The 57,671-nt window shown below is 60.0% G+C and carries 46 protein-coding genes, 2 pseudogenes and 1 riboswitch (1 of these 49 running past the window's edge); of the genes and pseudogenes, 42 read left to right on the top strand and 6 right to left on the bottom strand.

Annotated elements, in window-relative coordinates; genetic code table 11:
* The 5 genes from AK2_RS11440 to AK2_RS11420 all read left to right on the top strand — a co-directional run.
* Positions 1-1,256 carry the 3' portion of a four-carbon acid sugar kinase family protein gene (locus AK2_RS11440; RefSeq protein ID WP_067934480.1) on the top strand. It extends 37 nt beyond the left edge of the window, so the window shows 1,256 of its 1,293 coding nt (coding positions 38-1,293); its start codon lies beyond the left edge, outside the window; the stop codon is at positions 1,254-1,256.
* The gene (gene pdxA, locus AK2_RS11435) at positions 1,253-2,269 is read left to right on the top strand and encodes a 4-hydroxythreonine-4-phosphate dehydrogenase PdxA (protein ID WP_067934478.1); all 1,017 of its coding nucleotides are present in this window, start codon (positions 1,253-1,255) and stop codon (positions 2,267-2,269) included. Before AK2_RS11440 ends, pdxA begins: the two co-directional genes overlap by 4 nt.
* Positions 2,270-2,291: 22 nt before the next feature.
* A complete protein-coding gene (locus AK2_RS11430) occupies positions 2,292-3,281 on the top strand; it encodes a 2-keto-3-deoxygluconate permease (protein ID WP_067934476.1) in 990 nt (329 codons plus the stop codon).
* Between the two features lie 65 nt (positions 3,282-3,346).
* On the top strand, positions 3,347-3,751 hold the full coding sequence (locus AK2_RS11425; protein WP_067934474.1) for a disulfide bond formation protein B: 405 nt from the start codon (positions 3,347-3,349) through the stop codon (positions 3,749-3,751).
* Positions 3,752-3,984: 233 nt separating this feature from the next.
* On the top strand, positions 3,985-4,389 hold the full coding sequence (locus AK2_RS11420; protein WP_067934472.1) for a gamma-glutamylcyclotransferase family protein: 405 nt from the start codon (positions 3,985-3,987) through the stop codon (positions 4,387-4,389).
* Between the two features lie 12 nt (positions 4,390-4,401).
* Here AK2_RS11420 and AK2_RS11415 read toward each other — a convergent pair whose 3' ends face one another.
* Positions 4,402-5,112, bottom strand: coding sequence for an SOS response-associated peptidase (locus AK2_RS11415; RefSeq protein WP_067934470.1), 711 nt, complete (start codon positions 5,110-5,112; stop codon positions 4,402-4,404).
* 673 nt (positions 5,113-5,785) lie between these two features.
* Here AK2_RS11415 and AK2_RS11410 point away from each other — a divergent pair.
* Complete coding sequence (locus AK2_RS11410; protein WP_067934468.1) at positions 5,786-8,554, top strand: Ig-like domain-containing protein; 2,769 nt, start codon at positions 5,786-5,788, stop codon at positions 8,552-8,554.
* A gap of 319 nt (positions 8,555-8,873) precedes the next feature.
* The gene (locus AK2_RS11405) at positions 8,874-9,890 is read left to right on the top strand and encodes a transglutaminase domain-containing protein (RefSeq protein ID WP_067934466.1); all 1,017 of its coding nucleotides are present in this window, start codon (positions 8,874-8,876) and stop codon (positions 9,888-9,890) included.
* A 72-nt stretch (positions 9,891-9,962) separates the two neighbouring features.
* Here AK2_RS11405 and AK2_RS11400 read toward each other — a convergent pair whose 3' ends face one another.
* Both AK2_RS11400 and AK2_RS11395 read right to left on the bottom strand, forming a co-directional pair.
* Complete coding sequence (locus AK2_RS11400) at positions 9,963-11,141, bottom strand: thermonuclease family protein (RefSeq protein WP_067934464.1); 1,179 nt, start codon at positions 11,139-11,141, stop codon at positions 9,963-9,965.
* A gap of 67 nt (positions 11,142-11,208) precedes the next feature.
* On the bottom strand, positions 11,209-11,931 hold the full coding sequence (locus AK2_RS11395) for a DsbA family oxidoreductase (protein WP_067934461.1): 723 nt from the start codon (positions 11,929-11,931) through the stop codon (positions 11,209-11,211).
* 206 nt (positions 11,932-12,137) lie between these two features.
* On the opposite strand from AK2_RS11395, the gene pxpB reads away from it, so the two are divergent.
* From pxpB to AK2_RS11245, 30 genes and pseudogenes are all read left to right on the top strand, one after another.
* Positions 12,138-14,111 carry a 5-oxoprolinase subunit PxpB gene (pxpB, locus tag AK2_RS17815; RefSeq protein ID WP_369406145.1) on the top strand — a complete coding sequence of 658 codons (1,974 nt, stop codon included), beginning with the start codon at positions 12,138-12,140 and terminating at the stop codon, positions 14,109-14,111.
* Positions 14,112-14,130: 19 nt separating this feature from the next.
* Entirely contained in the window at positions 14,131-15,102 is a 972-nt protein-coding gene (locus tag AK2_RS11385) for an aldo/keto reductase (RefSeq protein WP_067929109.1), read from the top strand.
* Between the two features lie 79 nt (positions 15,103-15,181).
* A complete protein-coding gene (locus AK2_RS11380; protein WP_067934458.1) occupies positions 15,182-15,955 on the top strand; it encodes a LamB/YcsF family protein in 774 nt (257 codons plus the stop codon).
* 274 nt (positions 15,956-16,229) lie between these two features.
* A complete protein-coding gene (gene tagD, locus AK2_RS11375; RefSeq protein WP_067929107.1) occupies positions 16,230-16,628 on the top strand; it encodes a glycerol-3-phosphate cytidylyltransferase in 399 nt (132 codons plus the stop codon).
* A gap of 10 nt (positions 16,629-16,638) precedes the next feature.
* Complete coding sequence (locus AK2_RS11370; RefSeq protein ID WP_245632883.1) at positions 16,639-17,841, top strand: CDP-glycerol glycerophosphotransferase family protein; 1,203 nt, start codon at positions 16,639-16,641, stop codon at positions 17,839-17,841.
* 24 nt (positions 17,842-17,865) lie between these two features.
* The gene (locus tag AK2_RS11365) at positions 17,866-19,080 is read left to right on the top strand and encodes a CDP-glycerol glycerophosphotransferase family protein (RefSeq protein ID WP_067934453.1); all 1,215 of its coding nucleotides are present in this window, start codon (positions 17,866-17,868) and stop codon (positions 19,078-19,080) included.
* Positions 19,065-19,871 (top strand): ABC transporter permease, encoded by an 807-nt coding sequence (locus AK2_RS11360; RefSeq protein WP_067934452.1) that lies wholly within the window; start codon positions 19,065-19,067, stop codon positions 19,869-19,871. The genes AK2_RS11365 and AK2_RS11360 overlap by 16 nt, the downstream gene beginning before the upstream one ends.
* Before the next feature lie 111 nt (positions 19,872-19,982).
* Positions 19,983-20,777, top strand: a pseudogene (gene tagH / locus AK2_RS11355) (teichoic acids export ABC transporter ATP-binding subunit TagH); the annotation flags it as partial.
* Positions 20,778-20,922: 145 nt separating this feature from the next.
* Entirely contained in the window at positions 20,923-21,480 is a 558-nt protein-coding gene (locus AK2_RS11350) for a beta-class carbonic anhydrase (RefSeq protein WP_067934448.1), read from the top strand.
* 43 nt (positions 21,481-21,523) lie between these two features.
* Positions 21,524-21,586: riboswitch (Fluoride riboswitch) on the top strand.
* 187 nt (positions 21,587-21,773) lie between these two features.
* Positions 21,774-23,129, top strand: a complete 1,356-nt coding sequence (locus AK2_RS11345; RefSeq protein WP_067934446.1) for a cation:proton antiporter — start codon at positions 21,774-21,776, stop codon at positions 23,127-23,129.
* 317 nt (positions 23,130-23,446) lie between these two features.
* Entirely contained in the window at positions 23,447-25,111 is a 1,665-nt protein-coding gene (locus AK2_RS11340) for a ribulokinase (RefSeq protein WP_067934444.1), read from the top strand.
* A 29-nt stretch (positions 25,112-25,140) separates the two neighbouring features.
* Positions 25,141-26,628, top strand: a complete 1,488-nt coding sequence (araA, locus tag AK2_RS11335) for an L-arabinose isomerase (RefSeq protein WP_067934442.1) — start codon at positions 25,141-25,143, stop codon at positions 26,626-26,628.
* Between the two features lie 96 nt (positions 26,629-26,724).
* A complete protein-coding gene (gene araD, locus AK2_RS11330; RefSeq protein WP_067934440.1) occupies positions 26,725-27,414 on the top strand; it encodes an L-ribulose-5-phosphate 4-epimerase in 690 nt (229 codons plus the stop codon).
* A gap of 111 nt (positions 27,415-27,525) precedes the next feature.
* Positions 27,526-28,203 carry an HAD family hydrolase gene (locus tag AK2_RS11325; protein WP_067934523.1) on the top strand — a complete coding sequence of 226 codons (678 nt, stop codon included), beginning with the start codon at positions 27,526-27,528 and terminating at the stop codon, positions 28,201-28,203.
* A gap of 13 nt (positions 28,204-28,216) precedes the next feature.
* Complete coding sequence (locus AK2_RS11320) at positions 28,217-29,533, top strand: sn-glycerol-1-phosphate dehydrogenase (RefSeq protein WP_067934437.1); 1,317 nt, start codon at positions 28,217-28,219, stop codon at positions 29,531-29,533.
* 93 nt (positions 29,534-29,626) lie between these two features.
* Complete coding sequence (locus tag AK2_RS11315) at positions 29,627-30,775, top strand: GntR family transcriptional regulator (protein ID WP_067934435.1); 1,149 nt, start codon at positions 29,627-29,629, stop codon at positions 30,773-30,775.
* 419 nt (positions 30,776-31,194) lie between these two features.
* On the top strand, positions 31,195-32,568 hold the full coding sequence (locus tag AK2_RS11310) for an ABC transporter substrate-binding protein (RefSeq protein ID WP_067934434.1): 1,374 nt from the start codon (positions 31,195-31,197) through the stop codon (positions 32,566-32,568).
* Positions 32,569-32,644: 76 nt separating this feature from the next.
* Positions 32,645-33,541 (top strand): carbohydrate ABC transporter permease, encoded by an 897-nt coding sequence (locus tag AK2_RS11305; protein ID WP_245632882.1) that lies wholly within the window; start codon positions 32,645-32,647, stop codon positions 33,539-33,541.
* A 28-nt stretch (positions 33,542-33,569) separates the two neighbouring features.
* Positions 33,570-34,511 (top strand): carbohydrate ABC transporter permease, encoded by a 942-nt coding sequence (locus AK2_RS11300; RefSeq protein ID WP_245632881.1) that lies wholly within the window; start codon positions 33,570-33,572, stop codon positions 34,509-34,511.
* Between the two features lie 88 nt (positions 34,512-34,599).
* Positions 34,600-36,108, top strand: coding sequence for an arabinosylfuranosidase ArfA (arfA, locus tag AK2_RS11295; RefSeq protein WP_067934431.1), 1,509 nt, complete (start codon positions 34,600-34,602; stop codon positions 36,106-36,108).
* 145 nt (positions 36,109-36,253) lie between these two features.
* Positions 36,254-38,191, top strand: coding sequence for a glycoside hydrolase family 127 protein (locus AK2_RS11290; RefSeq protein ID WP_067934429.1), 1,938 nt, complete (start codon positions 36,254-36,256; stop codon positions 38,189-38,191).
* Positions 38,192-38,684: 493 nt separating this feature from the next.
* Positions 38,685-39,620: a ubiquinol oxidase subunit II gene (locus AK2_RS11285; protein WP_083521123.1), complete on the top strand. Its 936-nt coding sequence runs from the start codon at positions 38,685-38,687 to the stop codon at positions 39,618-39,620.
* A 90-nt stretch (positions 39,621-39,710) separates the two neighbouring features.
* Positions 39,711-41,681 carry a cbb3-type cytochrome c oxidase subunit I gene (locus AK2_RS11280; protein ID WP_067934427.1) on the top strand — a complete coding sequence of 657 codons (1,971 nt, stop codon included), beginning with the start codon at positions 39,711-39,713 and terminating at the stop codon, positions 41,679-41,681.
* Between the two features lie 3 nt (positions 41,682-41,684).
* A complete protein-coding gene (locus AK2_RS11275) occupies positions 41,685-42,317 on the top strand; it encodes a cytochrome (ubi)quinol oxidase subunit III (protein WP_067934424.1) in 633 nt (210 codons plus the stop codon).
* A gap of 1 nt (position 42,318) precedes the next feature.
* Positions 42,319-42,654 (top strand): cytochrome C oxidase subunit IV family protein, encoded by a 336-nt coding sequence (locus AK2_RS11270; RefSeq protein ID WP_067934422.1) that lies wholly within the window; start codon positions 42,319-42,321, stop codon positions 42,652-42,654.
* 22 nt (positions 42,655-42,676) lie between these two features.
* On the top strand, positions 42,677-43,594 hold the full coding sequence (locus AK2_RS11265) for a heme o synthase (protein WP_083521138.1): 918 nt from the start codon (positions 42,677-42,679) through the stop codon (positions 43,592-43,594).
* A gap of 13 nt (positions 43,595-43,607) precedes the next feature.
* Complete coding sequence (locus AK2_RS11260) at positions 43,608-44,609, top strand: COX15/CtaA family protein (RefSeq protein WP_067934420.1); 1,002 nt, start codon at positions 43,608-43,610, stop codon at positions 44,607-44,609.
* Positions 44,610-44,987: 378 nt separating this feature from the next.
* Positions 44,988-46,241: an FAD-dependent monooxygenase gene (locus AK2_RS11255; RefSeq protein ID WP_083521122.1), complete on the top strand. Its 1,254-nt coding sequence runs from the start codon at positions 44,988-44,990 to the stop codon at positions 46,239-46,241.
* A 22-nt stretch (positions 46,242-46,263) separates the two neighbouring features.
* Positions 46,264-47,511 carry an MFS transporter gene (locus AK2_RS11250; RefSeq protein ID WP_067934415.1) on the top strand — a complete coding sequence of 416 codons (1,248 nt, stop codon included), beginning with the start codon at positions 46,264-46,266 and terminating at the stop codon, positions 47,509-47,511.
* Positions 47,512-47,640: 129 nt separating this feature from the next.
* Positions 47,641-48,483: an IclR family transcriptional regulator gene (locus AK2_RS11245; RefSeq protein ID WP_157076317.1), complete on the top strand. Its 843-nt coding sequence runs from the start codon at positions 47,641-47,643 to the stop codon at positions 48,481-48,483.
* 301 nt (positions 48,484-48,784) lie between these two features.
* Here AK2_RS11245 and AK2_RS11240 read toward each other — a convergent pair whose 3' ends face one another.
* Positions 48,785-49,684: a LysR family transcriptional regulator gene (locus AK2_RS11240; protein WP_067934411.1), complete on the bottom strand. Its 900-nt coding sequence runs from the start codon at positions 49,682-49,684 to the stop codon at positions 48,785-48,787.
* 174 nt (positions 49,685-49,858) lie between these two features.
* Between AK2_RS11240 and AK2_RS11235 the strand changes: the two genes are divergently transcribed.
* The 3 genes from AK2_RS11235 (at position 49,859) to AK2_RS11225 (ending at position 53,041) form a co-directional block, all read left to right on the top strand.
* Positions 49,859-51,145, top strand: coding sequence for an MFS transporter (locus AK2_RS11235; RefSeq protein ID WP_067934409.1), 1,287 nt, complete (start codon positions 49,859-49,861; stop codon positions 51,143-51,145).
* Between the two features lie 168 nt (positions 51,146-51,313).
* Entirely contained in the window at positions 51,314-52,309 is a 996-nt protein-coding gene (locus AK2_RS11230) for a substrate-binding domain-containing protein (protein ID WP_067934406.1), read from the top strand.
* Positions 52,310-52,321: 12 nt separating this feature from the next.
* Complete coding sequence (locus tag AK2_RS11225; RefSeq protein WP_067934404.1) at positions 52,322-53,041, top strand: class II aldolase/adducin family protein; 720 nt, start codon at positions 52,322-52,324, stop codon at positions 53,039-53,041.
* Positions 53,042-53,253: 212 nt separating this feature from the next.
* Here the strand turns inward: AK2_RS11225 and AK2_RS17485 are convergent.
* Positions 53,254-53,601: pseudogene (locus tag AK2_RS17485) on the bottom strand (transposase); the annotation flags it as partial.
* 340 nt (positions 53,602-53,941) lie between these two features.
* Positions 53,942-54,883, bottom strand: a complete 942-nt coding sequence (locus tag AK2_RS11220) for a LysR family transcriptional regulator (RefSeq protein WP_067934402.1) — start codon at positions 54,881-54,883, stop codon at positions 53,942-53,944.
* Positions 54,884-55,128: 245 nt separating this feature from the next.
* Between AK2_RS11220 and AK2_RS11215 the strand changes: the two genes are divergently transcribed.
* Both AK2_RS11215 and AK2_RS11210 read left to right on the top strand, forming a co-directional pair.
* The gene (locus tag AK2_RS11215; protein ID WP_083521119.1) at positions 55,129-56,370 is read left to right on the top strand and encodes a Gfo/Idh/MocA family protein; all 1,242 of its coding nucleotides are present in this window, start codon (positions 55,129-55,131) and stop codon (positions 56,368-56,370) included.
* Positions 56,348-57,598: an aromatic ring-hydroxylating dioxygenase subunit alpha gene (locus tag AK2_RS11210; protein WP_067934400.1), complete on the top strand. Its 1,251-nt coding sequence runs from the start codon at positions 56,348-56,350 to the stop codon at positions 57,596-57,598. Before AK2_RS11215 ends, AK2_RS11210 begins: the two co-directional genes overlap by 23 nt.
* Positions 57,599-57,671: the final 73 nt, after the last annotated feature.

Here is a 57,671-nt window from a genome sequence, read left to right as displayed (position 1 = left end):
TCCTGGCGGATGACCTGACCGGGGCTGCGGATGCGGCCAACTACTTTCAGGTCGGCGGGTACAGGGTGCGCGTCGGATTGGATGTGGACCAGCCCTGGGAGCCTCAACTGGGTGCCGATGTGGTGCAGGTAGCCGACACCGAGACCCGCGGCCTCCCACCAGCGGAGGCCCGGCGCCGCGTCTATCAGGCTGCGGCAGGAGTTTCCGGCGGACGCGTGTACAAAAAGGTCGACTCCACCCTGCGGGGCCACCTCGGCCTGGAGATTGAGACCGCGCTGTTGGGGCTGGGGCGCCGTGTGGCCGTCCTCGCCCCGGCTTTTCCGGCGAACGGCAGGCAGGTCGAGGGCGGACGCCTGACCGTCGCCGGGGTTCCCGTGCACCGGACCGCCTTTGGCCGGGATCCGCGCAACCCTGTCCGGTCTGACCGAATCCGCGAGGTCCTCGCGGAGACGACCTCCTTGCCGGTGGCAGAGTTGCCGCTGGCGATTGTCCGCAGCGGCCTGGATGCGATTTTGGCCTGGATGAGCCGCCTGGAATCCGGGGAACGGATTGTGGTGGCGGATGCCACCGAAGATCAAGACCTGCGCGCCGTGGCGGAGGCGTTTGCGGATTGGCCGGACATCCTCCTGTGCGGGTCCGCCGGGCTGGCAAAACAGCTGCCGCGCCTTTGGCTGACTCCCATGGATGGCGAAGCGCGCGACCGGGGGCTGCCCGCGGTCGGTTGCGACAGGGTACTGGTGGTGGTGGGCAGTGCCAACCCGGCGGCGCACGAACAACTGGAAGTCATGGCCGGGGAGACGGGCGCCCCGGTGATTGAACTCAATCCCGCCCTGTTGGCCGACGACCTGGCCCGGCAGCGGGAGATGGAGCGCGCCCAGCGCGCCCTCGCCCAAACCTGTCATCCGGTGGTGGCCCTCCGTCTCGGCCTCAAGAGGTTGGATAGGGGGGACCGGCGATTGGAAGCGGATCTGGCAGCGGCGGCGAGGGTGTGGTCCGAGCGATGGGCCGGTGGGACGGTGGGGTTTGTCGCCACCGGAGGGGATACCGCGCTGGCGCTGTGCAAAGCGCTCGGGGCCCGGGCGTTGTGGCCCGGGGGAGAGGTGACGACGGGGATCCCCTGGAACACGGTGGAGACCGAGAACGGACGCACGTGGATGGTGACGAAGGCAGGAGGGTTTGGCGATCCGGACGCGCTGCTGCGGGCGGTGCGGTTCTTGCGCAACATGAACAACCAAAGTGGAGATGACGTGTCATGACGAAACCGTTGGTTGCCGTGACGATGGGAGACCCGGCGGGTATTGGGCCGGAAATCAGCCTGCTGGCGCTATACGCACCAGAGTGCCGGGAACGTGTACGGCCGCTTATCATCGGTGACCTGGGGCGCCTGCGCGAGGCCGGCCAGATTCTTGAGGAAGCGGGGCGTTTCCCCAATGGAGCGCCGGAGCTGCGGGAAATCCAGGGGGTGGAGGAGGCCGCGTTCGCGGCGGGTACCATCGACGTCCTCAATCTCGCCAACGTCCCGGCTGGACTGCCGTGGGGCAAGGTTACGCGCGAGGCGGGGCAGGCAGCGTTTGATTATGTGCGCAAATCGGTGGAGTTGGCCGTGCAAAAGCAGGTGGACGCCGTCTGCACCGCGCCCATCAACAAGGAGGCCTGGAAGCTGGCGGGGGTGAAGTATCCCGGGCACACCGAGGCGCTGGCGGCGTTGTCCGGATCGGCCAGTTCCGCCATGATGCTGGTGAACGCAGGACTGCGTGTGGTGCACGTGACCACCCACGTGAGTTTGCGCCAGGCCATCGAGATGGCGACCACGGAGCGGATTTTGGAGCGCATCCGGCTGACGGCGGCCTCGTTGAAACAGTTTGGCTTGCCCAATCCGAAGATTGCCGTCGCTGGGCTCAATCCCCACGCTGGCGAAGGGGGGCTGTTTGGCGACGAGGACGAGCGCCAGATTCAACCCGCGGTCGACCAGGCGCGGGCGGAGGGCCTGCAGGTGACGGGGCCGCTGCCGCCGGACTCTGTGTACGCGCGCGCGGCAAGCGGCGAGTTCGACGCCGTGATTGCCATGTACCATGACCAAGGGCACATCGCCATCAAAATGCTGGGGTTTGACACCGGCATCAATGTCACCCTCGGCCTGCCGATTCTGCGGACATCGGTTGATCATGGGACCGCCTTCGACATCGCCGGACGCGGCGTCGCGCGCGAACGGAGCATGATTGCGGCCATCCAGGTGGCGGCCGATTTTCTCACCGGAAGTGCGGGATAAGACGGAGTGGAGGGGAATTTCCTTGCGAATCAAACGTGCCATTGACAAAGTGCCGGGCGGGATGATGTTGATTCCGCTGCTTATCGGAGCCATTTTGCGCACCCTGTTCCCGAACCTCGGGGATAACACGGTGTTCACAAGTTCCTTCACCGGCGGCCTGTTCACCGGTACGCTCGCGCTGTTGGCCGCTTTTTACGTCTGCCTCGGGGCTACCATCCAGTTTCGTTCGGCTGGGTACATCCTCAAGAAGGGCGTCGCCCTGTGGGTTGGCAAGATCTTGACAGCGGCTGTCATTGGGCTGTTGATTAAATACGTGGCGTCAGATCAGAACCACCTGGTGCTCGGCCTGTCCGCCCTGGCCATTGTGGCTGCGTTCAGCGACACCAACGGGGGCCTGTACATGGCGCTCATGGGCCAGATCGGCAAGCGGGTCGAAGATGTCGCTGCGTATTCCATCATGTCCTTGGAGTCGGGGCCCTTTTTCACTATGCTCATCCTGGGTGTGGCCGGTCTGGCCTCGTTCCCTCTGCTGGCGTTCGTCTATGCCATTCTGCCGCTTATCATTGGCATGGTGCTCGGCAACCTGGATGAGGAAATGCGACAATTTTTAAGCAAAGGGCAGGACGTGCTCATCCCGCTGTTCTCCCTGGCGCTTGGTTTTGGCATCAATCTGGCGAACGTGGTTCAGGCGGGCGCGTCCGGCATCATCCTGGGTCTCGCTGTGGTGGTCATAACGGGCGTTGTGTTGATCCTGCTCGACCGCGTTACGGGCGGTTCTGGCGTGGGAGGCATGGCGGCGGCGTCCACAGCGGGCAACGCGGCTGCGGTGCCGGTCGCCGTCGCGGCGGTGTACCCAGCGTACAAGGGGATAGCGGCGACAGCCACGGTGCAGGTGGCCGCGGCGGTGATTGTGACGGCGATTTTGGTGCCGATTTTGACGGCTTGGTACGCGCGCTGGGCGGATAGACGGGAGGAATCGAGGCGGGGACGGGAGAATCCAAGTGCCCTTTGAGCCTGTACGACCAGCGTGTCACTGCGTGAGTGGGATCCGTTGAGCATGGCATCGGGGGGATGGCGATGGACAGGTGGGCGCTTCTCCGCTTGGCCCTTTCGGTGGTGGCCTGCGGAATCAGCTTGTACTGGAGCTTGGGCCTCGGCTGGCTACCGTGTGATTTGTGCTGGTACGAGCGGATTTGCATGTATCCTATCGCGCTGATTTCCCTGGTGTCGTGGGCGAGGCGGATCCCGTCCCGCCCGTACACCATGCCGCTTGCGGCCGTGGGCGGGTGTGTTTCCTTGTACCACTACCTGATACAAATGGTGCCTGCGTGGAGCACCAGCACTTCTTGCACCTCTCCCGTATCCTGCGCAACCCCGGACTTTGTGGTGTTTGGGTTCATCACGCCCCCGCTCTTGGCGCTCGTCGCGTTCCTGGCCATCCTTGCGCTGGATGTGTTGGGGCAGCGGGGCAGACGGGCGTAAGACGCCTGTGGCTGTGGCGGTCGCAAAAATATGATATTTTAGCATAAAGGAGTTGGTGGCATGAACCGAGAGTTGTATGCCTGGGTGCAAGAGTCGCGCCACATCCTGTTCACATAACCAATCGTCACTCTCCAGGCACAAATGGTGAATGTAAGTCGCTTGACAGAACATTACCGCGCATCGGTTGTCCCACAGGCATGTGGATGTGCGCCACACAGCAGGGGAGGGCCGCCATGCTGGTGTTCGTATACGGAACCTTACGAGAACATGGGCAGAACCACCACCTGCTGGCCGGATCGAAACTCGTGGCGAGGCAGGCGCGGGTGCGGGGGCGGCTGTACGACACTGGCGAAGGATATCCGGCCCTATTGGAAGACCCGGAGGCCTGGACGCACGGGGAAGTCTACGACGTCACCGCGGACGTCCTGGTGCGCCTGGACGAACTTGAGGAGTATCGCGGGCCGGGGGAAGACAACCTGTACAACCGTGTGCTGATGCCGGTGCAGACGGAGGCGGGCGAGATAGAGGCGCAGGTGTACGTGTACGCGGATGCAGCGGCCTCCGCCGGGTTTGCGGAGGTGGCGGGCGGCGACTGGCGCGCCGCGCGGGTGCGGCAGGGCGGAGTGCCCAAGCTTTAGGCAATCCGCCGGTCAGGGCAGGCCCAACGTGGTCTGGCTTCCTTCCGGGCCCTGCCCATGGTGGTCATAGGGCTGCAGCAGCGCGGCGTCGTCGTGGCGCACGTTGCCGACGCGCGGGTGCACCGGGTACGCTGCCATCTCCTCCTGCGAAGGCCGCAGCAGCGACGCGGCCACATCGGCGTCGGTCAGCCCCGCGTCCAGCCACGCTGCCAATGCCGAATCGTCCAGAATGACGGGCATGCGGTTGTGGATGGCAGCCATGAATTCATTGGGCGCGCAGGTCACGATGGCGAAGGAGGAGACCTTGCGGCCGTCCGGACCGGTGAACGTGTCGTAGATGCCCGCAAGGGCGAACACCGGCCGCTGGCGGAGCCGGATGCGCAAGGGCTGTTTGGTGTCCTTTCGCCACTCGTAAAACGAATCGACGGGGACGGCGCAACGTCTGCGCGCGAGAAGCGGACGGAACCAGCGGCTGTCAAGCAGGGTCTCCGCGCGGGCGTTGATGGGGCGGACGGGCGGTCGTTTGGGCGTGGCAAACCGCGGCACGAGCCCCCAGGACAAGGGGCCGACGCGGCGCCGGTTTCCGTCCGCGACGATGACGGGGACGTCCTGCGTCGGGGCGACATTGTAGCGCACCGGCCAGGAGAACCCGTCCGCCATCACCTGAAAATACGCCAGCACTTCCGACCAATCCTCAAACGCCTGCGTGAACCGTCCGCACATTTCCATCCCCCCGCACCCATTATAGGGTGGGGGCTGAATCATCTGCAAAACACTCGGGCGGCGGCCGCCGCTTATGTGGCAGAGCAGGAGTCTGGCAATTCAGTTGTGCGAGATGGCGGCCAGGGCTTCCATGCCGCCGCGGTCTCGCGTTTATCTGCTTTATCTCCTATAATCTTGATTTTCCGCTTTACCAAATTGACTATCATCAGTATAATAAAACGGCAGCAAGCTTTTCCTCCGGATCCGTAGATTTAGATACACTTCCAAGTATGTGTGAAAAAAAGGGCGAAAAGCGTCGTGATTTTTTTGCCCGCGACAAGGAGATTTGAGAGTCTTGTCGTATATGCATATTATGTGATATGGGTATCTATATCTGCGTTACCATGTTTACTCGGCAGAGTGAAAATAGAAGAGGGGGGGTAAGTATTGGCGCGCGCAGCACGTTTTGCATTGAAAGGAGGGATGCCTTCCTGTGAGATTGCTTGGAGGGCACTCTGAGACGCGCGGCGCAAGCGCGCCGGGGCGGAGACATGGCGCGCTGGTGTGCCATGGAGACGAAGCCCCAAGCTGGCTTGCAGGAGACAGAAACGGGTGCGTTTGGTGACTTGTCACCATCCCGTAATCAATCTTCAAGAGTTGCATCTTTTGAAGTAGTCAAGGAGGAGGAACGCACTTGAAGCGTGCATTGAAGGGCATCGCGGCAGCATCCGTAGTACTCGGTACCATGGCCGCACCTATGTCTGCATACGCGGCAACCACGCACTACAACACGACCAAAGTCGCGCATGAATCGGCGACAACTCTGAAAAGCATTATGGTGACAAAGACCGAGAAGTTCACGGTCACCATCAAGGATTCGCACAACAAGCCCATCAAGGGGGCACTGGTGACCTTTCGGAGCTCTAACCGGAGTGTCGCCACGGCTTCTCCTGGCGACGTTGTGACCAACGCGAAGGGGCAGGCCACGGTGACCATCACCGGCCACAAGGCTGGAACCGCCTATTTCACCGTAACGGCGAACGGCGTGTCGCACAAGTACAAGGTGACTGTGACCCAGCCGGCGGCGCCGACCGTGAGCATCACCGGTTTGAGCAATAACCAGACCGTCCTGACGGCTTCGCAAACCGTGACGGTGAAGAGCAACGAGAAGTCGGTCAAGTTGTACCTGAACGGTAAGCTGCAGAGCGGCAATGGCCCGACCTTCAAGCTGACGCTGCGCGATGGCAAAAACACCATCACCGCTGTCGTCACGAATGGTGTGGAGACGAAGAAGCAGAGCATCTATGTCACGCTCGGAGAGCCCAGTGTGAGCATCACCGGCCTGAGCGACGGGCAAGTTGTCACAACGGCCTCTCAGAAGGTCACCGTGAACAGCAATGAGAAGTCCGTCAAATTGTACCTCAACGGTAAGCTTCAGAGCGGCAGTGGCCCGGACTTCAACCTGACGCTGCGTGAAGGCAAGAACACCATTACTGCTGTGGCCACCAACGGCGTTGATACCAAGAAGCAGAGCATCTATGTGACCTACAATGCTCAGCTTGCGGTTTCGTCGGTGAATGCTATTAACGCCAACGAAATTGTTGTGAAGTTTAACAAGCCTGTAGACCAAGCGAGTGCTGAGGATCCGAGCAACTATACTGTCAGGGTGAATGGTTCCGCCCTGTCTGTTCCCTCCGGGAAGTCGTTGACGGCAACATTGCAGCCCGATAAGGAAACGGTAATCTTGTCCGTTGACGACAATTCGACCGGTGTCGAAAGCCCGATTTTGAGCAACGGGAATTCCTATGAAGTTGATGTTCAGGGTGTACTTGATACCAACTTCAATTTCGTCACTCCTTACACCGGTGCGACCCAGGTCTTTAATGACACTACGGCTCCGTCCTTGGTTAGCGCTTCAGTCGTTGGTGACAAGGTTAAATTGACCTTTAATAAGCCTGTAACTGAAACGATGACCGTCAAGATTGATGGCATCGTAGTGGCTGATGGCTCCACGACTAATGTGACGGTGGACGGAACACCTGGCGATTACAGCGTTCTGACCCCTGAACTGACGGGTGCGAATGCGGCGTTGTTAGCAGCCGGTACCCATACCGTGACAATCTACAACGCTACCGATACCGCTGGGAACGTGGCTACATTACTAACTGGTAGCTATACGGCAACAACAAATAGTAGTGCACCGAGCGTCGTAAGTGTCACACCTGTTTCTAAGTACACGTTTAACGTAAAATTTAGCGAGCCTATTACGGCTAACCCGACCGTAACGGTCAAAGAAGGATCCCATACCTTCACGAATGTAAATATTACTGAGACTGATTCTACTGACTATCAGGTAACGGTTGGCGACGACCCGGGCAATCCGGTGTATGCTTCTGGTGCAACTTCCGCGGTTTTGAGTGTCGATATCACAGGTTATGAGGATAATAACGGTTTTGTCGGAGCGGAGTACAATGGCACCGTAACTCTATCAGCCAACGGTCCTCAAGTCGTTGGGGGAGCCTACTTTAACGGTAGTGGCCAACTGGTCATTCCGTTTAATGAAACTCTCGACGGCACCTACGGTGCACAGACCAGCGACATTACTGTGACGCAAGATGATGTGGTACAGCCTATCTCGTCGGCGACCGTTTCCGGTAAGGACCTTGTTATTACTCTAACCGAAGCTCCAACCGCGGGAACGTATAACGTATCGATCGCTAAGGGTGCGGTAGAAGACGCGACTGACCATATTTCCAACGTAGCGGCTACTGTGTCGGCTGTATACAGTGCACCTACAAATTACATTCAACCTACGGTTGATAGTTCTACACACGATGTGATCAAGTTGAATTTTGGTCACGATATGACGAATAGTGCTATTACTGCTTCGAACTACACGTTGGACGGACAGCCTTTGCCAACTGGTACGACACTTACTTTCTACGGAAATAAGCAGGTGGTTTACATTACACTTCCAGCCAACTCCGTTGCTAGCGATACCCAAGAGCTGCTGGACATCAGCAAGAACGTTGTGGCAACAGATGGAAGTGTAGTGGCTGATTCGACCAACCATGCAAATGACTTTACGGACATGGTTTCTCTATTTGACAATACGGCACCGGTTCTGAAATCCGCGCAGTTTGCTGTGGCAACACCGGGTAGTACGTCGGCTTGGGGCATTCGTGTTCACTTCAGTGAACCTGTGTCTGTTGACACGACCGGATCTGACTTTGCGGTATATGTGAATGGCACTCAGGTAAGTGTAACAAGTGTGGCTGCCGAAGCTGACACATCGTACGCTGATATTGCACTTGCAAGTCCAATTAACACCAACCAATCTGTCACGGTTAAGGTTGTACCGGCAGGATCCCAAGCGTTGACGAAGGACGCGGATAACAACGCTCTGACTGCTGGAACTTCCGTTTCCGTGAGCGGTTCGTATGTCGAGGCGCCTCCGGCATGAGGTCACGTTGACCCGATAAGTTAGGATCATTGTTTCACAGCCAATAACCGCAGTGACAGATGCAGTGCAGTGGTCCAAAGCACTTAAGAGTTTTTAGGTGCTTTGGACCATATCTTTCGTTCGCGGTGATCACACAGTCGCCTTTCTGTTGGTCTCAGCAATCATTTTCAGCGTCTTCGTGTATGGGCCACCGGTCGAGCCAACTATCGATAAACAATTCTCCTCCACATTCTCGCCGACCATCCCCAAGGGATGATAGAATAAAATCGCAAATAGTCGAACTCGTATTAGGGTCTGAGAGCAAGGGGGACATTCTCTCGTGCGCCGATTGGGGTCTTTATGCGGTGTGGCTATGTTGGTGCTGTTTGGCTGGCTGGCGTTCGCGGGGCAGAAGCCGCTCGCCAATTGGCTGGCTCATGAGGAGTGGACCGGCTCTGCCGGGTCACTCCCTCTGCCTGCCCACAAGCTGGAGATGCCAGCGGACGGCCAGTCCGACGAGGAAGTACTGGATGGAGCACCGATGAAGGTGCAGACCGCGACCCATGTGGCTCAGGTGCACGGGAGCGCCCCGCCTGCCAATTACAAGAAAGAGATCTATCGACACCTGGAGCAAAGGGCTAGTTCCTTCACGCTCACGTGGCCTCATCTGCGCTCCGTTGGCGAGGCGGAGCAGGCGTTCCGCACGGCCGCCGCGGCCGATCCGTACGTCGACTGGAACATCAGCCGCTGGACGGTGGAGTGCACGTGGCTGGCCTCCAAAGATACGGTGCGGTTCTATGTGAAGTACCGCGAGTCGAAGGCGGAGAGTGCGTTCGTGAACACCCGCGTACACAAAATCCTGCGGCAGATCATCAAGCCGGGTATGCTCGATTTTCAGAAGGAAAAGGCCATCCACGATTGGATTGTCCAGCATGTGCAGTATGACGTGGGTGGCACGCGCTACACAGCCTACGACGCTCTGGCCAGCGGCAAGGCGGTGTGCCAGGGATACGCTCTGCTGGCGTACCGCATGCTGACCGACGCTGGCATCCCCACGCGCATCATCACGGGAACCGCGGACGGATCGCACATGTGGAACGAGGTGAAGCTGCACGGGCGTTGGTACCAGCTCGACGTAACCTGGGACGACCCGCTCGGGGACAGACCCAAGGACGTCTCCTACGCCTACTTCAATTTAACAGATGCGCAATTGGCCAAGGACCACCATTGGGACCACCAGCAGGGCCCCGCCGCGGTCACCGATTTTGTCCATGAACTGCGCACCTTGGAAAGCTCGGACAAGGCCCATAAGTCGGTCTACGCGAGCCTCTTGAACGTTCTGAAGGGTCGGCACTAGCCCTCCATGGCCTTATCGGGAATCTCACGCACCACCGGAGGGCTGAGTTAGAGGCTTTGCCGGTTTTGTCCGTCACGACACGTGTACGTAGGTCCTGAGCGTTTTCCCGTTCGCCCGGATGATGACGGGCCAGGATCCGCGCGTGGTATTGGTGCCGACAGTCCACGTCCAGCTGATGAGCCCGCTGGCGTTGGCGTATTTCGGTCCGAGGCCCTTGGCCTTGCTGGGGCCGCTCTTGTAGTCGACCTCGATGGTGCCCAGGGCTTTCGGCTTCGTGCGGACGGTGATGCTGGCTTTTTGGCCCCGATGCACGCTCAGATGCGACGAGACGATGCTGAGGCCGCTGGTTTTGCTGGTTGATGCGCTCTTCGTCCCGTTCTTGATGTTGCTTACGCTGCTGTAAGCGCTGGAACTCGCCGTCGCCGAAGACGCTTGGCCGCTGCACCCGCGCGTCGATTCATGATGCGCCTCCGCCCAACTGCAGGCGATGGAGAGGTTGTAGCCGCTCTCGGTCACATACCCTTTGATGCTCCAAATGCCCAGGTGATGAGCTTTGGCGTACGCCTGGTCCGATTCGAGCGCCGACAGGTGGTCGGTGTTTGGCGGGTAGATGTACGCGACCCGCGCGTAGCCTTTGCGCACCACATCCTCGTTGTACATGTCGTGCGGCGTGATGTACACGTAGGCGAGCAGCCGTCCGTACTTGTCCCGCGTGTAGCCCTTGTGGCCCTCCTGCAGGTATATGTGCTTGCCGACAGGCAGGCGGCTCTTCGCGTAGTCGGCCGCCGTTTGGCCGTACGGCTCCACAGGTTTGACCGGATCGACATCCTCGGGCGTGTCAATCAGCAGCATGCGGACCGTCTCGTCCTTGCCGTTCAGCCGCACATGAATGGTGTCCCCGTCCACATCCCGGGAGACCACTGCGGGCACCAGCTCTTTCGGCACGCTCGTGGCGGTTTGGTGGCTGGACGTGTTAGAAGACGCCTTGGCCGGGTTTTGGTGGGTTGCGCTGGCCTCGTGGGGGTGCGCAGATTGGCTCCCCTGGGAAGCGTGCGGATCGGACGATTGCCGGGCCGTTTGTGTGGTGGCCATGGACGAGGACGTCGCGGCGTTCCCCGCGCTCGAAGCAGGTGACGCCGCGCAGCCGCTGGCCACAGCGGCCGAGAGGCAAACGGCGGCGCAGCGCATCAACCAGCGCCGCGTCGCGCGAGCATGGTTCTGTTTATGGAAGAGTCGAGATGCAATTCCCACTTCTATCCCCCTCCTCTTCTTGTTTATATCATGTTTTCTTATAGGAGAGGAGAGGGCGCGAGGCGGGTCACACAGAGCACGATCCGTCCGTGCAAGCGGGGCTGTCCGCGTCTTGGCTGTCATCCCCCACAAGCACCAGACGGGGCTTGTTCTTCTGTTCCTCTTCCCACGCCTTTTGCAGGGTGTCGACAAACAACGCGATGGGCTGGGCGCCGGAAATCGCGTAGCGGCGGTTCACGACGAAAAACGGCACGCCGTGGATGCCAAGCTGCTGCGCCTCGGCTTCGTCGGTCCGCACGCGCTCGCTGCAGCCGCCTTCCTCCAGCATGGACCGGGTTTCCTCTGCATCCAGGCCGGCTTCCGAGGCAATCTGGACCAACACCTGGCGGTCGCCGATGTGCAGGGAGTCGGTGAAATACGCCTTGAACAACCGTTCCACCACAGTCTCGCCGGCTCCCTTCTGGGCGGCGAACTGGGCCAGGCGGTGGGCGTCAAACGTGTTGGTGGGAATCATGGTGTCAAAGTGGTAGGTGAGTCCCACCGCGGCCGCGCGTTCGGCCATCTTGGCGTTTGCGGCCCGGGCTTCCTCCAGGCTCATGCCGTACTTGGCGGCCAACCGCTCGTGCACAGATGTGCCCGGGTTCACCGGGGAGGCCGGATCGAGTTCGAAGCTTTTGAATACGACCTCCGCCTTGTCCGCCAGGCCGGTGCTGCACAGCGCTTGCTCCAGGTGGCGCTTGCCGATGTAGCAAAACGGACAGACAAAATCCGACCATACTTCAATCTTCATGAGTCAACCCTCCTCTCCCCGAGTATACGCCGAACTTCCCTTGCGGGTATAATTGGACAATGGTGGTAAGAGACATCGGGGGAGGCGCGCCTGTCTGGCTGAAGCGTAGGAGTATACGCAAAAAGACGAGGAAACTTCCCTCTGCGTTCTCGCCGCCCATCCGCTGGGGATGGTAGAATAGAACCACAAATTTCTGAACAGACGCGATGAGCGACAGCGAGGGGCGGTTCGATTTTGCGCAGGCATTGCACACGTTGGAGGAGGCGGACAGGCAGCGGGTTGAGGACGAGGTGAGCCGGGTGGAGATGCTTCCTTTGGGTGACATCGGGGTGCTCGTCCGCTTTGGCGACGCGATTGACGAGGCGGTGCACGGCGAGGTGCTGAGGCTGGTCCGATCTTTGGAGGCGGAACCCGCGGCCGGTTTTCGCGAGTGCGTACCCGCCTTTGCAGCGGTGGCCGTCTACTATGACCCGAGTCGGACCGACTTCGAGCGGGTGAGCCGGTGGATATTCGAGCGGATTCGCGCCAGTTCGACGGACGCCGGCCCACAACCGCGCGAGGTCGAAATCCCGGTCTGCTACGGGGGCGCGCTGGGGCCGGACCTGGCGGACGTGGCGGCGCACACGGGCCTCTCCGAGGATGAGGTGGTGCGCCTCCATAGCGGGGGCGGCTACCGGGTCTACATGATTGGCTTCGCGCCCGGGTTTCCGTATCTGGGCGGGTTGCCGGCGCGTCTGGCGACGCCGCGGCTGGCCGAGCCCAGGACCCAGATTCCGGCTGGCAGTGTCGGTATCGCCGGCCAGCAGACCGGCGTCTATCCGCTGGCGACGCCGGGGGGCTGGCGGATTATTGGGAGCACGCCGGTGCCCCTCTTCCGGCCCGAGGAAGACCCGCCGAGCCTGTTGGCACCGGGCGACACGGTGCGCTTTCGCGCCATCAGCCGCGAGGAGTACGACCGGTTGGCCGCGGAGAGTGCCCACCGGCCCGGGGAGGAAGGCCCGCAGGCAGAGGCGGGTGGCACGGAGGCGCAAGAAGCCCCGCGGGACGCCGCGGCTGCCCCGGCTGCCTCGCAGGAAGGAGGCCAGGGCGATGATGCGGCTTTGCGCCCGGGCATCCGTGTGGGAGCCGAGCCGGGCGGGCGGCTTGAGGTGCTGCAGCCGGGCCTGCTGACGACGGTGCAGGACCTGGGGAGGCACGGGTACCAAAAATATGGGGTTTCCGTCTCGGGGGCGATGGACACCTTCGCCCTGCGTGTAGCCAACCTGCTGGTCGGGAACCCGGAGGGGGCGCCGGCGTTGGAAATGACGGTGCGCGGGCCAAAGCTGCGGTTTACCGAGGACACGCTGGTGGCGCTCGCCGGATTTGGCATGACCCCGTACGTGGCGGGGCGGGAAGTGCCGACGTGGCGGCCGGTGCTGGTGCGGGGCGGCCAGGTCCTGGAGTTTGAGCCCAACCCGCGCGGCTGCCGGATGTACCTGGCGGCGCTCGGGGGCATCGCCGTGCCAGAGGTGTTGGGCAGCGCCAGCACGCACCTGCGCGCCGGCATGGGCGGCTGGCGGGGGCGAGCCCTGAAGGCGGGGGACGTGTTGCCGCTGGGCAGCCCATCAGCCTTGGGGCGGATGCGCCAGCAGGCGCTGGCGGCGGCCGGCCAGGACGCGGAGGATGGGCCAAGTGGCGGGGCGAGTCCGTTCGTGCTGGCCGCCTGGACGGTGGACCCGGGGCTCTTGCCCGATTACCGGCCCAATCCGCGCGTGCGCGTGCTGCCCGGCGCGCAGGTGGACGCGTTCAGCGAAGCGGCCCGGAGCACGCTGGCGCGGGCGCCGTTCACCATCACCCCACAATCGGATCGGATGGGGTACCGGCTCAGGGGGCCGAGGCTGGCCCCGCGGCGGAAGCTGGAGATGGTGTCGGAGCCGACGGCGGCCGGCGCGGTGCAGGTGCCAGGCTTGGGGCATCCGGTGGTGCTGCTGGCGGATTGCCAGACGACCGGTGGGTATCCGGTCATCGCCCAGGTCATGGAGGCGGACCTGCCGGTCATCGCCCAAGCGCGGCCGGGCGAATCGCTGCGCTTTGTGTGGGTGACGCTGGAGCAGGCGCGGGCGGTGCAGCAAAAACGGGAACAAGGTCTCGCCGAACTGCGCGTGGGGTTGTCGAAGGCGGCTGGTTTGTTTCCAATTTGAAACAAGGGGCGTGGAATGGATGAAGTATCGCAGGTTGGGCGCCAGTGGACTTGAGGTTTCCGTGTTGGGGCTGGGCACGAACGCGTTCGGATCGCGGGCGGACGAGGACGCTTCCATCCGCGTCCTGCACAAGGCACTCGACGCCGGCATCAACTTCATCGACACGGCCAACATTTACAGCGGCACCGAATCGGAGCGCATCATCGGCAAGGGACTCAAGGGGCGCCGGCACGAGGCGGTGATTGCCACGAAGGCGGGGATGAAGCGCGGGGACGGGCCCAACCAGGGCGGGTCTTCCCGGGCGCACCTGATGGGCGAGTTGGAGGACAGCCTGCGTCGGCTGCAAACGGATTACGTGGACCTCTACCAGATTCACCGGTTTGATCCATCCACACCCTTGGAGGAGACGCTGCGGACGCTGGACGATATGGTCCGCTCCGGCAAGGTGCGCTACATCGGCGCGTCCAACTACGCGGCCTGGGAGCTGATGAAGGCGCTGTCCATCAGCGAGCGGTACGGCTGGGAGCGCTATGTGTCCATCCAGCCTTCGTATTCCCTGGCCGACAGGACGCCGGAGGCGGAGTTGATTCCGCTGTGCTTGGACCAGGGGGTTGGCTTGATTCCATATTTTCCGCTGGCGGGGGGCATCCTAACCGGCAAGTACCGGCGCGGGAGCGCGGCGCCGAGCGGATCGAGAGCGGAGAAGGACCCGAATTTCGCCCGCCGGCTGGACGACGACCGGCTGCAGCTGGGCGAGCGTGTGGCGGATTTGGCGTCCTCGTTGGGTTGCTCTCCCGGGGCGCTGTCGCTGGCGTGGCTGATGACCCGCCCGGCGGTGGCGACCATCATTGTCGGCGCGACGCGCGAGGAGCAGGTGGAGGAAAACCTGAAGAGCGTCGATTTGGTGCTGGACGAGGATACGCTGCAGAAGCTGGACGACCTCAGCGCGCCGTTCCGCTACATTCCGTTTGCGTCGTACCGGGCCAACTGAGCGGCAACGGGAAGCTGGGACGGGGGGCGCGGCCGCCCTGTCCCGGTCAATTAGCGATTTGCGAATGGGAGGGTAGGCTGTGCCCGTTTTGGACCTGAACTGCGACCTCGGCGAGAGCTTTGGCGTCTATCGCCTGGGCCAGGATGACGAGATGCTGGACGTGGTCACATCGTGCAACATCGCCTGCGGGTTCCATGCGGGCGACGCGGGCACCATGCGCCGGACGGTGGAACGGGCGCTGAGCAAGGGTGTGGCGATAGGCGCGCATCCGGGGTTGCAGGACCTGGTTGGGTTTGGCCGGCGCAACATGGACATCTCGCCGCGAGAGGCGTACGACATCGTCGTCTACCAGATAGGCGCGCTGGACGCGTTTGTACGGGCGGCGGGGGGCCGAATGCAGCATGTCAAACCGCACGGGGCGCTGTATAACATGGCGGCGGTGCGGGCGCCTTTGGCGGCGGCGGTGGCCGAGGCGGTCTACAAGGTCAATCCGGAACTCATCCTGTTTGGGCTCTCGGGCAGTGAGTTGGTGCAGGCCGGGGAGCGGATAGGGCTGCGTACGGCGAGCGAGGTGTTCGCCGACAGGACCTACCAGTCGGACGGCTCCCTGACGCCGCGGCGGCAGCCGGACGCGCTGATTTCAGACACCGACCGGGCCGTTCAGCAAGTCATCCGCATGGTCAAAGAGGGAAAGGTGTTGTCGCGGCAGGGCGTGGACGTGGCGATTGCGGCGGACACGGTCTGCATCCACGGCGACGGCCCGCAGGCGCTTGAGTTGGCCCGGCGCATGCGTGCGGCCTTGGCGCAGGAGGGTGTCCGGGTGGCGGCGGTGGGGCGGAAGTGGATGGATTGAAGCCATGTTTCACCATTGATCTGCCGCAGCGGCGGGCATATAATGTCGAGTATGGTATTGAGCTGAAAAATATGCCCATCCTCATGTTGGAAAGTCGGACAACCTCTTGCGTGCGTCCGACTTTCCCATTCCCGCGCAGGCGCTTGAAACGGATGGGTGTTTGTTGCCCATGGTGCACGGTGTCGAACCGCTCTGAGTGGTCTCCGGCGAGCGGTCAACCGAGCGTGGCGCGAGGCCGCCGATGCGGACGCAACCGCCCAAAGGGGGATGCGCAGTGAAAAAGGTTTTGACCTATGGGACGTTTGACCTGTTGCACTGGGGGCACATCAATTTGCTCAAGCGCGCGAGGGAGCTGGGGGATTACCTGGTCGTGGGCCTGTCCACAGATGAATTTAACGCGGAGAAGAATAAGAAAGCGTATTATAGCTATGAAAATAGAAAGCTTATCCTGGAAGCCATCCGCTATGTCGACGAGGTCATCCCGGAGGTCTCCTGGGAGCAGAAGGTCCGCGATGTTATCGAGCACCACATCGACATCTTCGTGATGGGAGATGACTGGAGGGGGAAGTTTGATTTTCTCAAGGAGTACTGCGAAGTGGTCTACCTGCCGCGGACCATTGGCATCTCCTCGACGCAGATCAAGCAGGACCTCCTCTCCGCAAACAATGGTTAGGGAGTGGGCCGTGGAGCTGTACCTTTTTGCGTTCCGCGTCCTGTTTACTCTATGCAGCGTGTTTCCGCTGCGGGACAAGTTCACTTTTGTCGATACGTTCGCCGACAACTGCCGGTTTGTGCATGAGGAGCTGCGGCGCCGCGACGCGGACAAGCGCGTCGTTTTCCTGCATGCGTCGAGCCGCAGCGCCAGCGCCAGGGCGGCGGGAGCGGTCAACATCCGCTTCTCGGCCAGGCGGCCCTGGGACCTGGTGCGGGCGGTGTACCATGTGGCCACATCGCGCTATATCATCGTCGATAACTATTATGCCTTTCTCGCCGCGGCGCGATTCCGGCCCGGCGTCGAGTGCGTGCAGCTGTGGCATGCGGCCGGGGCGCTGAAGACGTTCGGCCTGTGCGACGAAAGCGTGAAGGAACGGACGAATCGGGCAAAGCGGCGGTTTCGCCGCGTCTATCAGCAGTTTCACAAGGTGGTCGTCGGGTCGGACGCGATGGCGCGCCAGTTTGAGCAGGCGTTCGGTTTGCCGGCGGATAGGATGGTACGCACGGGGGTGCCGCGCACGGACGCGTTTTTCGATTCGCAGCACCGCGAGCGCGTGGTTGCCCGGCTGCGGGCGGAGAACCCGGCCCTGGCCGGGCGGCGCGTCATCCTGTATGCCCCGACCTTTCGCGACGGGGAGCTGGGCTCGTTCCGGCTGCACCTGGACATCGCCGGGCTGCAGCGCGGCTTGGGGGACGGCTATGCGCTGATCTTGCGCTTGCACCCGGCGGTCAAAAACCGCATCGCAGACCTGTCCGCCTACCGAGGCTTTGCCTTCGATTACTCGGATTACGCGGATGCGGGCGACCTGCTGCTCTTGGCCGATTATCTCGTCACGGATTATTCGTCCATGCCGTACGAATACGCGCTGTTGGGCCGGCCGATGGTCTTCTATCCATACGATTTGTCCACATATGCCCGCAAGCGCGGGCTGTGGGCGGAGTACGAGTCGATGGTGCCGGGGCCGGTTGTGTTTTCGACGGCCGAGATTGTCCGCGTGATTCGGGAAAACGCGTTTGATCTGGAACGCGTGCAACAATTCGCGGCGGTGTGGAACCAATATTCTCAGGGCCAGTCGAGCCAACGGCTGCTGGATCTCCTGCTGGCTGAGACGCCCTCTTATGCGCTCCCGACCGACATGGCGGCTGGCGCGGGCATCCGCCAGCCGATGTAGGATGGGAGGACATCCTGCTTGCGAATGAGGTCATGGGTCTCCAAAATGGGACGCAGGCGGTGGCTGCAGGCGGGGCTTCGCGCAGGTTTTGCGCTGCTGTCCTGGCTGCCGGTCAAGCGCCGCCTGATTGTCTTTGAGAGTTTCATGGGGCGCCAGTACAGTTGCAACCCGCGCGCCATCTACGAATACATGCGTGCGCACCGCCCAGAGTACCAGCTGCTCTGGAGCGCGCACCCGGAGGCGGAGGCGCGGTTTGCGGAGCACGGCGTCTCCTATGTGCGACGGTTTTCGCCTGCGTGGTGGCTGGCGATGGCGAGGGCCCGTTATTGGGTGACCAACAGCCGGCTGCCGCAGTGGATGTCCAAGCCTCGCCACACCGTATACGTACAGACGTGGCACGGAACCCCGCTCAAGCGCCTGGCCGGCGACATGAGCGAGGTGCATATTCCGGGACAGACAAATGATGGGTACAAGCGGGGGTTCTATCGCGAGGCGGCCAAGTGGGACTATTTGGTTTCGCCCAACGCGTATTCGACCGCCATCTTTCGGCGCGCCTTTCGCTACACAGGCGAGGTTCTGGAAACCGGGTATCCGCGCAATGACTACCTGTATACGCACCACGGGGATGGGTCTGTGGCGCGCATCCGGCAGCGTCTGGGCATTCCTGACGGGCGGCGCGTGCTGTTATACGCGCCGACCTGGCGCGATGACGAATACTTCGACGTGGGCCGGTACCGTTTTGGCCTGCACATGGACTTGGAGCGGATGCGGGAGCGGCTGGGGGATTCCTTTGTGCTGCTCCTGCGCCTGCATTACCTGGTCGCCGAACGGATGGACCTGGGTGCGTACAAGGGTTTTGCCATCGATGTGTCGAATCATGAGGATATCCGGGAGCTGTACCTGATTTCGGACCTGCTCATCACGGATTATTCGTCGGTGATGTTTGACTACGCCAACCTCCGTCGACCGATGGTGTTTTACGTCTACGACTTGGAGACGTACCGGGATCGGCTGCGTGGCTTTTATTTCGACTTTGAGCGCGAAGCGCCAGGACCGCTGGTGCGCAACACGGAGGAAATCATCGCGGCGGTCGAGGCTGCACAGGCATCTGGGTTTCAACCGACGCCCGCCTTGGAGGCGTTCGCCCATCGTTTTTGCCGCCTTGAGTGCGGTGAATCCGCCAGGCGGGTGGTCGAGCACGTCTTTGGAGAGAGGAAGAAAGCATGCGTTCAGCCGTGACGGTATTGATTGAGCACATTCGCAACCTGTACTTGATTCGCCGTTTGTCGCTGTTTGAGCTGAAGAGCGACAACAGCGGCCACTACCTCGGCATTCTCTGGGAAATTATTAACCCGATGATTCAGATAGGCATTTATTGGTTCGTGTTTGGCTACGGGATTCGCCGCAGCCATCCGGTCGAGCAGGTGCCGTTCATCCTCTGGATGCTGGCCGGGATGACCGTCTGGTTTTTTGTGAATCAGGCCACCTTGCAGGCTTCCAAGTCGGTCTACACGCGCATCCGCATGGTGGCGCAGATGAATTTCCCCATCAGCGTGATTCCAACCTACGTCATCACCGCCAAGTTCTATCAGCACCTGATACTCTTGGCCATCGTTTTTATCATCTTTCAGTTCACGCCCTTTCACGTGTCCGTGTACCTGATTCAGCTTCCCTATTATATGTTTGGCCTGCTGGCGTTGTTGGTCTCGTTTTCGCTCATCACGTCGACCCTGGCCACCGTGGTGCGCGACGTGCAGATGGTGGTGCAATCGTTCATGCGCATCCTGCTCTATTTGACGCCGCTCCTGTGGGATCCCAGCCATCTCCCGCACCTGGTGCAGGTCATCATGCGGATCAATCCGTTGTTCTACATCGTCGAGGGCTACCGTGCCGCTTTGCTCGGAACATCCTGGTACCTGGTTGACCACGCCGCTTATACCGTATACTTTTGGATTGTCGTCATCCTGTTTTTTGTGTTTGGCTCTGCTGTGCACCTGAAGTTTCGGGCGCATTTTGTCGATTATATGTGACATGCAGCGCGTCGGCGTCACGCCGGGCCGCACTAGGCACACCGCGAACCCACGGGGCGGCGCCCAGGCGGCGGGCGCGTCTCGGCAAACCGGAGGATGGATGTGAGGACCATGGAGCATGCGGTCGTCGTCGAGAACGTTACGAAAAAGTACAAGTTGTTCAAACGCACATCCGAGCGCCTGCTGGACATGATCTTGCCCGGCGGCTATGGAGAGGACTTCTACGCGCTGCGCAACGTCAGCTTCACAGCCGACAAAGGGGACGTCATCGGCATCATCGGCGTGAACGGATCGGGCAAATCGACGCTCTCCAACATCATCGCCGGTATCCTGCCGCCGACCAGCGGCAGCGTGAAGATTGACGGTCAGGCTTCGCTCATCGCCATTTCCTCCGGCTTGAACACCCAACTGACGGGCCGCGAGAACATTGAGCTCAAGTGCCTGATGCTCGGCTTCAACAAGCAGCAAATCCGCGCCATGGAACCGGAGATCATCGAGTTTGCCGACATCGGCAAGTTTATCGACCAGCCGGTCAAAACCTACTCCAGCGGGATGAGATCGCGCCTGGGCTTCGCCATCTCGGTCCATATCGATCCGGACGTGCTCATCATCGACGAGGCGCTATCGGTGGGCGACCAGACGTTTGCCGACAAGTGCCTGGACAAGATGAACGAGTTCAAACAGCGGGGCAAGACGATTTTCTTCATCAGCCACTCGATTGGGCAGGTGAAAAGCTTCTGCCAGAAGGCGCTGTGGTTGGAATACGGCGAGGTGCGCGGGTACGGGAAGATTGCCGACATCGTGCCGCAATACGAGAAGTTCCTCAAGGATTACCGGGCGATGTCGGAGAAGGAAAAGCGCCAGTACAAGGACGGCGTCATGCGCAAACAGCGTGGCCAGGCGCTGGAGGCGGCGAAGTAAAGGACCGCCGGACTGGGCCGCGTGCGCGGCAAGGGGCCGGGTCTGCGCGCGTGCGCGGCGGGGGATGCGGGCCTGCGGCCGCCCTCCTTCGTCTCTGCCAGAATCGGACGCACGACAGGAGGTGTGCCGGATGTCTCGGTTAACCGAGATCCTGGAACACAATCGACGCTTTGTTGCAGACAAAGGCTATGCACCCTACCAGACTTCCAACCTGCCGGACAAGAAGCTGGTGGTCATCTCCTGCATGGACACTCGCCTGGTGGAGCTTTTGCCCAAGGCGATGAACCTGAAGAATGGCGACGCCAACGTCATCAAGGTGGCGGGCGCCATGGTCGGCCATCCGTTTGGCCACGTGATGCAGAGTGTGCTGGTCGCGGTTTACAACCTGGGGGCCGAGGAAGTGTGCGTGGTCGGACACCACCGCTGCGGGATGGCGGCCACGCATGCCAAGACCCTGCTTGAGACGATGAAAAGCCGCGGTATACCCGCCGAGACCCTGGATACCCTTGCCCACAGCGGCATCCGGTTGGAGGAATGGTTGGCGGGATTTAGCGACGTCCGCGCCGAGGTGCGCAAGAGTGTCGCCACCATTCGCAGCCACCCGCTCCTGCCGCCGGGCGTCAAGGTGCACGGACTCGTCGCAGATCCGGACACGGGAGAGCTGGAACTGGTGGAATCGGGCGATTGACGGTGTCCCCGCATGCCTCCCCGCTCTATGATGAGGCATAACCAATTCCATCGGTGATGGAGCTCACCACAACCTCCTCGCAAAGGATGATGGCTCCTGCGGCAGCGCGACGCGCCCCCGCGGGAGCCTGTTTTGTCGACATACCGGGCCCTCAGGCAAGCGCGGAAACTGGTGTCCGAGGCCTGCGGGTGTTTGTCCGAGGTGGACGCTTGCCTTGTAGTGGCTCCCTCCCTCCGCATACGCTATCTCACGTTTGCCTGGCCAGGCGCGAATCCGAATGTGGAGGGAGACGGATGTTCAGTTTAGCATCGGCCGACTTGGTGCGCTTTTTGTTCGCCTTAGTCGCGCTGCTGGCAGCCGCCAATGTGCTCGGCTATGTGGTGGAGCGGTTGGCCATTCCGCGTGTCATCGGGGAAGTCGCCGGCGGGCTGCTGCTCGGGCCCACCTGTTTTGGCGCCTTGTTCCCGCAAGCGTTTCACTGGCTGTACCTCGGGTTTTCGTCCGAGAGCGACCTGTTCGGGCTGTTGTATCAATTCGGGATGATTCTCTTGCTGTACACGGCGGGACTCAAGTTCCAGTCTCGGTTCGCCAAGGCGGACCTGAAGCTCGGTATCGCCATTATCATCGGTTCCACCATCATCCCGTTCGCGGTCGGTTGGCTGTCGACCTACCTGTTCAACCCAGCCCAGTTTCTCGGGGCTGCGCACAACATCGTGGCGCTGAAGATTGTTGTCGCCATCTCCATCGCTGTGACTTCCATCCCGGTCATTGCGAAAATCTTCTCCGATTTGGGCATCATGCACTCCCGCTTTGCGAAAATCGTCGTCGCGATTGCCGGGGTGCACGACCTCATCTTGTGGGTGGCGTTGGCCATCGCCTCCGGAATGGTGTCCTCTCCGGGCGGCCATATCGACGCCTGGACGGTCTCGCGCAGCCTGGTCGTCACCTTCGCCTTCTTGGTTGTCTGCATCGCCCTGGTGCCCTGGGGCCTGCGCCGAATCACCTCCAAGCGCGCGAATTTCCTGTTCCGGGCCTCGTTTCTGGGCTACTTTCTGGTCATCTTGTTCGCCCTGGCGGACATCGCCGGCTACCTGAAGGTGGACGTCATGTACGGCGCGCTGCTGGCCGGCATCGCGACCAAGTTCGCCCTTCCCAAATCCCTTTACCAGCGCCTGGAGGCGGGCATCAACGGCATCGCGTTTGCCTTCTTCATCCCGCTCTACTTCGCCGTCGTCGGGCTGCAGTTGAACCTGGCCAAACACTTCAGCGCCGGCTTCTTTATCCTCTACCTCATCTTCGCGACCATCGTGCAGAGCGTGGTCGTGTACCTCACCTGCCGGGTGGTCAAAACGGACAAACTGACGAGCCTCAACTTCGCGGCCGCCATGAACGCCCGCGGCGGCCCCGGGATTGTGCTCTCGTCGGTGGCGTTCTCGCTCGGCATCATCAACCAGGACTTTTTCGCCATCCTGGTGATGCTGGCGCTGTTGACCTCCTGGATGGCCGGATCTTGGCTGCGCTACGTCCTGCGCAAGGGGATGCGCTTGATGCCGGGGGATGAACGGCTGGTCATCCGCAAGGCACAGGAGGAGGTCTTGTTCCACCCAACAGCCGTTCCCGTTCAGTCGCACGCCCCCAGGCAGCCGTAAGGCGCGCGGCCGCATATAAGATTCCAGCAACAGCATAAGTTAGCATCACGGGCCCGCCTGACCAAGGGTGGGCCCGCAGGGCGCCTGACCCCAAAAATGTACGTACAAATATGTTGACATCCACCCCTGATAGATTGAAAATACAAGGTAGATGTACGCAGTCTTGGCGGGCATCTAGGCCTTATTGTACGGACAAATCGCCGCATGGGAATCCGCTTTCCCTTCCTCGGCCTCGCCGGTCCAGGGAACCTCGCTGTGGTGGCTTTTTGTCTCTTCAAGACCTGCGATTCCCAACAGAATGGGTAGGTGAAACCACGTTGCCATACGCGATTGGCATTGATTACGGTACCCAGTCCGGGCGCGTGCTGCTGCTCAATCTCGCGACGGCCGCCGAGGAAGCCGTCTCGGTCGTGCCCTACCGGCACGGCGTGATTGACGACACGCTGCCGGGCACCGATATCGCGCTGGCGCCCGACTGGGCGCTGCAGCACCCGCAGGATTATCTCGACGTCCTCTATCAGGGCGTTCCCGACGTCCTGGCGCAAGCCGGCGTCTCCGGCCGCGACGTGGTCGGGGTGGGCATCGACTTCACCTCCTGCACCGTCCTGCCGGTGGCGGACGACGGCACCCCGCTGTGTCTGCTGCCGGAGTGGCGCCAGCGCCCGCACGCTTGGCCGAAGTTGTGGAAGCACCACGCCGCCCAGCCGATTGCGGATCGCATCAACGAGCTGGCCAAGGCGCGCGGGGAGTCGTTTCTGTCCCGTTACGGCGGCCGCGTTTCATCCGAGTGGTACTTTCCGAAGCTCCTGGAGGTGTTTGAGCAGGACCAACCGGTCTACAACGCCTGCGCCGCCTTCGTCGAGGCGACCGACTGGATTGTCTGGCACCTGACCGGGCGCTTGCGGCGCAACAGTTGCACCGCCGGCTACAAGGCGATGTGGTCGCCCGACGAGGGCTTTCCGCCGCTTGATTTCTTTACCGCACTTCATCCCGATTTTACCGATCCGTTTGCCAAACTGGGGCACGAGTTCTACCCGCTTGGCACCTGTGCGGGCCACGTCCGGCCCGATGTGGCGGCCAAGTTGGGTCTTTCCGAACAGGCGGCGGTGGCGGTGGGCAACGTCGACGCCATGGTCTCGGTACCGCCCGTCGGCGTGAAGGCGCCCGGATCGTTTGTGATGGTGATGGGGACCTCCATCTGCCACCTGACGGTGACCGACGAGGAGGTGCGCCTGCCCGGCATCACCGGCGTCGTCAAGGACGGGGTACTGCCCGGACGCTATGGCTACGAGGCCGGCCAGGCGGCTGTGGGCGACATGTTTGAGTGGTTCGTCAAGCACCAGGTGCCCGCGCGTGAACAGGCGGCGGCCGAACAGGCAGGGGTCTCCATCTATGAGCACCTGGAGGCGCAGGCGGCGCGGCTCGCCATCGGCGAGAACGGGCTGATTGCGCTGGACTGGTGGAACGGCAACCGCAGCATCCTCTCTGACGCCAACTTGAGCGGGGCCCTCGTCGGCTACACGCTGGCGACGACGCCGGCGGAGGTGTACCGGGCGCTGCTCGAGTCCACCGCCTTTGGCACGCGGCGCATCGTCGAGAACTTCGGTGCCCACGGCATCCCTTTTCACGAACTGGTGGCCTGTGGCGGCCTCGCCCACAAGAGTCCGCTGTTGATGCAGATTTACGCCGACGTGATGGGGCTTCCGGTCATCGTGCGCGATTCGCGCGAGGTACCGGCGCGCGGCGCAGCCCTGTTCGGCGCGGTGGCGGCCGGATCGGCCAAGGGCGGGTTTGACACGATTGAGCAGGCGAGCGACGCCCTCGCCGCCCCGGTGGCGCGCCGGTATGAACCCAATCCGGCGGCTCACGCGGCGTACAACCGGCTCTACGGCCTGTACAAAGAGCTGTACGGCTGGTTTGGGCAGGAGAACGTCCGCCTCATGCACGAGCTCAAATCCATCCGCCTGACGGCGGCGAAATGACCTTGCGCTGGACAACAGGAGGAGAAAACATGCGGAAACCGACCTTGCAGTTTTGGTTTGTCACAGGCAGCCAGCACCTGTACGGAGAGGAGGCGCTGCGCCAGGTCGAAGCGCACACGACGGAGATGGTGCGCGCCCTCAATTCCGGCGGCAGGCTGCCGTTTGCCTTGGTGCAAAAGCCGGTGGTCGCGACGGCGGAAGCGATTCACGCCTTGTTCCTTGAGGCCAACCGAGATCCTTCCTGCGCCGGCGTCATCACCTGGATGCACACTTTTTCGCCGGCGAAGATGTGGATTGCCGGGCTGATGAGCTGCCAGCGACCGATTCTGCACCTGCACACCCAGTTCAATCGGGACATCCCGTGGCAATCGATAGACATGGACTTCATGAACCTCAACCAGTCGGCGCACGGGGACCGCGAGTACGGCTTCATGGCCGCCCGGCTCAAGGTGGCGCGCAAGGTGGTCGTGGGCCACTTCGCGGACGAGGCGGTGCAGTCGCGCATCGCCGCCTGGATGCGCGTGGCGGCCGCACACCGCTTGAGCCAGGGGCTGAAGGTCGCGCGCTTTGGCGACAACATGCGCGACGTGGCGGTGACCGAGGGCGACAAGGTGGAGGCGCAAATTCGCTTTGGCTGGACCGTGGACGGCTACGGCATCGGCGACCTCGTCGACGTCATCAACCAGGTCGGCGGCGCCGAGGTGGACAAGCTGCTTGGCGAGTACCGGGACCTGTACGAGATCCCGGCCTGGGTGGCGGACGACGCCGAGAAGTGGCAGCGCGTGCGCGAGCAGGCGCAGATTGAGCTCGGGCTGCGCCGCTTCCTCGACGAGGGCGGCTACGAGGCGTTCACCACGACCTTTGAGGACCTGCACGGCATGAGCCAGCTCCCCGGCCTGGCGGCGCAACGGCTGATGGCCGACGGCTATGGCTTCGGCGGCGAGGGCGACTGGAAGACAGCGGCGCTCCTGCGCGTGTTCAAGGTGATGGCCGACCTGAAGGGCACCTCCTTCATGGAGGATTACACCTACCACCTGGAGCCGGGCAACCAGCTGCTGCTGGGCGCGCACATGCTCGAGGTCTGCCCGACGGTGGCGGCCGACAAGCCGCGCCTGGAGGTGCACCCGCTGCTCATGGGCCACAAGGCCGATCCCGCCCGGCTCGTGTTCAACGGACGTCCTGGCCGGGCGGTGGTGGTGTCCGTGGTCGACCTGGGCCACCGTTTCCGCATCGTGCAGAACGAGGTGGAGGCGGTGCCGGTGCCCAAGGACATGCCCAAGCTCCCGGTGGCGCGCGTGCTGTGGCGGCCGCAGCCATCCTTGTCCGCCGCGGCGGAAGCGTGGATTTACGCCGGCGGCGCGCACCACACCGTGTTCTCCTACGAAGTCACGGCGGAACAGGTGCAGGACTTTGCGGATATCCTCGGCGTGGAGTGCGTCACCATCGACCAGCACACCAACCCGCAGGAGCTGCGCACGCGCCTGCGTCTCGACGACGCCGCCTGGAAGCTGGTGTAGAGCGGGTGGGCTACGGGAAGCAGGCGTTTTTGTGGGGCGGGGGATGGGTCCCGTCCCGTTTCCTAGCATGACGAATCCCAACGGAGGTGGATGAGGGTGCTGGAACAACTGAAGCAGGCCGTGTGGGAGGCCAACCTTCAACTGCCCAAGCATCAACTGGTAAAATTCACGTGGGGCAATGTCAGCGGCGTTGACCGCGAACGCGGCCTGTTTGTCATCAAGCCAAGCGGGGTGCCGTACGAAGAACTGCAACCCGAGCACATGGTGGTGTGCAACCTGGACGGCGAGGTGGTGGAAGGGGATTTGCGCCCCTCCTCCGACACACCGACCCACGCTCTGTTGTACAAGTCGCTGCCGACGATTGGCGGCATCGTGCACACGCACTCCCCGTGGGGCACCGTGTGGGCGCAGGCGGGCAAGCCGATTCCCGCGCTCGGCACCACCCACGCCGATTATTACTACGGATCTATCCCTTGCACGCGGGCGCTGACGGACGACGAGATCAGCGGCGACTACGAATATGAAACCGGGCGCGTCATTGTCGAGACGCTGGGCGAGACAAATCCGCTTTCGATGCCGGGCGTGTTGGTCCGCAGCCACGCGCCTTTCTGCTGGGGCAAGGACGCCGCGGACGCGGTGCACAACGCGGTGGTGCTGGAAGAGGTGGCCAGGTTGGCCTACCACTCGTTGGCGCTCAATCCCAGCCTGGCGCCGATGCAGCAGAGCCTGCTCGACAAGCACTACCTGCGCAAACACGGGAAGAACGCGTATTACGGCCAGCGCTGAACTCGCGGCTTCGGCCGCCCGGGCGACAGGCGCCTTCCGCGCGTCTTCGCCGGCGGCCCGGTGCCGCGGCATTGCCGACGACACAAGTGAGGACGTGATGGTGGCTTGGCCCTGCAAGCGAGAGTTCGACCCGAGGCCTTGTTGTTCGATTTGGATGGAACGCTGTTTCAGACGGAGACGCTGTCTGTGCCCGCCTATGAGCGGACATTTGCCGATTTGCGCCGGGAAGGGCTGTGGCAGGGGCCGACACCGCCGGTGGAGCGGTTCCTCGGCAGCCTCGGTCTGCTCCTGGACGAGATCTGGCACAACGTGATGCCTGAGGCGGACGCCGCCACGCGCCGGCGGGCGGACGAACTCCTGCTCCAGCACCAGCTCGCTGGCTTGAAGCAGGGCGAGGGCCGCCTGTACCCCGGCGTCCCGGAAACCCTGCAGGGGCTGGCGGAACTGGGGTGCCAGTTGTTTGTGGCCAGCAACGGCCTGGAGGCGTACGTGAAAGGAGCCCTTGAAGCCACCGGCATCGCCCGCTGGTTTGCGGGGGCGTACAGCGCCGGGGAATACCAGACTGCGTCCAAGGTTGAATTGGTGCGGCTGCTGCTGTCGCGCCAGGGCCTGACCTCGGCCTGGATGGTGGGTGACCGGCAATCCGACGTCGAGGCCGGCAGGCAGAACGGCCTGTTTGTGGTCGGCTGCGGTTACGGGGGCTTTCATAAACCTGATGAGCTGGCCAAGGCCGATGTCGTCATCCGCTCGTTTTCACAGTTGTTGCCCCTGGTGCAGCAAGCACACTGAGGAGGGATTGTCCATGCTCGCGGCGGAAGCCTGGATGGGCCGGTCGGTCGCCTGTGCCTGCGGCCAAACGCATCACGTGCCGATTGAGCAGGTCTGCATCGGATCCGATATGCTGGAGCGCCTGAAGGCTTACGCCGCCGCCCAGCAGGCGGAGGACTGGCTGGTCGTCAGCGACGCCAACACCCACCCGCTTCTCGGCGGGGCAGCCGCGTCCGCGCTGGCTGCGGCGGGCCACAAAGTGCATACGCACGTCTTCCCGGAGACGCACGACCTTTTGCCCGACCGACCGCAGATTGAAGCGGTGCGGCGGCGCATTCGCGAGACGGGCGCGCAGGTGGCGGTGGCGGTGGGCAGCGGCGTCATCAACGACATCACCCGCTACGCCAGTTTCAAGGAGAGCATCCCCTACGTCGTCGTCGCCACCGCCCCGTCGATGGACGGGTACGCGTCCAGCGTGGCGGCGCTGCAGTTTGATGGCCTGAAGACGACCTTGCCGGCGCACACGGCGAGGGCGATTTTTGCCGATCCGTCCGTCCTCGCCAGAGCCCCGTGGGAACTGATTCAGGCTGGTTTTGGCGATCTCGTCGGCAAGACCATCTCTTTGCTGGATTGGAAGCTGACGCACACCCTTTACCAGGAACCGCTCTGCGCGGCTGCTTACGAATTGGTGCAAAAGCCGCTCAAGGTGTGCATCGACGCGGCTGAAGGGCTGCGCAGCCGCGACTCCGGGGCGGTGCAAGAGCTGTTTTTAGGCCTGGTCAACGCCGGCGTGGCGATGGCGATGGTCGGCAACTCGCGCCCCTGCAGCGGCAGTGAGCACCACCTCTCCCACTTCTGGGACCTGCTCGCGTACAAGGGACGGCGCGCGCACGCCTCGCACGGGCACCAGGTCGGGTACGCCACCACGTGGATGATGAAGTTTTACCGGCTGCTCCCGCAGATTGACGAGCTGGTTCAGCCCAAGCCGCGCACATTGGATATGTCCTGGCGAGAGTGGGTGCGCGAGTTTTACGGCGACGGGGCCGAGACGGTGGAGGCCGCCCAGGCGCGCAAGGCCGAGCGTCTGGCCGCGCGCCAGGACAACTGGCGCGAGTGGAGCCGCAAGAGCATTCTCGCCGCTTTGCAGCCCGAGTTCTCCTGGTTCGCGCAGGTCGAGCGGGCGCTGGGGGTGATGGGCCTGGCGGACGCAGGCGCGCGGCTGGAGGTTGACCGCCCCATTCTGCGGGAGACGTTCCAGCACGCATGGGAGCTGCGCGACAGGTACACCATCTTCGACTTTTTGGCCGGTCAAGGCCGCATGGCGTGGGCAATGGAGGCGGTGTTGGGGTAAAATTGAAAGTTGATCTTTGGTCCTGGATTCTGCGTGGGGGAGGGCTTGACCCAGAACGCCAGGACAGCGAGAACGGCCAGGGAGGGGCAGTTTGTGGAGAACAAAAAGACTTCCAAGCACCTGCAGGTGAGTGACACCATACGTGAGTGGATTCAGGATGGGCGTTTCCAGCCCGGTGACCAACTGCCCACCGAGATTGAATTGGCCGAGGAGTTCCGGGTCAGCCGCCACACGATTCGGCAAGCCATATCGTCGCTCGCGGCGGCCGGCCTGATCAGTCGTGTGCAGGGCCGCGGCACGTTTGTCGCACAACCCCACGTTTCGCGCACCTCCGTGCCCACCCGGATAATTGGCGTGCTGACCACATACATCAACGACTATATCTTCCCCGCCATCATCCGCGGAATCGAATCGGAACTGAGCCAGGCCGGCTATTCGGTATTGTTGTTCAGCACGTCCAATGACTTCTCCCGGGAACGGGACGCCCTGCGGCGCATCTTGGAGACGCACGTGGACGGACTGATTGTTGAACCGACGAAAAGCGCCGTGGCAAATCCGAATCTCGACTTGTATCTGCAGATTCTCGAACGCAACATCCCGATGGTCATGCTCCACGCCTCGTATCTCGAACTGTGCACGCCGACCATTCGCATTGACGATGTGGGGGCTGCGCAGACCATTACCCAGCACCTGATGGAACTGGGGCACACCCGCATCGGCGGGCTGTTCAAATCGGATGACGTCCAGGGCAAATTCCGCATGCGCGGATTCCTGAAGGCCTTAAAGGCGCACGGCATCCTGCCCGCATCGCGCTTTATCGCGATGTACGAGACGGAGACGCGGCGCGAAGCTGTCGAGACCCTTACCCAGCGCATCCTCGCAGCCCCGCCGGACACGCGCCCGGAAGCCGTCGTTTGCTACAACGACGAGGTGGCGTTTGAACTGGTGACCATGCTCGGCCAACATGGCGTCCGGGTGCCTGAGGACGTGTCCATCGTCGGCTTTGACGACGCGCCCCTGGCCAGTGTGGGAGAGGTCCCGCTGACCACGATGACGCACCCCAAGACGCAGATGGGGGTAGCGGCGGCGCGGTTTATGGTGGAAGCCATACAGAATCCAGGGGGACTCGGGAGTGGCAAAGATGACCGTGACCATGTTCTGGGCTCGGAACTGATTGTCCGTCGGTCGGCACGCGAAGTGGAAACCGCCTTTTCCTCCCCAACCAGCCACGACACGAATTGAATTTGCGTCCCCTCCAAAGAGATCTTTCAGGCCCGGATGCGAGCGGGTTGGCATGGCTCCACAGTTACGTGGAGGCTAAGACATCCGTACAAATGCATGGTTTTCCGCTCTGTCCGGGCCCTCTTCACACCAATGTCCGAACCACCGCTATCGACACAAAAATTTGTACGTACAAAATGATTGACACTTTGGACTCTCGCGGATATTATCAATGTAAGCGGATAACATGCGAGGTTTACCTGTTTTGTCGAGCCAGCAAGGTCGTGGAGGGAAGGCGGAAATAGGCTCATGGGTGCATAGATTCGTACAAATTAAGGGGGTCGATGAAGAGAATAGTTTCGTACCTTTGGAAGCGATTGCGTTTCTGTGGTTTTGTAGAAGAAAGAATTATCAGGTTAAATGAAAAGGGGGAGCACGGCATGAAGCTGAAAAACATCCTCTTCGGCGCTTCCGCCGCATTGGTGGCAATGGGGGCCGTGGCCGGCTGCGGCTCGGCCCAAGGTGGCGGGTCCGGTTCATCCTCAACACAGAAGTTAAAGATCGATCCGAAGACGGGCTACCCGGAATTTAAAAAGAACGCCACCATCACGTGGTGGAGCTGGGTTCCGAATGCCGCCGGGGAAGTGAAGATTTTCGAGAAATACTACCCAAACATCAAAGTCAAATTGGTCAATGCCGGCGCCGGAACCACCGAGTACACGAAGTTCAGCACGGTATTGCAGTCGGGAAGCGGCGTTCCGGATGTGGTCATGCTGGAATACGACGTGATGCCGCAATACATTTCTTCCAACGCATTGGCGGACATTACTCCCTACGTGAAGAACTATAAAGACAAGTTCCCGCAGTGGGTGCTCAACCAGGTCACATACGACGGGCGCATCTACGGCGTACCGGAAGACACGGGGCCGCTTGGCTTGTTCTATCAAAAGAGTGTTTTCGACAAGTACCACCTGAAGGTGCCGACCACGTGGGAGGAATACAAGCGGGAGGCGCTTGCCTTCCATAAGCAGAATCCAAAGGCCTACTTCACCTACTTCCTGAACAACGATGCGCAATGGATTCAGTCCCTGTTCTGGCAGGCTGGCGTCTCCCCCGTGCAGCGCGACGGGGACGGTTGGAAGGTCAACTTCACCGATCCAAAGATCGCCAAGGTCCTGAGCTACTGGAAGGGCCTTGTGGATGCCGGGGCGGTGGACTTCACGGCCTCCGGCCCTTCCTGGGAGAAGAACATCAACAACGGTGTTTATGCGACGGCGGTGGGAGCTGCTTGGTTTGACAGCGAGACGTTGGTGCCATGGGATCACAATCTGAGCCAGCACAAGTGGCACGTGGCGTTCATTCCCCAGTGGCAGGCTGGACAACAGGTCGATGGTGATTTCGGCGGCTCGGTGCAAGCGGTGACAAAGGCTTCCAAGAACCAGGAGGCGGCGGCTATCTTCGCCACTTTCATCAACACGCAGGAGGAAGAGTTGCAGCATGACGTATCGCCGGCCAAGACCGGTGGCGGTGGGCTCTTCCCGGCCAGCTCCGATGGATTCAAACTGGATCAGTTTAACGCTCCAAACCCGGCGTTGGACAACCAGCGGTCCAACAAAGAGGTGTTCGCGAAGGCTTCGCCCCAAGTCTACTCTGGATTCCAATGGAGCCCTTGGTCAACCTACGTTTTCAATCAATTGACAAGTGAGTTGAGTAAGGCGTTCACCAACAAGGAGTCCATCCAGCAGGCGCTGCAAAATGTCCAGGATAAAGTTGTCACCTATGGCAAGTCCCAGGGCTACAAGGTGACCACTTAATTCAGGCTGTGCTGTCCCGGGGTGGGCTCTATCGCCCTACCCCGGGCAACTCTCTACACATCGGGGTGGGAATGATATGGCAGCACAAATGATCCGGAACCGCATGCAGCCGTGGACGTTTCTGGCGCCCTTTCTCCTTCTTTTTGTGGCCTTCCTGTTGGTCCCCCTGATTTACGCGGTGTACATCAGTTTCTTTGTCCGTCGCATGGGAGTGCTCTACTTTGTCGGCTTCCAGAACTATATTACGGCCATACAAGACCATCAGTTTTGGGTGTCCATCGTCCGCGTGTTCTTTTACGGTGTTGTACAGGGAGTCATCATGATTGTTTTGGCCCTCCTGTTGGCGCTCTTGCTTGACACCAAGTGGGCGAAGTTCAAATCGTTGTTTCGTCTGTTGTTCCTTTTGCCTTACGCGGTGCCCGGCGTGTTTGCATCCATTCTGTGGGGTTTCCTGTACTCCAAGTCGATGAACCCGCTGCTGCACGACCTTAAGTTCGATCCGCTTTCCAGCGGCTTTCTTCTTTACGCTATCGTCAACATCGCTACCTGGGAATGGGCAGGATACAACATGATTCTGTACATTGCCTCCTTGACCGGAGTTTCAAGCGAGCTCTATGAAGCCGCCAAACTGGACGGTTGCAACGAGTGGCAATTGGCTCGTTTCATCAAACTGCCATTGCTGAAACCGACCATCGTGATGACCTGTATCCTCAGCTTTATCGGTTCCATGCAACTTTTCAATGAACCGTTCCTGTTGACGGCGCTAACACCGATCTCGCCGGACTTTACACCAAACATCTACATCTACAATATGGCCTTCTCGATGACCAACCTTCCGTATGCCGCGACCCTATCGGTGTTTCTCGCGCTGATCACGATTCTGATCTCGGTCATCGCACTGATAGTGAACCGCTTGTGGCGGCGCCGTACGCCAACAGCAGGGGCGGGGGCCTCGGCCGCATCGGCGGCGTAAGCCAGTTTAAGAGAGGGGAGGCATACGAGTGGCACAGCACACGGGCAGCGCAACCGCGCAGATGAAGGACCGTACAGGAGTTCTACCCCAAGCGAATTATCGGGCGGTTCGGGCAAAGACGGTGGCAACACAGTCGGTTGTGACGCTGATTTTATTTATACTCGCGTTTTACTTCATGTTACCTATCATCTGGATTCTGATTGCGTCGACAAAGAACGCGAAAGAACTCTCGTCCACAGGCATCTTCAGCTTGCCGAGCCGCTTGCATTTCTTTGAAAATGTGCGCTTGCTCACGACGTATCAACACGGCGTGTATTGGATGTGGTTTCTTAACTCTGCCATCTACGCCGTTGCGGTGGCGGTGCTGACCTGTATCGTCTCGTCGATGGCCGGATATGCTCTGGCCAAGTACGACTTTCGGGGGCGAAACGGCATCTTTTTGCTTGTTATTGCCTCTCTGATGATTCCAGGTACCGTTACCGCCATCCCGCTCTTCATTGTGGAGAAAGCGTTCAACCTGGTGGATACGTACGCAGGGGTTATTTTCCCCTTGATTGCCAGTCCGTTTGGTGTGTACTTTCTCCGCATCTATATCCAAGATGTTGTTCCAAATGACCTGTTGGACGCTGCCCGCGTGGACGGTGCCTCTGCAGCGCGCACGTTCTGGAGCGTCGTGTTTCCGGTGATTCGTCCCGCGCTCGTCACGTTGTTTCTTATTAGCATGGTAGGCACGTGGAACAACTTTTTCCTGCCGTTGGTTTTGCTCAACAACCAGGACCTCTACCCGCTCCCAGTCGGCATCGAATCATTGATGAGCCTGATCAACACGCCGGAGGCAGCCATGACCGTACCATTGTATCCGCTCATCATCACGGGGTCTCTGATCTCGATTGCACCGATGATCATCGGGTTCATCCTGTTCCGCAAACAAATTGTCACTGGCCTGACGCAGGGGAGCGTGAAGCTTTAACTGCGCATCCGATTCTAAGTCAGTCAACGACAGTTTTACAGATTTTACATGGTTCCTCAGAGACCATCAATACAGGAGTGGTGACATCATGACAAAAGAAAAAGCTACGATTACCCTCGATTCCTACTACGTCCTGTCGGACGTGGATGCGCGTATTTACGGTTCCTTCATTGAACACCTGGGCCGAGCCGTTTATGGAGGCATTTACGAACCAGGACATCCCACGGCGAACGAGCAGGGGTTCCGTCAGGACGTGGCCGATATGGTGCGGGAACTGAAGGTTCCCATCGTCCGCTACCCGGGCGGAAACTTTGTTTCCGGGTACAACTGGGAGGACGGTGTGGGTCCAGTCGAAAACCGTCCAGCCCGTCTCGATCTCGCCTGGCGCTCGACGGAATCCAACCGGGTCGGCACGAACGAGTTTGTCGATTGGGCCCGCCTGGTCGGGGCCGACGTGATGATGGCGGTCAACCTGGGGACGCGCGGCATCGACGCCGCCCGCAACCTGGTGGAGTATTGCAATCACCCGTCCGGATCGTATTGGAGTGACTTGCGCGTCTCGCATGGCTACCGAAATCCGCACGACATCAAGGTGTGGTGCCTGGGCAACGAGATGGATGGGCCATGGCAGATTGGCCACAAGACGGCGGACGAGTATGGTCGCCTGGCGGTCGAGACGGCGAAAGCGATGAAGTGGGTGGACCCTGACATTGAACTGGTCGCCTGCGGCAGCTCCAATCGCCATATGGCCACATTCCCGGAGTGGGAGCGCATCGTCCTCGACCACACCTACGAGCATGTAGAGTACATCTCCATGCACACCTACTACGGCAACCGCGACGGGGACACGCCCAACTTCCTCGCCCAGTCGCTCGACATGGACGAATTCATCAAGACGGTGGTGGCCGCTTGCGATTACATCAAGGCGAAGAAGCGCAGCAAGAAGACGATGTATCTCTCCTTTGACGAATGGAACGTCTGGTTCCACTCCAACGAGGCGGATAAGCAGATTACCCCGTGGACGGTGGCGCCGCCACTCCTGGAGGACATCTACACCATGGAGGACGCGCTGTTGGTCGGCGCTATGCTTATCACACTGCTCAAACACGCCGACAGGGTGAAGATGGCGTGTCTGGCGCAGCTGGTGAACGTGATTGCGCCTATCATGACGGAGAACGGCGGGGCGGCGTGGAAGCAGACGATTTATTACCCGTACTTGCACGCATCGGTGTATGGGCGGGGAACGGTCCTGCAAACGTTGGTGGACAGCCCAAAGTACGACAGCAAGGACTTTACTGATGTGCCATACGTGGACGCGGTGGCGGTGTGGAATCAGGATGGGGGCGAGGTGACGCTGTTCGCGGTCAACCGCAACCTCACGGAATCAATCCCGCTTGAGTGCCGGCTTGGCAGCTTCGCCGGCTATCGGGTGGTGGAGCACCTGGTGTTGCGCCACGACGACCTGAAGGCGAAGAATACGAGCGACAACCCAAACAACGTGGTGCCGATTGCCGTCAACCGCACGTCGCTCGACGGTGATGTCCTGCAGGCTGATTTACAACCGGCATCATGGAATGTGATTCGGTTGGCACGGTGACCCTGCGTCGGTGACTGTGAACTCAAAAGCCGCGGTGACATGTCTGATACATCGTGCCGCGGCTTTGCTGATTACAGTACCCACCCGGGCAATAACGCGCTCTATTGTGGCATGTGTGGAGCGTCACGAAAGGCAAGTGAGTGAAATGGCGGCGACCATCTGCGCCAATCAAGTCTCCGCCCGCATCCAAGACCCGTTCTGGTCCCCCAGACAGGCGCTCGTCCGCGACGTGGTCATCCCCTATCAGTGGCAGGCGCTCAATGACCAGGTGCCGGACGTGGAACCTAGCCACACTATCGAGAACTTCCGTATCGCCGCGGGTGAGGCGGAAGGTGAATATTACGGCATGGTGTTCCAGGACAGCGATCTCTACAAATGGCTGGAGGCGGTCGGCCACACGCTGGCGAACGAACGGGACGAAGAGCTGGAAAGGAAGGCGGACGAGGCCATTGACCTGCTGGCCCGGGCGCAGCAGCCGGACGGCTACTTGAACACGCACTACACGCTGACCAAGCCGGACAAGCGCTGGACCAACCTTCGCGACGATCACGAGCTGTACTGCGCGGGCCACCTGATTGAGGCGGCGGTGGCGTATTACCAGGCCACAGGCAAGCGCAAGCTGCTGGACATTGCGTGCCGCTTCGCCGACTATATCAACCGGGTGTTTGGCCACGGGCCTGGGAAGATTCCGGGCTATCCGGGGCATGAGGAAATCGAGCTGGCGCTGATTAAGCTCTACCGCACGACCGGCAACAGGACGTATCTCGACCTCGCCCTGTACTTCATCGAGGAGCGGGGGCGGCAGCCGCACTATTTCCAAATCGAGGCGGAGAAGCGCGGGGAGACGACCCCATTCCGGTTCGGGTTTGAGTATTCGCAGTCGCACCTGCCCATCCGCGAGCAGACGGAGGCCATCGGCCACGCAGTGCGGGCGATGTATTTCTACACGGCGGTGGCCGACGCGGCGCGGGAGACCGGGGACGTGTCGTTGCTTGACGCGTGTCGGCGGCTTTGGAACAGCGTCGTGCAGAAGAAGATGTATGTCACCGGAGGCATCGGGTCATCCGCGGACAATGGGGAGGCGTTCACCACCGATTACGACCTGCCCAATGACACCGCCTACACCGAGACGTGCGCGGCGATTGGTTTGGTGTTTTTCGCCCAACGTATGCTTCAGGCTGAACCTCGACGCGAATACGCGGACGTGATGGAGCGGGCGTTGTTCAACGGCGTGCTCGCCGGGATGTCGCTCGACGGGCGCCGCTACTTCTACGTGAATCCGTTGGAGGTGTGGCCGTCCGCCTGCGACTACCGGGCCGACATGCACAGCGTCAAATACGAGCGCCAGGGGTGGTTTGGCTGCGCCTGCTGCCCGCCTAACATCGCCCGGCTCCTGGCCTCATTGGGGCAGTACTTGTACACCACAGACGCCGCCAAGGAGACTATTTATGCGCATTTGTACATCGGATCGAGCGTGAGTGTCGAGGTTGCCGGCGGCAAGCAGGTGACACTGGTGCAGGAGTCGCAGCTGCCCTGGCAGGGGCGGATCCGCCTCACCGTCCACCTAGACGATCCGGCCGCGTTCACGCTGGCGCTGCGTCTGCCTGGGTGGTGCCTTACCCCGGCGCTACGGGTGAACGGCGAGACGGTCGATCCGGCCGACGCCGCAGACGGGTACGCGCGCCTGAATCGCACATGGGCGTCCGGCGACGTGATTGAGCTGGACCTGCCGATGCAGCCGCTGCGCATATATCCGCACCCGGAGCTGCGCGAGGACGCGGGCAAGGTGGCGCTGCAATACGGGCCCATCGTGTACTGCTTGGAAGAGGCGGACAATGGGGCGAATCTGCGCGACCTCACGCTGCCGCGGGAGGCGGCGATTGCGGCTAAGTACGAGCCCGACCTGCTGGGCGGGGTGGTCGTGCTGGAGAGCACCGGGTACAAATCGGCTGCGCCGGCCGGCGCGGCGCTCTATTCGTACGAGCCGCCCTCGCGCGAGGAGACCCGCATTCGGGCCATCCCGTACTACGCTTGGGCCAACCGCGGACCGGGCGAGATGACGGTCTGGATTCGCGAGGCGTAGCCCGCCGCTCCTAGGTTTGAGAGACGGTTTCAAATCCGCCTCCTCAATCCGCGTCTGCATCGACGTGTATTCTTGCTGTGTCTCACTCAACATGAAAAAGAGAGTCGAAGGCGGCATCCTTCGACTCCTGGGCACCACGCCTTGAGCGTCCCCGCCTGCAAGTGTGCAAGTGACCGCCCCAGCGGCGTTAATCGACATGGGGCGGTTACTTGCGTACGCTCTTTTATGCGTATGTCCCTAGCGATTCTCCCTTCATCCCTCGTGCCTTCAGTCTCTTTTATCCCCTTCCTTTGTACTAGTCCGACCACGCAAAGCAGATGCACCACTCCGACTGGTCTCCTTGTGCGCCGCGAAATGCGCGTTTTGTGGCTTATGGGAGAGGGGTTCCGCAACTACGATGACACTGTAACGGTCTCGACCGGTCGAGAGAGGCGGCGACGAGGCTGTTCAGCAGCTGATCCATCACACCTTTGTCGGGAAAGGGGAGGAGAGAATGGACAGGCGCAAGACGCGTCGTCGGGCGGGGCAGGCTGGTCTGCTTGCGGTGGCCATGGCCGTGCTCCTGTCGGGCTGCAGTCCCGAGTACATGGTGCTGCACCCGGTCGGACCCGTGGGCCGGCAGGAACTGCACCTGATTATGCTCTCGACGGTGCTCGTACTCATTGTCATTGTGCCCGTGTTCTTGCTCATGTTCTACATCGTCTGGCGGTATCGCGACAAGCCGGACAACAAAGCACAGTACCAGCCCCATTGGGCTCACAGCAAAGTCCTGGAATTCGTGTGGTGGGGGATACCCATTGTGGTGGTGGGGATTCTCGGGGCGGCGACTGTGAAAACCACGTACGCGCTCGTCAAGCCTCCGGAGAACAACGTGAAGCCGCTGACGGTGGAGGTGGTGTCACTCGACTGGAAGTGGCTCTTCCTGTACCCGGATCAGCACGTGGCGACGGTGAACTACTGCAAGATCCCAACGGGCGTGCCGGTGCAGTTTGAACTCACATCGGACGCGCCGATGAACTCCTTCTGGGTGCCGCAACTCGGCGGCCAGGAGTACACGATGCCGGGGATGTCGATGCGGCTATGGTTGCAGGCGGACGAGGCAGGCACCTACTACGGTCACGGCGCCAACTTTACCGGCGAAGGGTTTGCTCACGACCAGTTCCGCGTGGTAGCGGTCGGTGACGAAAACTTCAACAGTTGGGTGCAGCAAACCAAACAGTCTTACCCGGCTCTGACGCAGGCTGGATACGCGAAGTTGAAGAAACCGAGCGTCATGGGGGAGGCCACCTACTCTGCGTTCCCGAAGGGGCTGTTCAACGCCACGGTGTGGGCGGACGGCGGCCAGTACATGCCGGGCATGTTCAAAGACGTACCGGGCGGTAAGCCGGACAAGGGCATGTCGGACCAAGGCATGTCGGACGGTATGTAACACAGTTGGGAACGCGACCGGCAAGCCATGACCCCGTGAGGAGACGGGACGAAGGGCAGAGATTGGAACCAGAAGGAGCGTGAACGAGAGATGTGGGAGGCAATACGCCACTTCGGCGATACCTACCTGATGTGGCGCGAGGGGCCGCTGATTTGGGGTTCAGACGTGCTCATCCTCTTGACCATCATCGGTATTGTCTTCGCCTTGACCTACCTGAAGAAGTGGAAGTGGCTGTGGCGCGAGTGGTTGACCACGGTGGACCACAAGAAAATCGGCATCATGTACCTGGTGTGCGCGCTCTTGATGTTCTTCCGTGGCGGGGTCGACGCGCTGCTCATACGCACGCAGTTGGCGGAGCCGAACAATCATTTTCTGGACGCGGAGCATTACGACCAGATCTTCACGACGCACGGCACCATCATGATCTTGTTCATGGCCATGCCGTTCATCTTCGCCTTGTTCAACATCGCGGTGCCGCTGCAAATCGGCGCGCGCGACGTGGCGTTTCCATACTTGAACGCCATCAGCTTCTGGCTGTTCTTTTTTGCCGCGTTTTTGTTCAACATCTCCTTTGTGTTTGGCGGATCGCCCGACGCGGGCTGGACCAGTTATCCGCCACTGACGGAGCTTGGCTTTGACAAAGGGCCGGGCGAGAATTACTACCTGGTGTCGTTGTTGATTTCTGGCATTGGGACGCTGGGCACAGGCATCAATTTCATCGCCACCATCCTCAAGATGCGGGCTCCGGGCATGACGATGATGAAGGTGCCGCTGTTCTCGTGGGCGGTGCTGGCCTCGAGCATCGTCATCCTGACGGCGTTCCCGGCACTGAATGTGGCGTTGGCGCTGCTCTTGTTTGACCGCCTGTTCGGCGCGCACTTCTTCACGATTGCGCAGGGCGGCAACCCGATGATGTTCATCAACCTGTTCTGGGTCTGGGGTCACCCGGAGGTGTACATCGTCGTCCTGGTGGCGTTTGGCGTCTACTCAGAAGTGGTGGCCACCTTCTCGCGCAAGGAGATCTTCGGCTACAAGTCGATGGTGGCCTCGCTCATGGCCATCACCGTCATCGGCGATTTGACCTGGGTGCACCACTTTTTCACCATGGGAGCCGGGCCGGACGTGAACAGCTTCTTCGCTGTGTCGACGATGGCCGTGGGCATCCCCACAGGTGTCAAGATGTTCAACTGGCTGTTCACGATGTATCGCGGGCGGATTCGCCTGACCTTGCCGATGCTGTGGACGCTGGCGTTCATCGTCTGCTTCGCGATTGCGGGGGCCACGGGCGTCATGCTGGCGGCCGCGCCAGCCGATTACCAGTACCACAACAGCTACTTCCTGGTTGCCCACTTCCACCAGGCGCTCATCGGCGGCGTCGTCTTCGGGATGCTGGCCGGCATGTACTACTGGTGGCCGAAAATGTTTGGCTTTCAACTGGATGAACGGATTGGCCGCTGGGCGTTCTGGCTGTTCAACATCGGTTTTTACGTCTGCTTCATGCCGCAGTACGCCCTCGGGTTCATGGGTATGCAGCGCCGCATGTACACCTATCCGGCCGATCTCGGTTGGGGCACGCTCAACTTCATCTCCACCATCGGCGCCTACATCATGGGACTTGGCTTCCTGTTCATCGTTGTGCAGGTGTTGTACAGCATCAAGTACGGCAAGCGCGACGTGACCGGCGACATCTGGGATGCTCGCACATTGGAGTGGTCGCTGCCGTCGCCGGTGCCGCACTACAACTTTGCCGTCATCCCGCACGTCACCGACAGGGACATGTGGGCGACGCTGAAGGAGCAGGGCCGGACTGGCGAGTTGCGGCCGGCGGCCAGCGATATCCGTCCCATCCACATGCCCAACAACAGCGCGCGTCCGTTTTTGCTCGGCGTCTGCTTCTTCTTCGCGGGGCTGGGCTTCGTGTTCGAGTGGTACGTCCTGGCTGCCCTGGCGCTCCTGGGTGTCGCGGTTTGCCTGTTGGCCCGCTCGTTTGAACTGCACGACGAACACGACCTCAGCGCGGACGAGATCCGTCGCACTGAGGCGCTGTCCGGGAGGTTGTGAACAATGTCCATCATGACGCTGGAGCGCCCGCGGGCGCATGAGGACGCCGAGGCGAAGACCATTGAGTACAGCCAACCGAGCGAGTCGCTCAAGATCTTCGGTTTCTGGCTGTTCCTGGCCACCGACATGCTGCTGTTTGCCTGCCTGTTCGCGACGTACGTGCTCCTGCACACGCACACCGCCGGCGGGCCGACGGCGCGCACCCTGTTTGATGTGCCCGGGTTTGAAGCGGAGACGTTCATTCTGCTCACCAGCAGTTTCACCGGCGGCATTGCCACATACGAGATGCAGCACCAACGCAGCAAGTCGGTGGCCGTCTGGCTGTTCATCACCATACTGCTGGGTCTGGCCTTCATCGGTTTGGAGGTACAGGAGTTCATCCACGACGTGCACATCGGCGCCACGATGTCGACCAGCGCCTTCCTCTCGGCGTTCTTTACGCTCGTCGGGACGCACGGATGCCACGTGTCGCTGGGTATTGTCTGGATGGCGGCTATCCTGATTCAGGTGCTGCGCTGGGGCATCACGCCGCAGACAGCGCGCAAGGTGTTCAACGTCGGCCTGTACTGGCACTTCCTCGATGTGGTCTGGGTGTTTATCTTCACGGTGGTTTACCTGACGGGGATGGTGATGTGAGATGCAAGCGCACATGGAGATGGGCAAGCCTGTTCAGGCGGGCAAGCCGCAGCACGGCATTGGCCAGTACGTGCTGGGGTACGTGTTGTCCGTCGTGCTGACTCTGGCGGCGCTGTGGGCGGTGTTTGCGCACGGTCTGCACGGCGGCCCGCTCGTCCTCATCCTGTTGGCCCTGGCAGTGCTGCAGATAGGGGTCCAGTTGTTCCTGTTCATGCACATCACCAAAGGGGATGGGCCGCCGGTGCATTCGCTGGCGATCGCGATGGCGTTCTTCTTCACTGTGGTCTTTGTCGCGGGTTCCCTGTGGGCGATGTCGTTCCATTACATGGTGGCCTGAGCCGGAGGGGGTATGGCTTGTGATGACGTCGCGGGTAGCCGCTAACGCGGGGGAAATTCGCGCCTTGCCTGGAGCAGCCGAGCGGCTTCGCGCCTACCTGGAGCTGACGAAGCCGCGGATTTTGGCGCTGCTTCTGTTCACCGAGTTTTGCGCGATGGTCTGGGCCGGCCAGCGGTGGCCCGCGCCCCGGCTTGCTCTTGCCGCACTCGTGGGCCTGGCGCTGACAGCGGGCGGATCGGCGGCCGTCAACATGTGGTATGACCGGGACATCGACGGCATCATGAAGCGCACGGCGAACCGGCCGCTGCCGCAGGGCCTGGTGCCGGCGCGGCACGCGCTGCTGCTCGGGCTGGCGCTCGGTGTGGCGGGAGTGGCCTGGCTGGGGGCCCTGGTCAACGGTCTGTCCGCGCTCCTGGCCGCCGCCGGCTATGTCTATTACGCCGTGGTCTATACGATGGGACTGAAACGCAGCACCCCGCAGAACATCGTCGTGGGCGGCGGTGCCGGCGCTTTTCCCCCGCTTGTCGGTTGGGCGGCGGTGACCGGACACCTCGACTGGCCGGCCTGGGTGATGTTCGGCATCGTCTTTCTCTGGACGCCCTCCCATTTCTGGGGGCTCGCCCTGTACCGCAACTGCGACTATGCCACCGCGGGCATCCCGATGATGCCGACGGTGCGCGGGGCAAAAGCAACGATTATCCAGATGATTGGGTACACGTGTTTGCTGATTGCTGTCTCGGCGTTGCCGTACGCTGCGCTGAGCCATCCCTGGCCGTATGAAGCGGTGGCTCTTGCCTGTGGAGCCGCATTCCTGGCGGCGCACGTGATGCTCTGGCGGACGCAGACTCAGCCGGCGCAGTGGGCGCGGCGCACGTTCTTGCTTTCGCTCGTCTACCTGCCCGTGGTGTTTCTGGCGCTGGCCGCGGCGGCGCTGATGTAAGGAGGAGAGGAGCATGGCGGTAACGTTCGGATCGGCCGGGGCGAAGCCGGGCAGGCGGGCGGGAGATGCGCAGAAGCGTCTGTGGCAACTGAGCTTGGCCGCGTTTCTCTGCGTCTTTTTGGTCAACACGCTGGGCTTTCTCGATACGGTGACCGGATCGGCCCTGGGGTGCGGTCGCAACTGGCCGCTTTGCGACGGACAGCTGGTGCCCAGCCGCTGGTCCTCGGCGGTGGTTATCGAGTATTCGCACAGGCTGGCCGTCCTGCTTGATATGGTGCTGTTTGTTTGGCTCGCCGTGGCCTTGTTGCGTTACGCGCGCAAGAACCGCACCCTGATGCTGTGTCTGGGGCTTCTGTGCGCGGGCATTGTGCTGGAGGCCACCCTTGGCGCTCTGGCGGTCCTGTTTGTCAATCCATCGGCTGTCATGGCGGCCCACGTCACCATTGCCATTTTGTCCTTTGTCGGCACGTTTTTGCTGGTCATCTTCCTGTGGCCGGGCGCGGCCAAAAGGTCTGGTCCAGGGCCCTATCCCGCCGCCATCGCCTCCAGCCCTGAGGCCGCCTCTGTCCAGTCGCTCCGGCTGCGGGTGGCTCGCTGGTCTGTGGGTGCGGCGCTGTACGTGTACGTCGCGCTGTACATCGGCGCTTACGCGGCGAACACCGGATGGGGGGCCTCGTTCAAGGGCTGGCCCATCCCGCTGGAATCACCGGCCCTCTCGGGGGACGCCTTTTGGTTGGACGTGCTTCACCGCAGCGTCGCGCTTGGCATGCTGATACTCGCCGGGTACCTGTGGCGGCTGACGCGGCCGCTCAAAGGGTGGCGGCCGGAGCTGCACACGGCCAGCCGTTGGTTCCTCGTGCTGGTGCTGCTCCAGGCGGTATCCGGCGGCATCCTCATCGCCGCGCACATAGCGCCCTGGGCGTTCCTGCTGCATGTGACCGTGGTTTCGTTCCTGTTTGCGACGGTCTGTTACTTGGCGTTGGCGGCAAGGCGGGAGGGGCGCCACGGGGGATAAGGTTGCTGGACGGATGACGCCCCGCAAACAGTGAAAGCCTGCGGGTGAAACCAGAGTCGAAGGATGCGGCCTTCGGCTATCAAATTGTACGTTCACAAATGTGTGACCATCTACCGATGGTCCTTTTTTTGTGTGCTTATAGGGTTCCACTTTCCTGACGACAGATTCTATAGACTTTTTGTTCCATACCCTCTTGGCGGAGTTGATCTACCGTTTGCTCTTGCCATAAAATAATGAATGTCATTTAGTGATATTATTATATCACTAAATGACATGAAGCTGAGAGACTGGGAAGGGAGATTGCTTCCGACGGCACGGCCAATCCTTGTGCCGATTGAATCCGCTTTCGCCGGGTATTGAACAGGTCCTGGCATAGGTTTGAGTGGGAAATCTACGGTAGAGGAGAGGGTCAAGACGACTACGACGCAAACAGGAGCACTTTTGGTTGTCGGCGGGGGTATTGGGGGGCTGAGCGCGGGCTTGGCTTTGGCTCGCGCCGGGCAGGATGTGTGGGTTTTCGAGAAGGCTCACGAGTTTCGCGAGATTGGCGCGGGCCTGCAATTGGGGCCCAACGCGGTGCGTGTGCTCGATTGGCTCGGGGTCTACGATGCCCTGTCGGAGGTGGCTTTCTTCCCGCATAGATTGGTTCTCTTAGACGCGATTGCCGAACGGGAACTCGGGGTGCTCGACCTCGGAGAGTCTTTCCGTGCGCATTTCGGCTACCCATATCTTGTTGCGCATCGCTCGGACTTGCTCGACGTGCTTCTCCAGGCGTGTAAAGATTCAGAACGCGTGCATTTGCTTCCCAATCACACCGTCGAGCGGGTGGAGAACATTCCCGGCGGTGCGCGTGTGGTTTGTGACAACGGCAATGAGTTTATTGGCAAAGCCGTGATTGCGGCTGATGGTCTGTGGTCGGCGACCAGAGGTCTCATTCACAAAGATGATCCCGTCTGTAAGGGGTATGTCGCCTATCGTGGTACCTTGCCCATCGAACAAGCAACGGAGCACCCGTGGTTGGACGACGTGGTGATGTGGATTGGGCCAGGCATGCATTTTGTGCAATATCCGATTCGTCGGGGAGAATTGTATAACCAAGTTGCGGTGTTTGAAAGTTCTCGATTTTTGAACGGCGAACCCGAGTGGGGAACTCCGGAAGAATTGTTTGAGCATTTCAGCATGTGCGCTCCAAGGGTGAAGGAGGCTCTGCGCAACATTCATACAGACAGGCACTGGGTCATGAATGACCGCGAACCGATTCCAAACTGGACAGATGGCCGCATCACCTTGCTGGGCGACGCGGCTCACCCTATGTACCAGTACATGGCGCAGGGGGCCTGTCAAGCCATTGAGGACGCGGCTTGTCTGGCTGAAGCTGTGAAAGACTTCACACCGGATATGGAGAAAGCGTTTGCTCTCTACCAACAGCAGCGGATTCCACGGACATCCCGCATTCAAACCAGTGTCCGTGTGTGGGGAGACATCATCCACACGCGCGACGCCACGGCGGTCTTGTTGCGCAATACCATCTTGAGCAACCGGGCCCCCGATGACTTTCAGTATGTGGAGTGGATTTATGGTTTTAACCCGCTCCAATCCCCAGCAACAACCCAGACGGCGGATACCGTCTGAGAAATTTCCGAGGAGGGGTTTGATGGTACGCGCGCATACACGGCACTATGAGCTGCGCTTGACTTGGTTTGTCTTTTTGGTCTTGGGGTTCGTCTTCCTGGACCGTATTGCCATTACGTTTCTGTTGCCGATTGCGGCTCCTGAACTCCATCTGAACAACGCGGCCATTGGACAGATCATGATGTGGATGACCCTTGCGTTCGACGCTTCCGCGTTGTGTTTTGGCGCGTTGTCGGATAGGTCGGGAAGGCGCAAAGCTTGGCTGGTGCCGTTTGTTTTGGCGACGTCTGTCTTCTCCGGATTGTCTGCTGTCGCCGCCTCTTTCACCTCTTTGCTGTTGATCCGCCTGCTCAACGGGGCAGGTGAAGGTCCGACGTATCCGCTCGGTGCGGCCATGTTGATGGCTGAATCGGCACCCGAGCGCGTCGGGCGGAATCTTGGCTTCGCGCAAAGTGGCGTTGGACTTATCGGCTTGGCTTTGGGGCCGCTGTTGGTCACCCAACTGGCGGTGCATACCAATTGGCGTTGGGCGTTTCTGTTGGCCAGCGTGCCGAGCTTTGTGCTGGCGTTCGTCTTGATGCGGTGGACACGGGAGGTGCGGTTCGCCAAGGCGTCTTCCACAACCTGGGACTGGCGTGCCTATCAAGAAGCCCTCTCTTATCGCAACGTTTGGGTATGCGTTTTCATGTCCGTTTGTCTCATGGTGGCACTGTGGGTCATGAACATTTTTGCTCCCTTGTTTCTGACCCAGGTGGACCACTTGAGCGAGGCCCAAATGGGGTACGTCATGAGCATCATGGGGCTGGGCGCGTTTTTCTGGGGCTTTCTCGTACCTTTGATTTCCGACTACTGGGGTAGGAAGCCGACCATGATTTTGTTTTCGTTTGTGGCCGTATTGCCACCGCTGGTGATGCACTCGTTCCATGGCGATTGGGTGATGTTGGCTGTACTCGGCTTCTTCTTAAACGTGGTGCAGGGATTGTTCCCCTTATTCATGAACATCGTTCTCATGGAAACGGTTCCAGAGCGGTTAGCCGCGACCGCCAGCGCGCTGAGTATGAGTGTCGGCGAGATGATAGGGGCGGCAGCCACGCCCGCGGTCGCCGGGGCGTTGGCAGATGTCTACGGGCTGCCCATCGTAATGTGGATAGCGGCTGCAGGACCCTTCCTTGCCGCTTTAGTTGGGTTTGCCATGCGGGAATCGAATCTGCGCAAGGTGAAATCTCGCTTGCCGAATGGGGCCAACGTGCCCGCAGTGGAGAGCGAATGAAACGTCCGCACCAGTGAGGGAATCAGGAAATCAGGTTGCGATTTGATGGTAAATTGCTAGGATGAATGTTAAACGGCCCTGTATGGCGTGCGCTTGCCAGAGCGTCATGGTCAGCGGCGGTCATGGACGATGGAGAAGGATATGCGCGAATTACAGATTCACTTGAACCGCTCGGTGGACAGGGCGATTGACATTCTCGACGCATTTACCACGCAGCACCCGGCGCTCACTTTGGACGAGGTCGCCACAGCCACGGGGCTGCCGAAGGCTACCGTCCATCGCATGTTATACACGATGGAGCGCCGGGGACTGGTTTCCTATGACTCTCAAACGGCCCGCTATCGCCTTGGTTTTAAGCTGTTGGAATACGGAGGCATTCTCACATCTACGCTTGATGTCTTGCAAGAGTGCGAGGAGTTGTTGGACAGTTTACAGCGTGACACTCGGCAATCGGTCGTGATGTCCATGCGTGACCATTGCGGCATGATCTACATCTATCGACGCGAGGTCACCGAAGGGCTCAAATACTCGTCGTTTGTCGGGCAGCGCCGACCGCTTCTGTATGGGGTCCTGGGCTGGGTGTTGGCCGCGTATTTGCCAGATGAGCAACTGCGCCGCTGTTTTGAACAACTGTCGGACGAGAACCCATCCTTGCCGGAACCCGTGCGCCGAGGATTGAACCAAGTGAGCGATACCCAGTCACGATTGGCCCGGATCCGTTGTGAAGGCGTGTACTGGGAGATGGATGAAACCATACGGGGAGTTGCCGGCGTGGGGGCCCCCATTTTTGATGTCCGCGGTCGCGTCAATTACGCGGTCGGGGTGCTCGGGCCGACCGTGCACTTGGCCGAGACGATAGCCGAGGTTCGCGGGCGAGTTGTGGAGACGGCACGCGCCATCTCCAGCCGCATGGGGTACGATGGAGAGGGGTTATCCGGGTGTCTGAAGAATGGCGCGCATGGGGATGGTTAGCTCACGAGCTTGTTCGGGACGCATGGGCCGAGGCTGGGCGCCGAGGGCGTGACGGGTGAAGCGAGCCATTGTGCGACGCTTGTCCTAAAAATATGGGGGCGCCAATGGCTGCACCGTTACTTCAAGCCCTAAGGATTCACTTCGGCATTCATTACAGGCTCGGCCGGGACCTTTAGGCTCTCACGTAGGAAATCGACATCGCCTTCTTCGACACAGATCTTGCGAAGCCAGTTTGCGTCATGCGGTTGAGAGCTTTCGGATGCTGATGGGACATGCCCAGTGGTGGTTTGACGTTGGCGCCTTACCTGTAAAGGTTGCCTGAGTGTTGATCTGCGATTGCGGCTAGAACGACCTCCTTGAATTTCGCAGCACTCGCCGATAATTGTCGATCCTCGTATGTGACCATATAGACGGGCCGGTGTGGTAATTCAAAGTCCGATAGTGGGACCTCGACTAATTCTCCCGTTTTCAAATCGTTGACGGCCTCTGAATGGGGCAGAAAGGCAATTCCGATGCCTACCTTAGCGATTTCCCTTGCGATATGTGTTGAGTCCACCTGGATGGCAACCTCATAGCGTGGGTTATCCGTTATATACTCGTTGATGGCTCGCCAAGGGTCCGTGTTGAGGTTGTTCATGATGGTCGGGATTGGGTGCGAAACAAAATTGCCGTGATCGACGTGTGCGTCAACCAGAGTGGGACACCCCACACAGACGATGGACTCGGAGAAAATCCGTTCGTATGACAGCTGAGCATGCGGAAGAAAGGCACTTGCGAATCCGAGATCGATTGTCTGGTCAAGCAACATTTCGTAGACCTGACTGGATGGCACCGTGTATAAGGTGATTGTACTGTCATGATGAGCCCTGAATCGGCGGATGAATTCTGGCAGGAGGTTGTGTGAGATGGTCGGGGAACCGCCGATGGAGAGATTGTCGCGGTAATCCTCCTGGAGCGCTTCTGTCACCCCCCGGGTCAAGATCTTAAGCGTTCGTTCGGCGTAGGGCAGGAACCGCTTGCCTTGTGGCGTCAACGAAACCATCTGGGGACCGCGTTGCAATAAAGGGATTCCCAATTCATCCTCTAGACCCTTGATCCGACGGCTGATCCCTGGTTGCGTGATTTGAAGAAGCTCGGCAGCTTTGCGGAAACTACGAAACTCCACCACTGCGCAAAAGCTCTTGAGTTGCTCCATGTCCATCTTTTGCGCCTCCTTGTTTAATAACAGAATGGAATCAAGACATGCGGATAATTCAATTGTATTATAGCTCAATCATACATACAATAAGGAATACATAGAAAATATGTTTTTTTCGTGGATTCAATCACATGCGTAGAGCCAATCATTCTAGGATGGAAAAGGAGAGTGTAAAGGGTGAATACGACGGTAGTAGATTCGAACCGTGTGCTGCGGACGGAGCGAACGACGTCTATCAGGTGGAAGTACATTGCTCCCACATTATTAGTAATATGGATTATTGGCATGTTCGACAAAATCGGGGTCGCGGTTATCGCTACCAACAAGACCTTTCTGGCAGACATGGGCCTGCTTGGTCACAATGCACTTATTGGCAGTTTAGTGACCATCATGCTCCTTACGTATGGCATTGGGTTTTTCTTTTGGGGACCGCTTGTCGACCGTTGGGGTCCAAGGAATTGTGCGATTGTCGGATTGATTGGCTGGGCTCTTAGCACTTTCTTGGCAGCGGTTTCATCAAACTTTACGGTTCTGATGGTTTCCCGCGGCCTGTTAGGTTTGGCGGAGGGTTTTCTCTGGCCTGTTTCGAATGCGCTTACAGCCCAATGGTTTCCGCTACGAGAAAGGGGCCGCGCCAAAGCGATTTGGATTAACGGGACAAACATTGGACCAGCTCTTGCCGGGTTCTTGGTGATCGGCCTGATGGGTGAATTTCATTGGCGAGGCGTATTCTGGTTTCTCACGGGAGCTGCGCTGATTATCTGTCTGCCAATGGTCTTGATCCTAGTGAAAAACAACCCTGGTGAAGATAAGCGTGTTTCAAAGGCTGAATTGGAACTAATTACTAGTCAACAGGTTAGTATTGCAGAATCTGCGGGCGGAGAAAAAAAGGCCACAGTATCTACAGGCGCATTCTGGCTGATTGTCGTCGCTGAAATCGTCAACGTGTTTGGCGTCTTTGGCCTCATGACATGGTTCCCGACCTACCTGGAGAATGTAAAGCACGTGTCACCGAGCGCGATGAGTACGTATTTACTGCTGGGATTCGGCGTGGCTCTGTTACTCACGATCTGGGTCGGATCGCATACTGACAGGACGCACAAGAAGGCGATCTGGCTTATCTGGGGTTTTATTCTTGGTGCAGTTTCTCTGTTTCTGGCAGCGATAACGGGACCAGCCATTGGTTCTGCTCTCTTCCTTTGTGCATCCATTGCTTTCATCAACGGGATTACGACGCCTATGATCCACGGCGTGATTCACAGCATGTCCTATACGGGATCGATAGGAGGCAACACGGGTGTGATGACAGGTGTCGGCAATACCATTGGCGCCTTTGCTCCGACTATCATGGGTGCGTTGGTGACGGTGGCAAGCGGGCACTATTACCTTGCTTTTGCCTTCTTGATTGGCACATTTTTCATCGCGGCATTGGTCAGCATTCTACCCAATCGTTCTGGCTATTGAAGCGAAGGCGTGCGCGGGTGGACGCGGAGTGGCAGGACTGAATCCAGCCACAGGACATTGATTTACGGAACGTTCCGCACATCAGCGGTGAAACGGGTATTTCTACCTGCAACACACAAAGATCGGCGAACTGTATTCCATAAATATACTATAATGTTGTAGGATGCCATGTCGAAGCTCACTTTATCGTTCGCATGTTGGAATTATGACCGAATCGCCGCCTTGGTTGACGGGACTGTTCAGGTCAAAGGGATTGAACTTAACTACTTAAACATGCCAGTTGAAGAAACATTCTGGCGTATGATGCGTCATCAAGAGTTTGACGTCGCCGAGTTGTCGCTGTCATCTTATTTGATTGCTATCGATCGCGGTTACCCCGAACTCACCGCGATCCCGGTGTTCATGTCCAAGTCGTTTCGCCATTCGAACATATTCATCAACAGGCATGCAGGCATTCGCGAGCCCATTGACCTTGTCGGCAAACGAGTTGGCACACCTGAGTATCAATTGACGGCGTGTTTGTGGGTCCGAGGCATTCTGGAACACGAATATGGCGTCAAGCCCGCGTCCATACACTGGTTTACAGGAGGAGAAGAAACGCCTGGCCGTAAGGAGAAAGTTGAGTTGGATCTGCCCTCCGACATTGACATACAGCCGATTCCTGAAGGTAAAACGTTGAACGGCATGCTGGAGTCCGGTGAAATCGACGCACTCATTGCCCCCAGGGTACCGTCTTGTGTGTTAAATGGCTCGCCGAATGTCGGCAGGCTTTTCCCGAATTACGTGGAGGAAGAAAAACGATACTATAAAAAGACCGGCATCTTCCCGATCATGCACGTGATCGCTCTGAAAAAAGAACTGGTCAACCGGCATCCATGGGTCCCGATGAACTTGTTTAGGGCCTTTGAAGAGGCGAAGCAGGTGGTATACGAAGGGTTCAATCAGACGGCAGCACTGAAAGTAACGTTGCCTTGGTTAAATGAGGAGGTCGCCCGGACGAAACAAATCCTAGGCGAGGATTTCTGGGCGTATGGTGTCGAGAAGAACCTCAGGACACTGGAGACGGCGCTGACTTACTCTTACGAGCAGGGCTTGATCAAGAATAAATTGAAAATTAAGGATCTGTTTGCCGAATCTACCCTGGACGAAGAGTTCATCATTTAGGAGGCTGCAAGAATGGCACAGTCTAAGTCTGAAGCAATTCGTGAACTGGTACTTGCAAATAAGATTTTGAGCGAAGAGAAGGTCCTGTTTGAAGCCTTCGGTCATATCAGTGTGCGCAATCCCGAAAATCCAAATGAATTTCTACTCTCCCGTTCACTTTCGGCCAGCCAGGTAGAGGAAGAGGACATTTATACTTACGATATGGACGCAAACTGTTTGACGCCGACCGACAAGCGATCCTTTGCGGAGCGCGTAATCCACTCCTCAATCTATAAACAGCGACCGGACGTGCAGGCGATCTGCCATAACCACGCCCAGGAATTGATTCCATTCACGGTGCTCGACATACCGTTTAAGCCGGTCTCACACTACGGAGCGCCGTTCTACAAGGGCGTGCCCGTGTATGATGACTATGACGTTTCCGACGGTATGCTCATCAAGAATGAACAAGAAGGTGAACGGGTCGCCCGGGCATTGGCTGATAAGACAGCGCTGTTTCTGAGAGGACACGGCGTAATCGTCGTCGGAGAATCACTGCGCAAATGCGTGATGAACTCGGTTTTCATGAAGATTGACGCCCAGAATCAGTATAATAGTCTTCTCCTTGGCACTCCGAAATATCTCAGTTATGAGGAAGGAAGAACGTGTAACGAGAAGACTTGGAATGGGAACCTTTCCCAGGAACGGGCTTGGAGTTATTGGACTGCCCAGGTCGCCAAGCGCAGCCGATGAGATATACATTGATATACATTAGGGATAGATTCGAAATACCCCTAAAAGGTCGGTGAAGAGACTGCGTTGAACCGCATGGGACACTTGAGTCTCTGGAAGTATCCGTCAAGCCGATAGCGGAAGTTGTTGAGCCAAGACCTATTTTTGCCACCATGGTGTACGGTTCTGAGGCATGCAAGCATCTCCTTGGGCCAACTCCACCCTCTGTGGTAGAACTTGCATAGCCTCTTCATGTTCTGAACGATCGCGGTGAGCAGCGCCTGCTCCTGCGTGCAGTAGCGTGAGGCGACCAGCGGGACAATCCCTTGGACACATAATGCTTCTAGATACTCCGGCGTACCATACGCCTTGTCGGCACATATTGTCCGAATTCGAATCTACGGATGCTGAAAACGAAACGCAGCCAGTCGCCGCAAGCTGACTTTGCGTTCAGCGGTCCCCGATGCCAGACTGGCCCGGGTGAATAAAATGACGCCGGACATCAGGTCTACGACGTTGTGGACCAAGTATCTCAGGTACGCTTCTTGCCCCTTGCTTTTTCGGCATAACCGAGCGTCCGGGACCGGTAGGTCGGTTAAAGTCTCAAGTGGTAGTGTAAACACCCATGCCCCCTTGGGCACAAGTTATGGGGCCTTGATTGGTTTCGGGGGATACAGCTTGGCGTTTGCGTTCCTGGCGGCCTGTTTCCTGGTCGGCACCGTAGGGCACGCAGCGCTCGTCCGTCAGGGGTATTGAACCGCCCACCGGAAAGGTGGCGCGCCGGCGAAGCCTGGCAACTGGCCGTATGGCGCTGCAACGGCGCATCGGCGAGAGGGCCAGAGTGCCGCCTGACGATCTGGGGAATCGGGCTGCCGCAATGGGATATCGCGAAACGAACGAAGAGCAGCCCCTCCTTCTTTTTCATTTCGGTTCCCCCAAATCCGAACTCCTTGGAAACCGCTCCAACAAAAACTCCACAAACCGCTGTACAATGGGCCGACTGCGGTTGTTGTCGAGGGTGACGATGACGCAGTTGAGCGGCGGGTGTCCATCGGGGAAGGGGAACTCCACCAACTGGCCGTTCGCCAGCTCTTGCTGCACGGCGGTGTACGGCAGGAATGCGATGCCAAGTCCACGCTGTACGACGACCTTGATAGATTCGAGGTCTTCCATGCGCAGGCGAATCGTGTAGTCGCCCGCATGAATGCCGAGGCGGTTCAATATCTTTTGGATCAGTTTCCAGTGCGTGGAGTGGGATACGGCCGTGACCAACGGCGCGCGCTGAAACAACGCCTTGTCGATGCGCCGCGGTTCTGTCCAGGGCCGCTCCGCGCTCGAAACTAGGCACCAATGATCATGGCGCAGCCGGGTGGACTGCAGTCCGGGCGGAACCGGTACAGCTTCATCGCTTGTCACTACGCCGACATCGAGGATGCGGTTGAGCACCTGGTTGTAAATCGTCTCCGTGTCCTTGTACACGACGGAGACATCCACGTTCTCGAACGCTTGCACGTATTCGCAGACGACAGACGGTATGAAGTACCGCCCGAATGGCCGGGAGCTGCCGATGGACAAGGATCCATGGTCGGCGTGCATGAAATCGTCGACAGTGGATCTTAATTGGTTTTCGAGCGCCAGCAGGTTGCGGGCGAATTCATAGGTGATTTGGCCGGTTTCCGTCAGCACCAAGCGGTTGCCCCGACGCTCGAACAGCTGGGTGCCGAGGGCCGTCTGGAGGGATTTGACCTGCAGGCTCAGCGCCGGCTGCGTCATCATCAAATGTCTGGCCGTCTCCACGTAGCTGCCGTATTCCACGACTGCGCAGAACAGTTCAAGTTGGTGCAGGCTGAGGTGTTCGGCCATTTTGCACCTCCACGAGGCAGTGTCACTCGTCGTGAACCGGGACGCTGTGTCGTACCATCCTTCAAATGGCTATGAATATAAAGAATCACTTATGATGAAATCACGAAATTTAAATTTGTGCAATACACAGAGTAGCCATAAGATAGAGTCGAGAAAGGGCTTCCATGCACATGCGGATGCCGTGAGGGCAAACCGGGCCTCTTGTAATCGGAACAGGGGATTTTGGGTGTGAGGAGGTGTGGTGGATGAAGAATGTGATTCGCCTCGGCATCGCCGGATTAGGGACGGCCACGCGACAGATGCTTTCGGCCATCTTGCGGCACCCGGCCGTAGAACTCGCGGCTGGAGCGTCGGTGCGGGAGGAAGAGAGAACCGCCTTCCAGCGAGACTTCCAGGTGCCCGTGTACAACGACATCAGCGAGTTGTGTGCGAGGAGCGACCTGGACGCCGTCTATATTTCCACACCGACGCACTTGCACAAGGACCATGTGTTGATTGCGCTGGAGCACGGCAAGCATGTGCTGGTGGAGAAACCCCTGGCCACCCATCTGGACGACGCCAGGGCCATGGTGTCGGCCGCAGCAGCGGCGAACCGTCAGGTGCTGGTGGGCCACTCCCACAGTTACGACCCGCCTGTGCAGGTGATGCGCGACATCATCGCCAGCGGCCGCCTTGGCGCGCTGCGGATGATGCATACCTGGTGCTATAACGACTGGCTGTACCGTCCCCGGCTCGACGAAGAACTGGACACCGCACACGGCGGTGGCGTGACCTTTCGCCAGGGTGCGCACCAGTTTGATATCCTCCGCTATCTCGGCGGCGGCCGTTTGCGGAGCGTCCGTGCGCAGGTTGGCCGCTGGGATCCGTCGCGCCCCACGGAGGGCGCCCACGTGGCGTTCCTCGAGTTCGAGGACGGCGTGGCGGCAACCGCAATTTACAACGGCTATGACCATTTTCATACGAGCGAGTTGACGTTTGGGATTGGCGAGTGGGGGCACCGGGTGTCGGCAGAAGCTTTCGGGGCGCGCCGCCGCCAGTTGCGGGACATCGATCGGACGGACGAGATCAACCTGAAGCGCAGTCAGGCCGGGTACCGTTCACGCGATACGTTGCCCAAGCCGGGAGCGCACCAGCCGTTTTTCGGGATCACGCTGGTCTCCTGCGAGCACGGCGACATTCGCCAGAGCCCGGACGGTCTGCTGGTCTATGGCGAGAACGGAATCGAGGAAATCGCGCTTCCGAAGGATGTCACGCCGCACGACCGGGTCGTGGAGGAGTTGGTCGGCGCGGTGTTGGCCACACAGACCCCGGTGCACACAGCGGCGTGGGGACTGGCCACGCTGGAGGTCTGTCTTGCGGTGCTCGAGTCCGCCAAGAGGCGCGAGGAGGTGGCGCTGCACCACCAAGTAGGTATTGCGGGTTGTGAGGACGCGTCGGGAAATAGCAGATGGGAGGAACGCAAGTATGTTGAGCAAAGAACGCAATGAACTCTTGACGCAGGTGGGGCCGGGCACTCCGATGGGAAACCTGTTCCGACGCTACTGGCTGCCCATCGCGGCAGCTTCGGAACTCAAGGACCAATGGACGAAGAAGGTGCGGCTGTTGGGTGAGGACCTGGTCCTCTACCGGGATCGGAGAGGAAAACTGGGGCTTATTGGCGATCGCTGCGCGCACCGGGGTGTTTCCATGGCCTGCGGGATTCCGGAGCACAACGGGCTTCGCTGCCCATACCACGGCTGGTTGTACGACGGAGACGGCCGCTGCTTGGAACAGCCGAACGAGCCGGATACCAGCACGTTCAAGGACAAGGTGAAGATTCCGGGGTACAAGGTGCAGGAACTGGGCGGCCTGATTTTCGCTTACCTCGGGCCTGAGCCGGCGCCGCTTTTGCCTCGCTACGACCTGTTCGTACGCAAAAACGTGGTTCGCACCATCGGCTACGCCGTGATTCCCTGCAACTGGCTGCAAATCATGGAGAATTCGCTCGACCCGACGCACCTCGAGTGGCTGCACGGGCGTTATTTCCAGTACGTGTTCGAACAGAACGGACGGCCGCAGGAGAGCTGGCCTATCAGCCGCCACCATCAGAAAATCGGCTTCGACGTATTCGAATACGGCATCATTAAGCGGCGTGTGCTGGAAGGACAAACCGAGGATTGCGAGGATTGGGTGGTGGGCCACCCGGTCGTCTTTCCGAACATGCTGCGGGTCGGCGACTACGGCGCGCACTCCTTTCAGATTCGTGTCCCGATGGACGACACGCACACCTACCATATCTGGTATACCTGCTTCGTGCCCAACGAGGGGGTGCAGGTACCCGAGGACTATCCCATCTCCCTCTATGAGGCACCGCTCAAGGACGAACGTGGGAACTTCGTCACGGACTACATTGACGGTCAAGACATGATGAGTTGGGTGACGCAGGGTGAAATTGCTGACCGGACCACGGAGCGTCTTGGCACGTCGGACAAAGGCATCATTCTCTACCGTCAATTGCTTCTGCAGGAGTTGGCCAAGGTGGAACGCGGGGAGGACCCGATGTGCGTCATCCGCGACGAGGCGAAGAACGATGTGATTGTCCTGCCGCAGGAGGAGAACAAGTATGGCGTGGGCGACCTGTTGTCCGGCATCGCGAAGGACTGGAACACACGGTACGCTCCGAACATCGACGAGATCATCCAGATTTGCAAGGGCCGCATGTCGCAAACGGTGTGAGGGGGCGCCGTTGTTGCAGGAAGAAGCCAAAGCAGCACTGGAGTTCGTATGCTACTGCGCCCGCTGCGGGATC

The sequence above is a fragment of the Alicyclobacillus kakegawensis NBRC 103104 genome (genome assembly GCF_001552655.1).
GTDB lineage: Bacteria > Bacillota > Bacilli > Alicyclobacillales > Alicyclobacillaceae > Alicyclobacillus_G > Alicyclobacillus_G kakegawensis.
The sequence above is the reverse complement of the archived record's forward strand: the minus strand, read 5'-3'. Positions and strand labels throughout refer to the sequence as shown.

Excerpts from the sequence above, each read along its gene's own strand:
- pdxA (WP_067934478.1), top strand. The coding sequence starts at position 1,253 with ATGACGAAACCGTTGGTTGCCGTGACGATGGGAGACCCGGCGGGTATT.
- AK2_RS11425 (WP_067934474.1), top strand. The coding sequence starts at position 3,347 with ATGGACAGGTGGGCGCTTCTCCGCTTGGCCCTTTCGGTGGTGGCCTGC.
- AK2_RS11420 (WP_067934472.1), top strand. The coding sequence starts at position 3,985 with ATGCTGGTGTTCGTATACGGAACCTTACGAGAACATGGGCAGAACCAC.
- AK2_RS11415 (WP_067934470.1), bottom strand. The coding sequence starts at position 5,112 with ATGTGCGGACGGTTCACGCAGGCGTTTGAGGATTGGTCGGAAGTGCTG.
- AK2_RS11395 (WP_067934461.1), bottom strand. The coding sequence starts at position 11,931 with ATGAAGATTGAAGTATGGTCGGATTTTGTCTGTCCGTTTTGCTACATC.
- pxpB (WP_369406145.1), top strand. The coding sequence starts at position 12,138 with ATGAGCGACAGCGAGGGGCGGTTCGATTTTGCGCAGGCATTGCACACG.
- AK2_RS11385 (WP_067929109.1), top strand. The coding sequence starts at position 14,131 with ATGAAGTATCGCAGGTTGGGCGCCAGTGGACTTGAGGTTTCCGTGTTG.
- AK2_RS11365 (WP_067934453.1), top strand. The coding sequence starts at position 17,866 with ATGAGGTCATGGGTCTCCAAAATGGGACGCAGGCGGTGGCTGCAGGCG.
- AK2_RS11360 (WP_067934452.1), top strand. The coding sequence starts at position 19,065 with ATGCGTTCAGCCGTGACGGTATTGATTGAGCACATTCGCAACCTGTAC.
- AK2_RS11350 (WP_067934448.1), top strand. The coding sequence starts at position 20,923 with ATGTCTCGGTTAACCGAGATCCTGGAACACAATCGACGCTTTGTTGCA.
- AK2_RS11345 (WP_067934446.1), top strand. The coding sequence starts at position 21,774 with ATGTTCAGTTTAGCATCGGCCGACTTGGTGCGCTTTTTGTTCGCCTTA.
- araA (WP_067934442.1), top strand. The coding sequence starts at position 25,141 with ATGCGGAAACCGACCTTGCAGTTTTGGTTTGTCACAGGCAGCCAGCAC.
- AK2_RS11320 (WP_067934437.1), top strand. The coding sequence starts at position 28,217 with ATGCTCGCGGCGGAAGCCTGGATGGGCCGGTCGGTCGCCTGTGCCTGC.
- AK2_RS11310 (WP_067934434.1), top strand. The coding sequence starts at position 31,195 with ATGAAGCTGAAAAACATCCTCTTCGGCGCTTCCGCCGCATTGGTGGCA.
- AK2_RS11305 (WP_245632882.1), top strand. The coding sequence starts at position 32,645 with ATGGCAGCACAAATGATCCGGAACCGCATGCAGCCGTGGACGTTTCTG.
- arfA (WP_067934431.1), top strand. The coding sequence starts at position 34,600 with ATGACAAAAGAAAAAGCTACGATTACCCTCGATTCCTACTACGTCCTG.
- AK2_RS11290 (WP_067934429.1), top strand. The coding sequence starts at position 36,254 with ATGGCGGCGACCATCTGCGCCAATCAAGTCTCCGCCCGCATCCAAGAC.
- AK2_RS11285 (WP_083521123.1), top strand. The coding sequence starts at position 38,685 with ATGGACAGGCGCAAGACGCGTCGTCGGGCGGGGCAGGCTGGTCTGCTT.
- AK2_RS11280 (WP_067934427.1), top strand. The coding sequence starts at position 39,711 with ATGTGGGAGGCAATACGCCACTTCGGCGATACCTACCTGATGTGGCGC.
- AK2_RS11275 (WP_067934424.1), top strand. The coding sequence starts at position 41,685 with ATGTCCATCATGACGCTGGAGCGCCCGCGGGCGCATGAGGACGCCGAG.
- AK2_RS11270 (WP_067934422.1), top strand. The coding sequence starts at position 42,319 with ATGCAAGCGCACATGGAGATGGGCAAGCCTGTTCAGGCGGGCAAGCCG.
- AK2_RS11265 (WP_083521138.1), top strand. The coding sequence starts at position 42,677 with ATGACGTCGCGGGTAGCCGCTAACGCGGGGGAAATTCGCGCCTTGCCT.
- AK2_RS11260 (WP_067934420.1), top strand. The coding sequence starts at position 43,608 with ATGGCGGTAACGTTCGGATCGGCCGGGGCGAAGCCGGGCAGGCGGGCG.
- AK2_RS11250 (WP_067934415.1), top strand. The coding sequence starts at position 46,264 with ATGGTACGCGCGCATACACGGCACTATGAGCTGCGCTTGACTTGGTTT.
- AK2_RS11245 (WP_157076317.1), top strand. The coding sequence starts at position 47,641 with ATGGAGAAGGATATGCGCGAATTACAGATTCACTTGAACCGCTCGGTG.
- AK2_RS11240 (WP_067934411.1), bottom strand. The coding sequence starts at position 49,684 with ATGGACATGGAGCAACTCAAGAGCTTTTGCGCAGTGGTGGAGTTTCGT.
- AK2_RS11230 (WP_067934406.1), top strand. The coding sequence starts at position 51,314 with ATGTCGAAGCTCACTTTATCGTTCGCATGTTGGAATTATGACCGAATC.
- AK2_RS11225 (WP_067934404.1), top strand. The coding sequence starts at position 52,322 with ATGGCACAGTCTAAGTCTGAAGCAATTCGTGAACTGGTACTTGCAAAT.
- AK2_RS11220 (WP_067934402.1), bottom strand. The coding sequence starts at position 54,883 with ATGGCCGAACACCTCAGCCTGCACCAACTTGAACTGTTCTGCGCAGTC.
- AK2_RS11215 (WP_083521119.1), top strand. The coding sequence starts at position 55,129 with ATGAAGAATGTGATTCGCCTCGGCATCGCCGGATTAGGGACGGCCACG.
- AK2_RS11210 (WP_067934400.1), top strand. The coding sequence starts at position 56,348 with ATGTTGAGCAAAGAACGCAATGAACTCTTGACGCAGGTGGGGCCGGGC.